The following is a 56,712-nucleotide window of genomic DNA, read 5'->3' as shown; positions in this document are numbered from 1 at the left end:
TCTGGTACGGCTGGTGAGCCGGGCCTATCTCGACACGCCGGCCGGCGCGCCGGTCCACGTGACGGCCTCCTGGATCGCGGAGCATGCCGCAGGCGTCATCTGCCTTTCCGGCGGCCCCGGCGGCCCGGTCGGACGGGCGCTGGCCGCCGACCACGCGCCGCTCGCCGAGCAGCGAATTTTGAAACTCAAGGAGATCTTCGGCGACCGGCTTTACGTCGAGCTGCAGCGCTATGACGGCTACGACCGCGCTGTCGAAGCGGCGACCGTCGAACTGGCTTACCGTCACGAACTGCCGCTGGTCGCCACCAACGAAGCGTTTTTCCCGACCCGCGACGACTACGAGGCCCATGACGCGCTGATCGCCATCGCCGAGGGCACGGTGATCGCCGTCGACGAGCGTCGCAAGCTCACCCCCGACCACCACCTGAAAAGCCAGGCCGAGATGGCAGCGCTCTTCGCCGACCTGCCGGAGGCGATCGACAATACGGTCGAGATCGCGCTGCGCTGCTCCTACTTTCCGAAGAACCGCGCCCCGATCCTGCCGCGTTTCACCGCCGGCTCCGCCGACGACGCCGAGGTTGCCGAGAAGGCCGAGGCCGACGAGCTCAAGCGCCAGGCGCGCGAAGGCCTCGCGCATCGCCTTGAAACGCTGGGGCTCAGCGCCGGCTACGGCGAGGACGACTACCGCCAGCGTCTGGAACACGAGCTCGCCATCATCGAGCGCATGAAATATCCGGGCTACTTCCTGATCGTCGCCGACTTCATCAAATGGGCCAAGGCGCACGACATTCCGGTCGGGCCCGGTCGCGGCTCGGGCGCGGGCTCGCTGGTCGCCTATGCGCTCACCATCACCGACGTCGACCCGCTGCGCTTCTCGCTGCTGTTCGAGCGCTTCCTCAACCCCGACCGCGTCTCGATGCCCGACTTCGACATCGACTTCTGCCAGGACCGGCGCGACGAGGTGATCCGCTACGTCCAGGAAAAATACGGCCGCGACCAGGTCGCGCAGATCATCACCTTCGGAACGCTGCAGGCGCGCGCCGTGCTGCGCGATGTCGGCCGCGTGCTTCAGATGCCGTACGGGCTGGTCGACAGGCTGACAAAGCTGGTGCCGGCCAATCCCGCCAACCCGGTCAAGCTCGCCGACGCGATCGCCGCCGAGCCGCGCTTTGCCGAGGAGACGGAGAAGGAGCCGATCGTCGAGCAGCTTCTGGAGATCGCCCAGAAGCTCGAGGGGCTCTACCGCCACGCCTCCACCCACGCCGCCGGCATCGTCATCGGCGACCGACCGCTGTCGGAACTGGTGCCGATGTACCGCGACCCGCGCTCCGACATGCCGGTCACCCAGTTCAACATGAAAAAGGTCGAGGACGCCGGGCTGGTCAAGTTCGACTTCCTCGGCCTGAAGACGCTGACGGTGCTGGAGACCGGCGTAAAACTCATCCGCCGCAAGGGCATCGACGTCGACCTCGCCAAGATCCCGCTCGCCGATCCGGACACCTACGCCATGCTGTCGCGCGGCGAGACGGTCGGCATCTTCCAGGTGGAATCGGCCGGCATGCGCAAGGCGCTGATCGGCATGAAGCCCGACTGCATCGAGGACATCATCGCGCTGGTCGCGCTTTATCGGCCGGGCCCGATGGAGAACATCCCCACCTACAACGCCCGCAAGCACGGCGAGGAGGAGATGGTCTCGATCCATCCCAAGATCGACCATCTGGTGAAGGAGACGCAAGGCGTCATCGTCTACCAGGAGCAGGTGATGCAGATCGCCCAGGAGCTTGCCGGCTACACGCTCGGCGAAGCCGACCTGCTGCGCCGCGCCATGGGCAAGAAGATCCGCGCCGAAATGGACAAGCAGCGCGAGCGCTTCGTCACCGGCGCGGTCGAGCGAGGCGTGGCCAAGGGCCAGGCCGATTTCATCTTCGACCTTCTGGCCAAGTTCGCCGACTACGGCTTCAACAAGTCGCACGCCGCCGCCTACGCCATCGTCTCCTACCAGACCGCCTGGATGAAGGCGCATCACCCGGTCGAGTTCATCGCCGCATCGATGACGCTCGACATGGCGAACACCGACAAGCTGGCCGACTTCCGCCAGGACGCGATCCGCCTCGGAATCGACGTGGTGGCTCCCTCCGTCATGACCTCGCATCGCGATTTCGAGGTCGGCGAAAACCGCATCTTCTATTCGCTGGCCGCCATCAAGGGCGTCGGCGACGCCGCCGTCGAGCACATCGTCGAACGGCGCAACGAAAAGCCGTTCGCGAGCCTTGAGGATTTCTGCGAGCGTGTCGACCCGCGCATCGTCGGCAAGCGGGTGCTGGAAAGCCTCGTCCAGGCCGGCGCGCTCGACTGCTTCGGCCGCGACCGCGCCGCGATGTTCGCCGGCGTCGAGCTGATGATGGGGCTCGCCCAGCGCGCGGCCGAGAACGCGATCTCCGGCCAGGCCGACATCTTCGGCGGCGCGCTTGCCGGCGCGCCCGAACCGCTGCGCCTGCCGGCGGTCGATCCGTGGCTGCCGGCCGAACGGCTGCACCGCGAGTTCCAGGCCGTTGGCTTCTACCTGTCGGCCCATCCGCTCGACGAATACCGCGCCGCGCTGGAAAAGATGCGGGTCCAGAACTGGGCCGAGTTTTCCGCGGCGGTCAAGCGCGGCGCCTCGGCCGGGCGGTTGGCCGGCACGGTCACCTCGAAGCAGGAGCGCAAGACCCGCACCGGCAACAAGATGGGCGTGGTGAACTTTTCCGACACCACCGGCCAGTTCGAGGCGGTGCTTTTTTCAGAAACGCTGGCGCAATACCGCGACCTGCTCGAGGCCGGCACCTCGGTCGTCATCACGGTTGCGGCCGAGGACCGGCCGGAGGGCATCAATCTGCGCATCCAGACGGTACAGTCGCTGGAAGACGAGGCAAGCCGGCTGCAAAAGGCGCTGCGCATCTATCTGCGCGATTCCGCGCCGGTCTCGGCGCTCGCCAACCAGCTCGGCCAGCGCGGCGAAGGCGAGGTCTCGCTGATCCTGATCAAGGCGGGCGGCGCCGGCGAGGTCGAGATCGCGCTTGCCGACCGCTACCGCATCTCGCCGCAGATCGCCTCTGCCCTGCGCGCCGTGCCCGGCGTGGTCGAGGTCGAACTGGTGTAACGCTGCCCATGGGTAAACCGCTGTTTCGTTGCGTTTGAGCGGCGTATAGCCTACGCCTTGACCTGCATTGGCCTCCAATGCCGAGGAGACCCGATGTCAGTCCTGGTACGCAACAATGTCGTGCAGTCCGGCTCGGGGAGTCGGCCGATGATGTTCGCGCACGGGTTTGGCTGCGACCAGAACATGTGGCGCTTCGTGGCGCCGCATTTCGAGCAAGACTTCCGGGTCATCCTGTTTGACCATGTCGGCGCAGGCCGGTCGGACCTTTCCGCCTATGACCGGGCAAAATATGCCGACCTCACTGGCTACGCGGCCGACATCGTCGAAATTTGCCGGGAACTGGACCTGCGCGACGTAATCTTCGTCGGCCACTCCGTGAGCGCGATGATCGGCATGCTCGCTGCGATCGAGGTGCCCGGATTGTTCGGCGGCATGGTTTTCGTCGGTCCCTCCCCACGCTACATCGACGATGCCGGCTATTCGGGCGGTTTCACCGAGGCCCAGATCGATGAACTGCTGGAGTTTCTCGACGACAATCACATGGGCTGGTCGGCGGCAATGGGGCCGGTCATCATGGGCAACGCCGACAGGCCTGAACTGGCCGAGGAACTGGTCAACAGCTTTTGCCGCACCGATCCGGAAATCGCCAAGCAGTTCGCTCGCGTGACCTTCATGTCGGACAATCGCGAAGACTTGCCGAAGTTGCGCGTGCCGACTCTTGTGCTGCAGTGCAAGGAGGATGTCATCGCAGGCCAGCAGGTCGGCGAATATGTTCATCGTGCCCTGCCGGACAGTCGTCTCGTCATCCTCGACGCGACCGGCCATTGTCCCAACCTCAGCGCCCCGAAAGAGGTCGTCGCGGCGATCAAGGCGTTTGTCTGACGAAAGGTCTGCGCGGGACCTGTCGATGGAAGACCTGCAGGATCTCTATGAGAACGCCCCGTGCGGCTACCTCTCTATTGGGCACGATGGCCGGATCGTCAGGGCCAATGCGACGCTGGCTGCCTGGCTGGGTTACTCGACGGAGGAAATCCTCGCCCGGAGTTTCATCGATCTGCTGAACGTTCCAGGACGCATCTTCTACGAGACCCACTTCGCACCGCTTCTGAGGATGCAGGGCTTTTTCGAAGAGGTTGCCCTTGATCTGGTGACCAAGCGCGATCAGCGGGTCGCGGTTCTCGCCAGTGCGGTCGAGAAGCGGGACGACGAGGGCAACCTGCTGTTTACGCGCGTCACCCTGCTCAAGGCGGAGGAACGGCGCCGCTACGAGCGTGAACTTGTCAACGCGAAAGCCGCGGCCGAGGCTGCTCGCAACGAATTGGCCGAACTCAACGCATCACTGACGGCGCGTGTCGAGAAGGAGGTGGACGAGCGGTTGCGGATCATGCGCGGGCTGACCGACGAACGCGAGACGGCCAGGCTGCGCGAGCAGTTCCTGGCAATTCTGGGCCATGACCTGCGAAATCCCCTGGCGTCCATCAAGAGCGGCCTGCAGATGCTGTCCCGGGATGCGCAAAGTGAACGCGCCCGGTCGATCATCTACTTGATGTCAGAGAGCAGCGACCGGATGGCCGCCCTGATCGACGATCTTCTTGATCTCGCGCGCATCCGTCTCGGCGGCGGCTTCAAGGTCGAACCTCGATCGGTTGAGGTCGCGCCGATACTGGAACAGGTGGTCGGCGAGTTGCGCACGGCCCATCCGGACAAGGCTTTCGAGACGCGGCTCGATCTTCCACAGCCGGTTTTCTGCGACGCCCCGCGTATCGGCCAGTTGGCCTCCAACCTGTTGGGAAACGCGGTTGTTCATGGCGCGGCCGACGAACCGATTTTCCTGGAAGCGGCGATTCACGACGGCTGGCTGTCGATCTCTGTTGCCAACAAGGGATCGCCCATCCCGGAAAAGGTGAGAAAACGTCTGTTCCGGCCGTTCTTTCGCGGCGAGGTCCGGCCAAGCCAGCAGGGACTTGGATTGGGCCTCTACATCAGCAGCGAGATCGCCAAGGCTCACGGAGGCACCTTGCGGCTCACGTCGGGGGAAACGGAAACGCGCTTCACGCTGCGGATGCCGGTGGCCCCTGAGGCAAGAAGGTTCGACCGCTCGAAGTCGCAATCGGCCCGCCCGGACGAGTAATCAGCCAATATGGCCGTTACGCGGCTATAGGCACCACGGGTGAACGCGCAGCGGCGTCATGGATCGGCCGAAACCATCCTGCCTGAATCAGTCTCGCGCCCCTTGCGTGGCGCCAGCGCCTTCACGTCGCGCCAGGCGCGACCACTTCGTCAACTGCTGGTACGCGGCCTTCGAAGCACTGCGGGACAGGTCGCGTCCAACCGGCCGATGCAACCTCCCGTTCCTGTTCACTATTCGCTATTCACCACTCGCTTTTTATCCACGCCCCTACCACCCACTCGTATCATCCCCCTCGATCGCCGCGCGGGAAACGGATGCGCACCGAGCCTCCGGGCGGCGTCCGGCGCCGGACCGGCAGCACTACGGTGGTGTTGCTGGGCGATGAGCCCCCAGGTCCGGGCCCCAGGGTGAGGTGCGGGGCCGACAGAGTTCCGGTCGCGAGGCCACCGGCTTTGCGAGTGCCGTGTGTTCTGAGGCGAACGTGCGGCAACGCGCACCTGCACATCCGGGCAAGCACGCCGGGCGGGCGGCCGCGAGGTTGCACGTTCCTACCAGATGAGCGACCGGACGGCCGCCCGTCTTCCCCTTTCAATGGCCAGACGCGTTTCGCGGGCGTGGCGATGATGGAGCTCGTGCAAAGGAGAGGCAATGCGAGCGCGGACGGCTCAATCTCCCCCCTTGTGGGGGAGATGTCCGGCAGGACAGAGGGGGGCGCGAAGGGGCACCGGCCTCTCCGCTAATCACCCGTGGGAACGGGAGAAGATCGGGGCACCACCGCGAAGTCATCTTGACTCGCCCGCAATATCGTAACATTTATTGTTACATGAAACGAGACAGCCGACTTTCTGGCGTGCTTCATGTCCTGCTGCACATGGCGGAGATGGAGCGGCCGGTGACCTCCGAGATGCTTGCGAAGGCGATGGGCACCAATCCGGTCGTGGTTCGCCGCATCATGGCGGGCCTGCGCGAGGCCGGTTATGTCCGTTCGGAGCGCGGGCATGGTGGCGGCTGGCGCCTGGCCCGCGATCTGGGCGAAATCACCTTGCGCGACGTCTATGCAGCATTGGGCGAGCCGGTTCTGCTCGCCATCGGCAACCGCAGCGAGACGCCCTCCTGCCTGGTCGAGCAAGCCGTCAACGCCGCGCTCGGCGAGGCGTTTCGCGACGCGGAGGCCCTGCTGCTGGAGCGCCTCGGCGGCGTCACCCTCGCCCGCCTTGCCGCCGATTTCCGCGACCGCATGGCGGCGCGCGGCGGCCGCCATGATCTGGAGACTGCCCATGCATCCTGAGCCCGCGAAGCTGCCCGGCTTTCCGCCGCCACGCCGCATCACGCCATTCCCCCGGAGGTCGGCATGAACGGCCTTCCTGGAGCATTTTTCCGATCCGCAGGCGGTGGCACGCTATGCCGAGGGGCCGCCGCGTTTCGTCCCCGGCTATCACCATCTGCACCGCATGGCCGCCATCCTGATGGCGGAGCGCGCACCCGCAAACGGCCGCGTCCTCGTGCTCGGCGCCGGCGGCGGGTTGGAACTGAAGGCTTTTGCCGAGGCGCAGCCGCAATGGACCTTCCTCGGTGTCGACCCGGCACCAGCCATGTTGCAACTGGCCGAGGCGACGCTGGGCGAGCATGCCGCCCGCGCGACGCTGCTCGAAGGCTACATCGATGATGCACCCGCGGGGCCGTTCGATGCCGCCGCCTGTCTGTTGACGCTGCATTTCATGTCGCGCGAGGAGCGGAGGCGCACGGCAGCCGAAATCCGCCGCCGGCTGAAACCCGGCGCGCCGCTGGTGGTGGCGCATTCGAGCTTCCCGCAGGCCAAGGGCGAGCGCGACCGGTGGCTGTCGCGCTATGCCGCCTTCGCCGCCGCCTCCGGCGTCGAGCCCGACAAGGCACAGGCCGCGCGCGAGGCGGTGGCCTCCACCATCGACCTGCTCGATCCGCGCGACGACGAGGCGGTGCTGCGCGAGGCCGGGTTTTCCGGTGTCAGCCTTTTCTTCGCCGCCTTCACCTGGCGCGGCTGGGTTGCTTATGCGTGAGACGCGGCGGCCGTCGCCGCACCGGCGCTATTGCGCGACCACCCGCGTGCGGAAAGCGTGTCCCGGCGCGCCGTCGACCTCCCGCCAGGGGCCATACTCGGCCGATGGTTGCGGGTCGCGGGCAAGGCCGAGATCGACGGTGATGCGGTCGTCATGCGCGGGCGCGCGCCACAGCTGGAAGACGCGGCCGTTGACGCGCCAGCGAATTTCGCCGCGCATGCGCAGGATCGTGTGCTCTTCGTCGGCGCGGGCGCGCGGCTCGTCCCACCGCGTGCTCAGCGTCCAGTTCATGTAGGACGAGCGCATGGTGAAGCGATAGATGCCGTCGACCTCGTCGGGCGGAATGGCCTCGGGAACGCGCCATTCGATCAGCACCGTCGGCTCCCTGCCGGGTTCGTATGGGTCACCGTCGGTCAGCTCCTCGTTGACGAACCAGGCGCCCACCGCAAGCACGGCGAGGCCGAAACCGCTGGCCATGACTGCGTTGTCGCCGAAGCGGAAGATCGTCCGCCAGGCGAACCATGTGCCGATCGCCGCGCCGACGATGGCGCCGACCGGCGCGAAGCCCGCCGCGCCCATCGCCAGCCCGCCGCCGGTGTTGTCTGTCCCGGCAACGGTTCCGATCGCGATCATGCCGAAAAACGCCGCCGCCGCGCCCAGCACCGCTGCGATAAGCACGATCATGACGAAAAACAGGATGCGCGCGGCAACAACCATGCCCAGACCTAGCATGGCCAGCCGCAAACAGGGACTAAGCCAGCCGAGAGCCGGTGAAAGAGAGCCGGCGCGGAGCGCATCGAGCGCCCGTCACGACAACTCCTGGTCGCGAAAGCCTTCGGCAACCGCCTGCGCGGCGCGGAAGTATTCGCCAGGCACAAGCGCGCGCCAGACCAGCCGGTCAGGCGAAATCTCGTAATTGACCGAGGCATCAAGCGATGACTCCAGCACGCTCGTTAGCACCGCATGCCCGAAGCCGTGCCCTTCTGGCTTGGCCTGGACGTCGATGCCCCTTTCCTCCCAGCGGATGTCAAGTTCGGCAGCGTCGCCCTTGGAGCGGATATTCCATGTCAGCGCGAGTCGCCCCGAGCGTGAACTCAGTGCGCCGTATTTGAGAGCATTGGTGGAGAGTTCGTGAAAGCTCATGCCAAGCGCCTGAACCGCCGCCGGAAGCAAGCTGACGGCAGGTCCTCCGACCGAAATCCGATCCGAACTCGTGTCTGCGAACGCGGCCATCTGGCGAAGCGCCAGTTCCTCCAGCGGGACCGCGTCCCACTGTGCCGAAATCAGGAGATCGTTCGATGCCAGAAGGGAGGCGATACGCGCGGAAAACCGCTCGTGAAAATCGTCTACCGTCGCGGCCCGCCTGGCGGTCTGGCGCACGATCGACTGTATGACAGTCAGCAGGTTCCGGGTCCGGTGACTCAGCTCCTGTGCAGCGATCCGATTCCTTTCCTCGAGCCTCTTCTGCTCGGTGATATCGCGATGAATGCTCGAGATGGCCGTTATCTCGCCATGGGCGTCCCGTACCGGTGCAGCGCTCTCGGCGATCGTTCTCAAGCCACCGGTCTTGGTACGCCTGGACACCTCGAAACGCTGCTGCCGACCGAGCAAAATCTCGTCGATATACCCTGCCGTTGTCTGGTCAATGCCGGGCGGAAAGAGCATGGCGACAGACTGGCCGATGATCTCCTCGCGCATGTAGCCGTAAAGCCGTTCGGCGGCGTGGTTCCAGGACAGGATGCGACCACCCAGATCAAAGCTCATGATAGGGTCGATCGACGATGCCACCAGTGCTGCAAGTTCGTTGGCAACGACACGCGCGTCCGCGATCTCGATCTGCTGCAGTTTCCGCAGCGTAATGTTTCGGTGCATGAGGATCGCGCACCGGGACCCTTCGATGACGAACGGCCGGATGATCAGTTCGAACCAGCGGCGCTCCGTGGGACTGTGGCACGGATACTCGCAACTGAAATGGTCGTGGCTCTGGAGGACGTTCGACAATCCCTGGCCGACACTCGCGGACACAGCTCCGCTTTCGCCCACCGCATCGGAACAGGTCGCGAAGTAGCTGTCGCCAATGTTGAAATTGGTGCTGTCGCCGCCGTTGTCGGTGCCGAACGCCTTCCACGCCCGGTTGACGGCGATGATAAACCCCTCCGGGTCGACGATCGCACTGGCGTCGGGCAGTGCGTCCAGCAGGCCTTGCTGGTCGTGGGAGAGCCTTTTCATCCGCCGGTCATTCCACGGCCGCGCCGAGCTGACAAGCGCCTACTCGAACTCCATGATCACCGCGTCGACCGACAGGCTGTCGCCGGGATGGGCGTTGATCTTGATGACCGTGAGGTCGCGCTCGGCGCGCAGCACGTTCTCCATCTTCATGGCCTCCACGACGGCGAGCGTCTCGCCGGCCTTGACCTCCTGGTCTTCTGTCACGTTGATCGAAACGACCAGCCCCGGCATCGGGCACAGGAGCATGTTGGAGGTATCCGGCGGCAGCTTTTTCGGCATCAGCCGGTCGAGTTCGGCGATGCGTGGCAACATGGCGCGGGCATAGACGGAGAGGCCCTTCCAGGCGATACGAGTGCCGTTGAGCGCGGTGCGCAGTTGCGCCACGACGCGGCGCCCACCCACCTTGCCGCTCCACACGAACTCGCCCGGCCGCCAGTCCGAGGAAACCGTCACCGGCTCTGCTCCATCGACAGAGATGTCCATCTCGAGCGGCAAGGAGATCATGCCTTCCACAACCTGCACCGGCAAGTAGTCGTCGTCGAGGCGAACCATCCAGTCGGTCTTGACGGCTCCCGAATGCGGCGCCAGGCGGTCGCAGAGTCGATCCAGCCGGTCCCGGCGCAAGAGCTCGATTGCCAGCGCCACCGCGGCCAGCACCGCCCTTTCCTCGTCATTGGGCGCGACCGGCGCGAAGCCATCCGGGTATTCCTCCGCGATGAAGCCGGTCGAAAGCCGGCCCTCGCGCCAGCGCGGATGTCGCATGAGCGCGGCGAGGAAGGGAATGTTGTGCTCGATGCCGTCGACCACAAAGGCATCGAGCGCGTCGGACATGGCGTCGATCGCCGAGAGACGATCGGGCGCCCAGGTGCACAGCTTGGCGATCATCGGATCGTAGAACATCGAGATTTCGGCGCCTTCGGTGACGCCGGTGTCGTTGCGCACCACGACGTCGCCGTCCCGGCCTTCTGCCGGCGGGCGATAGCGGGTCAGTCGACCGATCGAGGGCAGGAAGTTGCGGTAAGGGTCTTCGGCATAAAGCCGGCTTTCGATCGCCCAGCCGCTCAGCTTGACGTCGTCCTGCGCGATCCTGAGCTTTTCCCCGGCAGCGACCCGTATCATCTGCTCGACCAGATCGATACCGGTGACGAGTTCAGTCACCGGATGCTCGACCTGCAGGCGGGTGTTCATCTCGAGGAAATAGAAGTTGCGGTCCTTGTCAACGATGAACTCGACGGTGCCGGCACTCTGGTAGTCGACCGCCTTGGCCAGCGCGACCGCCTGGGCGCCCATGGCAGCGCGGGTCTCCGCGTCGAGAAAGGGCGACGGCGCTTCTTCGACGACCTTCTGGTTGCGGCGCTGGATGGAGCATTCACGCTCGCCGAGGTGGATGCAGTTGCCGTGGCCGTCGGCCAGCACCTGGATCTCGATGTGGCGCGGCTCGACGACGAATTTTTCGATGAAGACGCGGTCGTCGCCAAACGAACTCCTGGCCTCCGAACGTGCCCGGTCGAAACCGTCGCGCACCTCGTCCCTGGTCCAGGCGATGCGCATGCCCTTGCCGCCGCCGCCGGCCGAGGCCTTGATCATGACCGGGTAGCCGATCTCGTCCGCGATCTTCTCGGCCTGGTCGGCATCCTCGATGATGCCGAGAAAGCCGGGGACGGTGTTCACTCTGGCGTCGCTCGCGAACTTCTTCGATTCGATCTTGTCGCCCATGGCGCGGATCGCCTTCGGCTTCGGGCCGATGAAGACGATGCCCTCGGCTTCCAGCGCCTCGCAGAAGGAGGCGCGTTCGGAGAGGAATCCGTAGCCGGGATGGACGGCCTCGGCGCCGGCTTCGCGGCAGGCGGCGATGATCTTCTCGGCGACCAGATAGCTCTCGGCGGCGGGCGGCGGACCGATATGCACCGCCTCGTCCGCCATCTCGACATGCACGGCGTCCCGGTCGGCGTCGGAATAGACCGCGACCGTGGCGATACCCATCGACTTCGCGGTCTTGATGACACGACAGGCGATCTCGCCGCGATTGGCGATCAGGATCTTCTTGAACATGCGAAAGGCGTCCCTCCGGTCTGGTTTGTCTTTTTATGGAATCCGGATGGCCGCCTCAAGCGCGCGGCGGACAATCGCCATCCGGTTCGTGGCGAATTGACATCGATGCGCGAAAGATGAAACCTCACCGGTCTTGAAGTCGAGAAAAAGCAGTCAGGACCGGCCCACAGGCCAAGAGCCAAGGGGCCCGGCTCCTTTTCCGGGAGGAAGTAGCTCATGATGTTCAAGAACCATCTGTTAGCCGGCGCAGTCTTGGCGACCACCATGGTCCCCGTCGCCGCATCCGCGGCCACCGAAATCCAGTGGTGGCATGCCTTCACCGGCCGGCTGGGCGAATTGCTGGCCGAGCAAGTCGAAAAATTCAACGCCTCGCAATCCGATTACACGGTCGTCGCCTCCCAAAAGGGCAACTACTCGGAGACGCTCAATGCCGGCATCGCCGCCTTCCGCGCCGGCGAACAGCCGCATGTGCTGATGGTGTTCGAGGTCGGCACGGCCACGATGATGGCCGCGCAGGGCGCCATCAAGCCGGTCTACGAGGTGATGGCCGAAGGCGGCGCGCCGTTCGATCCCGACGGTTATCTCGGCGCGGTGAAGGGCTACTACACGACGCCGGACGGGCAGATGCTGTCCCTACCGTACAACTCGTCGACGCCGGTGCTCTATGTCAACGTCGACGCCCTCGAGGCCGCCGGCCTGGCGCCCGACGTGGACCTTTCGACCTGGGAGAAGGTCGGCGAGGCACTCGACAAGCTGAAGGCGTCCGGCCATGAATGCCCTCTCACCACGGCGTGGCAGAGCTGGGTGCATCTGGAGAACCTGTCCGCGTATCACAACGTGCCCTTCGCCACGAAGGAAAACGGCTTTACCGGGCTTGACACCGAACTCGCCTTCAACGGCCCGGTTCAGGTCAAGCACATCGAAACGATGGGCCAGTGGGCCAAGGACGGCAAGTTCTTCTACGCCGGACGGCGCAACGAAGGCGGTGCCAACTTCCGCGGCGGAGAATGTGCGCTCTTCACCGAATCGTCGGCCGGCTACGCCGGCGTGAAGGCCGAGGCCGATTTCGATTTCGAGATCCGGCCCCTGCCCTACTGGTCGGACGTCGAGGGCGCGCCGCAAAACACCATCATCGGCGGCTCGTCGCTGTGGGTGCTCTCCGGGCACGAGGCCGAGGACTACAAGGGCGTCGCGGCCTTCCTGAGCTTCCTGTCGAGCGCCGACATCCAGGCCAAGTGGCACCAGGACACCGGCTACCTGCCGATCACCACGGCGGCCTACGAAAAGACCAAGGCCGACGGCTTCTATGAAGCCAATCCGGGCACCGACGTCGCCATCATCCAGATGACCGGCAAAGAACCGACCGGCAATTCCAAGGGACTGCGGCTCGGCAGCTTCGACCAGATCCGCGCCATCATCGACGAGGAACTGGAAGCGGTCTGGTCGGGCGACAAGACGGCGCAGGCCGCGCTCGACAGCGCGGTGGAGCGGGGCAACCAGCTTCTGCGCCGCTTCGAACAGGCGAACCGCTGATTTCCGCGGCATATGGGGCGATGGCGGCCTAGCGGCCGCCATCGCTCGTCCGCGGCCAAGGCCTGTCATGGAAAAGCGCGTCACCTTCAAGGGATGGACCCTGCCGCTGCTGCTCGTTTTGCCGCAGGTGGTGGTGACGGCGGTGTTTTTCTTCTGGCCGGCGGGTCAGGCGATCTACCAGTCGGCCTTCATTCCCGACCCGTTCGGGCTGCGCTCGCAGTTTGTCGGATTCGGCAATTTCATCTTCCTCTTGACCGATCCCTATTATCTGGCCTCGTTCCGCACCACGGCGGTCTTCTCTCTTCTGGTGACCGCCGTTTCCATGGGCGTGGCTTTGTGGCTGGCCGTGATGGCCGACCGCATCATCAAGGGCTCGGGCACCTATCGCACGCTTCTGATCTGGCCCTACGCGGTGGCGCCGGCGGTCGCGGGTGTGTTGTGGCTGTTCATGTTCAGCCCCAATGTCGGGCTGGTCAGCTGGTATCTCGCCGCCCTCGGGTACCGCTGGAACCATGTGCTCAACGGCAACGAGGCGATGGCCCTGGTGGTGCTGGCCTCGGCCTGGGGGCGCATCAGCTACAATTTCCTGTTCTTCCTCGCCGGCCTGCAGGCGATCCCGAAAAGCGTGATCGAGGCGGCTGCGATCGACGGTGCCCGGTTCTGGAAAAGATTTTGGACCATCGTCTTCCCGCTGCTGTCGCCGACGACCTTCTTCCTGCTCGTCGTCAACGTCGTCTACGCCTTCTTCGAAACCTTCGGTGTCATCCACACCATCACCGCCGGCGGCCCGCGCCAGGACACCACGATCCTGGTCTACAAGGTCTATGCCGACGGCTTCGTCGGCCAGGATCTGGGCTCCTCGGCGGCGCAGTCGGTGATCCTGCTGCTGGTGGTCGGCGCGCTTACCATCGTCCAGTTCCGCTATATCGAGCGACGGGTGCACTACTGATGTCGGGCATGGTGGAAAAGACCGGCCGCGGCCTGTGGCTTACTCATCTGGGCCTCGTCGTCGGCATCGCCTTCATCTGCTTTCCGATCTACCTCGCCTTCGTCGCCTCCACGGTCCAGAACCACGAAATCGTGCGCCCGCCGATGCCGCTGGTGCCCGGCGGCTATTTCATCGAGAACTACGCCAAGGCGCTCCTTTCGGGTGTCAACGCCCCGGTCTGGCGCATGCTGGTCAATTCGACGGTGATGGCGCTCGGGATCACCATCGGCAAGATCGTGATTTCGCTGCTTTCGGCCTTTGCCATCGTTTATTTCCGCTTTCCCTTCAGAAAGACCTTCTTCTGGCTGATCTTCCTGACACTGATGCTGCCGGTCGAGGTGCGCATCGTGCCTACGTACGAGGTGGCGGCGAATTTCGGCATGCTCAACACCTATTCCGGCCTGATCCTGCCGCTGATCGCCTCGGCAACGGCGACCTTCCTGTTCCGCCAGTTCTTCATGACGGTGCCGGACGAACTGGCCGAGGCGGCGCGTGTCGACGGCGCCAAGCCGATGCGGTTCTTCTTCGATATCCTGCTGCCGATGTCGCGCACGAACATCGCGGCGCTGTTCGTCATCCTCTTCATCTACGGCTGGAACCAGTATTTGTGGCCGCTTCTGGTCACCACCGATCCGCAGATGAACACCATCGTCATGGGCATCAAGCAGATGTTCCCGTCAGGTGACGACTGGGCCGACTGGCCGGTGATCATGGCGACCGCGATCCTGGCCATGATCCCGCCTGTCGCGGTGGTGATCTTCATGCAGAACCTGTTCATCAAGGGTCTCGTGGAGACCGAGAAATAGGCCGCCGATGTCGACGATCAGCCTGAAACAGATCCGCAAATCCTACGGCAAGACGGAGGTCATCCACGGCATCGACGCCGAGATCGCGGATGGCGAGTTCATCGTCATCGTCGGGCCGTCAGGATGCGGGAAGTCGACGCTCTTGCGCATGGTGGCCGGGCTTGAGACGGTTACCAGCGGGGAGATCGCCATCGACGGCAAGCGGGTCAACGACCTGGAGCCGATGGACCGCAACATCGCGATGGTGTTCCAGAGCTACGCGCTCTATCCGCATATGAGCGTGTTCGACAACATGGCCTACGGGCTGAAGATCGCCGGCACGCCGAAGGCCGAAATCGCCGAACGCGTGGCCAGGGCGGCGGAAATGCTGCAACTGCAGGAGTTTCTGCAGCGCAGGCCGCGCGAACTTTCAGGCGGCCAGCGCCAGCGCGTCGCCATGGGCCGCGCGATCGTGCGCAAGCCGGCCGCCTTCCTTTTCGACGAGCCGCTGTCCAATCTCGACGCCAAGCTCAGGGTGCAGATGCGGCTCGAGATCAAGGGCCTGCAGCGCGACCTCGGGGTCACCTCGCTCTATGTCACCCACGACCAAGTCGAGGCAATGACGCTCGCCGACCGCATGATCGTCATGAACGCCGGCGTCGCCGAGCAGATCGGCGCGCCGCTCGATGTCTACCGCGACCCGCAGACCGTGTTTGTCGGCGGCTTCATCGGCTCGCCGCCGATGAACTTCGTCGCTCCAGCCGTCCTTGCCGCGAACGGCACGGCGCTGCCGGAGGCGCTGTCGCGCGCGGTCAAGGGAAACGGCGACGGCGCGCTGGTGGGCATGCGGCCCGAGCATATGACGCTGACAAGCGGCAGGGACGCCATGCTGAAAGGCACGATGCGTTATGTCGAGCCGCTGGGCGCGGAAACACTCGTCCATCTGGCGCTTGAGGACGGAACCCAGGTGACGGTGCGCCAGGAAGGCATCGCCGAGGTGCCCGAACCGGGCGCGGCGTGCCATGTCCGCTGCGATCCGGACTATCTCTGCCTGTTCGACTCAGCCGGCCAGCGGGTCGCGCTGAGCGCCTGACAGAAACGGCCGACGCAATGGTGATGATCTTCGTCGATGCCGACGCCTGCCCGGTCAAGGACGAGGTGGTGCGTGTCGCCGAACGCCACGGCCTGACGGTGACCTTCGTCGCCAATGGCGGGCTGCGGCCTTCGCGCGACCCGATGGTCCGCAACGTCGTCGTGTCGAAAGGTGCCGATTCCGCCGACGACTGGATCGTGGCAAGCGCCGCCAGCGGCGACATCGCGGTGACCGCCGACATCCCGCTCGCGGCGCGGCTGGTCGAAAACGGCGTTCACGTGCTCGGTCCGACGGGCAAGCCCTTCACCGAAGCCTCGATCGGCATGGCGGTCGCGATGCGTGACCTCAAGCAGCACCTGCGCGAAACCGGGGAAATCCGCGGCCTCAACCCCGGCTTCACGCCGCGCGACCGTTCCACCTTTCTCGGCGCGCTGGACAGGACCGTACGAATGGCAGTGAAGGCCGCGGCGGCGGAAACCCCGGCCGGCGAAGGGAAATAGTGGCGCGGCAGGCGGTGCAACGCGTTGCGGACGCTCGGCGTAACGGTTCGACGCGGCGGGCCAATGCGCCCGATGAGGGTTTGGTTTCCGGTCCCTTCATGTTAGGAAACGGGTCTCCCAGCCGCCTGTTTCAATGGCGAAGCCCGGCACATTCCAACCAGGCCGACGCATTGCGCGTGCGGGTCGCGAGGCTATGAGCGTGAAGACGGTATCGATTGCGAAGTCCCATGGCGGCGTACAAGGCGTTTACCAGCACGCCTCCGAAACGTGCGGCTGCGACATGACTTTCGCCGTTTTCGTACCGCCGCAGGCGAAAGACGGCCCTTGTCCCGTGGTCTGGTACCTGTCCGGCCTGACATGCACGCATCAGAACGTGATGGACAAGGGCGAATACCGGCGCGCGGCGGCCGAACTCGGCCTGATCGTGGTCTGCCCGGATACCAGCCCGCGCGGGGCCGACGTGCCCGACGACGCCGAGGACTGGCAGTTCGGCTCCGGCGCCGGCTTCTATGTCGACGCCACGGAAGCGCCCTACGACAAGAATTACCGCATGTATTCCTATCTCACGCGGGAACTGCCGGCCCTGCTGGGCGACAACTTTCCCGCCGACATGGGACGACAGGCGATCTTCGGCCACTCGATGGGCGGCCATGGCGCGCTCACCATCGCACTGAAGAACCCGAAACGTTTCAGGAGCTGCTCGGCTTTCGCGCCGATTGTCAGCCCGGCGCGTGCCGACTGGTCGAAAAAAGCCTTCGAGCGCTATCTGGGCGCCGACGAGGACAACTGGCGGGCCTATGACGCCTGCCAGTTGATCGAGGACGGCCACCGCTTTCCCGAATTTCTCGCCGACCAGGGCACAGCGGACGGCTTTCTGGAGGAGGGCCTGAAGCCCTGGCTTCTTGAGGAGGCCTGCCGCAAGGCCGGCATCTCGCTCACCCTGCGCATGCAGGAAGGCTACGACCATTCGTATTTCTTCATCTCCACCTTCATGGAGGATCATCTGCGCTGGCACGCTGAAAGGCTCGGCTAGCGGCAACGCGACCCGGAATGACGTTCATCGCCCTTCGGGGCGGTAGCCGGGTCGGATAGGCTAACGACCGAAAGAAAGCCGAGGAGGCATCATATTTCATGGCTGTCGTAACATCGATCCACCGCCGGGCGCCCGACACCGACACCTTCGGGGGGCGCCTGTCGCGGACCCGCGATTCCCTGGGGTTGAGCACCGCGCAGCTGGCGCGCCGCGTCGGCGTGCGCCAGAAGACCATCGAGCAGTGGGAGAGCGACCGCTCCGAGCCGAGCGTGGAGCGCCTGTCGCTGCTGGCCGGCGTGCTCAACGTCAACATGATCTGGCTCCTGCACGGTGTCGGTGACGCGCCGGAGGACGATATCGGCCCGGATCCGCTCGCCGCGATCACCGCGCAGCTCGAACGGCTGAAGCGCATGCACGAGGATACAGGTCGCATCATCGAGCGCATCCAGCGCGAAATGACGCGGCTGGAGGACGAGCGGTAGCCACTGCCTGTCCGGCCATCGGACCATCTGACGGGAGCCCGGCAACAGCTCCCGTTCTGCTTCCCACGCCCCCGTCTTCGTCCGGTCGCTCGCGATGCAAGCAGCGCACAGCGGCTTGCCGCCCCCGTGACAAGCCGTCTCGCCTGCTATAGGGTCCGACTCGTCTCGGGCCGAAAGCCCGGCCTGCCAGCGGGAGAGAGCCCTCAGGGGCCGCCGAAGGGGAAATCGCCCGAAATCTCTCAGGCAAAAGAACCGCCTGCAGGTCAAGACGCTCTGGAAAGTCGGGGGGTTGTCCCCGCGCCGAAGGTGTAAGCGCCGCCGACAGAGTTCCGGTTGCGCGAGTCTCTCAGGCTTCCGACAGAGGGGCGCGATTCGACCGCCGCCAGCGGTCGCGAACGCGTGCCTTTGGAGAAGCGATGACGGCGACAGAGACACTTTCCAGACTGCCCCTTCACGATCTGCACGAGAACGCAGGTGCACGCTTCGGCGGCTTCGCCGGCTGGTCGATGCCGATCACCTATCCGCTCGGCGTCATGAAGGAACACCTTCATGTGCGTGAAAAGGCTGGGCTTTTCGACATTTCGCACATGAAGCTTTTCGCCGTTTCGGGCGCCGACGCGCTGCGGCTGATCGGCCGTGCTTGCCCGTTCGACCCGGCGGAGATGGAGACCTCCCAGTCGCGGCTGACATTCTTCCTGAATGAGGAAGCCGGCATTCTCGACGATCTGATCGTCACGCGGTTGGACGAAAACCGCTTCATGATCGTCGCCAATGCCGGCAATGCGGCCGGCGACGAGGCGCACCTGAAAGCGCTGGCCAAAGGGCTCGACGTGACGATCGAACCGCTCGACCGCGTTTTCCTTGCCTTGCAGGGGCCGGAAGCCGAGGCAGCGCTCAACCGGGCCGGGATCGCCACCGACGGGCTTTTCTTCATGCATGGGCGCGAACCCAAGGACGGCTGGTTCCTGTCGCGTTCCGGCTACACCGGCGAGGACGGTTTCGAGATCGCGCTCCCCGAGCAGGACGCGCGGCCGCTCGCCGAGGCGCTTGTCGCCGATCCGGCGGTCGAGTGGATCGGGTTGGCGGCCCGCGACAGTCTCAGGCTGGAAGCCGGACTTTGCCTGCACGGCCAGGACATTTCCGCCGACACCACGCCGGTTGCGGCCGCGCTTTTGTGGGCGATCCCGAAACCAGTGCGCGAAACCGGCGCCTTCGTCGGCGCCGAGGCGCTGCGCGCCGCGATCGCCGCCGGCGCGGCGCAAAAGCGCGTCGGGCTGAAGCCGGAAGGCCGCCAGCCGGTGCGCGGCGGTGTCGCGCTCGTCGATGAGGCAGGCAACCCGGCCGGAACGGTCACCTCGGGCGGTTTCGGGCCGTCGACCGGGCATCCGGTGGCAATGGGCTATGTCGACAAGGGGCTCGCGTCGGCCGGCACCCGACTTTTCGCTGAAATCCGCGGCAACCGCGTGCCGGTTGCCATCCATCCGCTTCCGTTCACGCCGCATCGCTATTTCAGGGGATAAACGATGACCAAGATCTACTTCACCGAAGACCACGAATGGATTCGCGTCGAGGGCGAGACCGCCACGATCGGCATCACCGACTACGCCCAGGAGCAACTCGGCGACCTGGTCTTTGTCGACCTGCCCGATGTCGGCGCGGCCTTCGCCAAGGGCGACACCGCCGTCGTCGTTGAATCGGTCAAGGCCGCCTCGGATGTCTACGCGCCCGCCGACGGCGAGGTCACCGCCGTCAACGACAAGCTTTCCGCCGAACCGGGCCTCGTCAACACGGCCGCGACCGGCGACGGCTGGCTCTGGAAGATGAAGCTTTCGGACGCCGGCCAGCTCGACGGCCTGATGAACGAGGCCGGCTACAAGGAAATGATTGGATAAGGATTTTTCCATGGCTTCCACCGCCAAGACTTCCGCCTTCGCTGCGCGCCATATCGGTCCGCGCGCGGCGGACGAGCGCCGCATGCTGAAGGCACTCGACCTGACGTCGTGCGAGACCCTGATCGCTCAGGCGATCCCGAAATCGATCCGGCTCGACCGCGAACTGGCACTGCCGGAAGCGGCGGGCGAGGCCGAGGCATTGGCCGAGCTCAAGGCCAGGATGGATCAGAACATCGTCGCCAAGTCCTTTATCGGCCAAGGCTATCACGGCACGGCGGTGCCGGCGGTGATCCAGCGCAACCTGTTCGAGAATCCGGCCTGGTACACGGCCTACACGCCCTACCAGTCCGAGATCAGCCAGGGGCGGCTGGAAATGCTGTTCCACTTCCAGACCCTGGTCGCCGAACTGACCGGCCTGCCGGTGGCCTCGGCCTCGCTGCTCGACGAGGCAACTGCCGTCGCCGAGGCGGTCGGCATCGCGCTGCGCCACCACCGCGACAAGCGCCAGAAGGTGGCGCTCGCCGGCGCCCTGCACCCGCAGGTGCTCGACGTGGTGACGACCCGCATGGCGCCGCTCGACGTGACCGTCGCCGAAGGCGAGGCCGACGACGAGACTGCGGCGCTGATCGTGCCATGGCCGGACACCTTCGGCGTCTATGGCGACCACGCCGCGGCGATCGCGACGGCCCGGGCGGCCGGCGCGCTGGTGATCGTCGTCGCCGACCCGCTGGCGCTGGTGCTCACCGAAGCGCCGGCGAAGATCGGCGCCGACATCGCCGCCGGGTCCATGCAGCGCTTCGGCGTGCCGATGGGCTATGGCGGGCCGCATGCCGCCTATCTGGCGGTCGCCGACAGGCTGACGCGGCTGATGCCAGGGCGCCTGGTCGGCCAGTCCGTCGACCGCCACGGCCGCGCCGGCTACCGGCTGGCTTTGCAAACGCGCGAGCAGCATATCCGCCGCGACAAGGCGACTTCCAACATCTGCACCGCGCAGGCGCTGCTCGCCAACATGGCGGCTGCCTATGCGATCTGGCACGGGCCGGAAGGCCTGCGGGCGATCGCCGAGCGCGTTCACGGCCTCGCGACCCGGTTCGCCGACGGCTTGCGAGACGCGGGGCTGGAGATTGCGGGAGAGCACTTCTTCGACACGGTAACGGTCACGGTCCCCGACAAGGCGAAGGAGATCGCAAGCCGGGCGGAAGCGGACGGGCGGCTGGTCCGCGCGATCGGGAAGGACCGGATGGCAGTCAGCTTCGACGAGACCTCGTCCGAGGAGGACCTTTCCGCACTTGCGGCCCTCTTCGGGGCAACGCCTGGCAAGGGCGAGACCGCCCTGCCCGGCCGGCGCCCGGCGGAGGGCTTTCTCACCCAGCCGGTCTTCCACGACAACCGCTCCGAGACCGAGATGATGCGCTTCCTGCGCCGGCTCGCCGACAAGGACCTGGCGCTCGACCGGGCGATGATCCCGCTGGGCTCCTGCACGATGAAGCTCAACGCAGCAGCGGAAATGGCGCCGGTGAGCTGGGCGAGCGCCGGCTCGCTGCACCCGTTCGCGCCGGCAAGCCACGCCGCCGGCTATCGCGCCATGGCCGACGACCTCGAGGCCTGGCTGGCCGAGATCACCGGCTTCGACGCGGTCTCGCTGCAGCCAAATGCCGGCAGCCAGGGCGAATATGCCGGGCTGCTGGCGATCCGCCGCTATCATCTGGAAAACGGCGATCGCGACCGCGACATCTGCCTGATCCCATCCTCTGCCCACGGTACCAACCCGGCCAGCGCGGTGATGGCCGGCATGCGGGTCGTGATGGTCAAATGCACCGATGACGGCAATGTCGACATCGATGACCTGAAGCAAAAGGCGGCGGCGCATGCCGCGAACCTCGCAGCGCTGATGATCACTTACCCGTCCACGCATGGCGTGTTCGAGGAAGGTATTCGCGACATCTGTGCGGCCGTGCACGAACATGGCGGCCAGGTCTATCTCGACGGCGCCAACCTCAACGCCATGGTCGGGCTGGCGCGGCTGGGCGACATCGGCGGCGACGTCTGCCACATGAACCTGCACAAGACCTTCTGCATCCCGCATGGCGGCGGCGGACCCGGCATCGGCCCGATCGGTGTCAAGGCGCATCTGGCGCCATTCCTGCCCGGGCATGTGGAGCTTGGCAGCAGCCACGCCGTGGCCGGCGCGCCGCTGGGCAGCGCCTCGATCCTGCCCATCACCTGGATGTATATCCGCATGATGGGGGCGGAAGGGCTCAGGCACGCCAGCGAGACCGCGATCCTTTCGGCCAACTACATCGCGCAGCGGCTGAAAGCGCACTACCCTGTGCTCTACGCCGGCCGCAACGAGCGCGTCGCGCATGAATGCATCCTCGACACCCGCGTGCTTAAGGACAAGGCGGGGATCACGGTCGAGGACGTCGCCAAGCGGCTGATCGACTACGGTTTCCACGCGCCGACCATGTCGTGGCCGGTCGCCGGCACGCTGATGGTGGAGCCGACCGAATCGGAGCCTTTGTCTGAGGTCGACCGGTTCTGCGAGGCGATGATCGGCATCGCGAAGGAGGCCGCGAAGGTCGCCGACGGCAGCTGGCCGAAGGACGACAACCCGCTCGTCAATGCGCCGCACACGGCGGCCGAGTTGATGGCGGACCAATGGGCCCACCCCTATTCGCGGCGCCAGGCGGCCTTCCCGCTCGGGGACGGCGACGGCGGCATGAAGTACTGGTCACCGGTCTCGCGCATCGACAATGTCGGCGGCGACCGCAATCTGGTCTGCGCATGCCCGCCGGTGGAGGCGCTCGCAAGCTAGTCGGGTCATCGGGTGCTGGCCTCCAACCCGGCCAGCCCCCTGAAACACCATCAATCTGCTGCTGGTCCGCCTAGCCGCCCATCGCCGCCCTGACGGCCGCGATGGCGTCGGTCGCCTTTGAGGCGTCGGGCCCACCGGCCTGGGCCATGTCAGGCCGGCCGCCGCCGCCCTTGCCGCCAAGCGCCGCCGACGCGGCGCGCACCAGATCGACTGCGGAAAAACGCGCTGTCTGATCCTCGGTCACGCCGACCACGACGCTTGCCTTGCCGTCTTCGCCTGCCCCGACAAAAACAACGACGCCGGAGCCGAGCGAAACCTTGCCCTCGTCAGCGAGGGGTTTCAGGTCCTTCGGCGACACGCCGTTGACCACGCGGCCCATAAAGCCGGTGCCGGCGACCTTTTCGGTCTCGACCTGTTCCCCGCCGCCACCGCCGAGTGCCAGTTGCCGCCGCGCTTCCGACAGTTCGCGCTCAAGCCTGCGACGCTCCTCGACCAGCGCCTCGACCCGTGACGGCACGTCGGCCGGCGCCACCTTGAGCGAGGCCGCCACGGCCTTCAACCGCCGGTCCTGCTCGTCGAGATGGCGGCGCGCCGCCTCCCCGGTCAGCGCCTCCACGCGGCGCACGCCGGCCGCCACCGCGCCCTCCGCGACGACACGCACAAGGCCGATGTCGCCGGTGGCCGACACATGGGTGCCGCCGCACAATTCGACCGAATAGGGTTTGCCGGCCTTGTCGCCTTCTATCGCGGTGCCCATCGTCACGACGCGGACCTCGTCGCCGTATTTTTCGCCGAACAACGCCATCGCGCCCTCGGCGATCGCATCGTCGACCGCCATCAGCCGCGTCGTGACCGGCGCGTTCTGCACCACGATCGCATTGGCCATGCGCTCGACATTCTCGATCTCGTCCGCCGAGATCGGCTTGGGGTGCGAGAAATCGAAGCGCAGCCGGTCCGGCGCCACCAGCGAGCCTTTCTGGGCGACATGGGTGCCAAGCACCTCGCGCAGCGCCTCGTGGACCAGATGGGTAGCGGAGTGGTTGGCGCGCAACTTCCCCCGCCGCGCATGATCGACGTCGAGATGAACGACCGCCCCCGGCCGCACTTCGCCTTCAAGGACGCGTCCAAAATGCACGAACAGCCCGTCGGCCTTCTTCTGCGTGTCGGTCACTTCAATGGAGAAACCTTCGCCGGAGATGCGCCCGGTATCGCCGACCTGCCCGCCAGACTCGCCATAAAACGGCGTCTGGTTGACAATGACGGCGACCTCTTCACCGGCCTTGGCCGCGTCAGCCTCCGCGCCCGCCCTGACGAGGGCCTGGACAACGCCCTCGGCGCTTTCGCTGGAATAGCCGAGAAACTCGGTCGCCCCGACCTTCTCCTTGAGCTGGAACCAGACCGTTTCGGTTGCCGCCTCGCCCGAGCCAGCCCAGGAGGCGCGTGCCTCCGCCTTCTGGCGTTCCATCGCGGCGTTGAAGCCGTCGAGATCGACCCCGATGCCGCGCTGGCGCAGCGCGTCCTGGGTGAGGTCGAGCGGAAAGCCGTAGGTATCGTAAAGCTTGAAGGCGGTCTCGCCATCAAGGCTGTCGCCCTTTGAAAGCGCCCCGGTCGCGTCGGAAAGCAGCGTCAGCCCGCGCGCCAGCGTCTTGCGGAAGCGCGTTTCCTCGAGCTTGAGCGTTTCGGTGATCAGCGCCTCGCCGCGTACCAGTTCCGGGTAGGCCTGTCCCATCTCCCGCGTCAGAGCCGGCACCAACCGCCACATCAGCGGATCCTTCGCACCGAGCAACTGCGCATGCCGCATGGCACGGCGCATGATGCGCCTGAGCACGTAGCCCCGGCCCTCGTTGGAGGGCAGTACACCATCGGCAATCAGGAAGCTCGACGCCCGCAGATGGTCCGCGATCACGCGGTGGCTGGCGCGGTTCTTGCCCTCGGCCGGCACGCCCGTCAGATCCACCGCGGCCGCGATCAGAGCCTTGAATAGGTCGATATCGTAATTGTCGTGCTCGCCCTGCAGCACGGCAGCAATCCGCTCAAGCCCCATGCCGGTGTCGATCGACGGCCGCGGCAGATCGATGCGCTCGTCCTTCGTGATCTGCTCGAACTGCATGAAGACCAGGTTCCATATCTCGATGAACCGGTCGCCATCCTCATCCGGGCTGCCGGGCGGGCCGCCAGGAATGCCTTCGCCATGGTCGTAGAAGATCTCCGAACATGGGCCGCACGGCCCGGTGTCACCCATGGCCCAGAAATTGTCGCTGGTCGGAATGCGGATGATCCGGTCGTCAGGCAGCCCGGCAATCTTCTTCCAGTGACCGGCGGCCTCGTCATCGGTGTGGTAGACGGTGACCAGCAGTCGCTTCGGATCGAGACCGAACTCCCTGGTGATCAGGTTCCAGGCAAGCTCGATGGCAACATCCTTGAAATAGTCGCCAAAAGAAAAATTGCCCAGCATCTCGAAAAAGGTATGGTGCCGCGCGGTGTAGCCGACATTGTCGAGATCGTTGTGCTTGCCACCGGCGCGCACGCATTTCTGCGCCGTCGCCGCGCGGCTGTACGGCCGTTGCTCGATGCCGGTGAAAACGTTCTTGAACTGCACCATGCCGGCATTGGTGAACATCAGCGTCGGATCGTTGCGCGGCACCAGCGGACCAGAGGCGACGGCCTCGTGCCCGTTCTTGGCAAAAAAATCGAGAAATGCCGTCCGTATCGCGTTGACGCCGCTCATCGTGTGCCTTCTGAACCGTACCGGAAATGCCGGGAACGCGGCTTCTTATCGTTCGCCCGGTTTGCTGTCCAGAAACCCTTTCGACGCGGCGGCGACATGCGGGAGCGTGGCGACACGCCTGCGTGCGCACCCCGACAAAGGTCTATACCTGAACACGCAAGGGCCGCCGGACATGCCGGCGGCCCTTTGACCCGCATCCAATGCGAGATCACATCTCGGCAGCGCTGTCGCCTTCTTCTTCCTCGCGCCCGTGATCGAGGAATTTTTCCGCGATCAGCCCGGCATTCTGACGCAGCGCCAGCTCGATCTCACCCGCCAGTTCGGGATTGTCGCGCAAAAACTGCTTGGCATTCTCGCGCCCCTGGCCGAGACGCTGCGAATTGTATGAGAACCAGGCGCCCGACTTCTCGACGATGCCCGACTTGACGCCGAGGTCGATCAGTTCGCCGGTCTTCGAGACACCCTCGCCATACATGATGTCGAACTCGACCTGCTTGAAGGGCGGGGCCAGCTTGTTCTTGACCACCTTGACCCGGGTCTGGTTGCCGGTCACCTCGTCGCGCTCCTTGACCGAGCCGATGCGGCGGATGTCGAGGCGAACCGAGGCATAGAATTTCAGGGCATTGCCGCCGGTGGTCGTCTCGGGCGAACCGAACATGACGCCGATCTTCATGCGGATCTGATTGATGAACACCACCATGGTATTGGAGCGCGAGATCGAGGCGGTCAGCTTCCTGAGCGCCTGGCTCATCAGCCGCGCCTGCAGGCCGGGCAGCGAATCGCCCATTTCGCCCTCGATCTCGGCACGCGGCGTGAGCGCCGCCACCGAATCGACCACCAGGACATCGATGGCGCCGGACCGCACCAGCGTATCGCAAATCTCAAGCGCCTGCTCGCCGGTATCGGGCTGCGAGATCAGCAGGTTTTCAAGATCGACGCCCAACTTGCGGGCATAGACCGGGTCGAGCGCGTGCTCGGCGTCGACGAAAGCACAGATGCCGCCCTTTTTCTGCGCCTCGGCCACCGTATGCAGCGCCAGCGTCGTCTTGCCGGAGCTTTCGGGACCGTAGATCTCGATGATGCGGCCCTTGGGCAGCCCGCCGACACCCAGCGCGATGTCGAGGCCGAGCGATCCGGTCGACACGGTCTCGATCTCGACCACCTGCTCGTTGCGCCCGAGCCGCATGATCGAACCCTTGCCGAAGGCGCGCTCGATCTGCGAGAGCGCGGCATCCAGAGCCTTGGATTTGTCCACCGAATTGTCCTCAACCAGCCGCAATGAATTTTGAGCCATGATACATTACCCTTCGATCGTCAATGAAGCCCGGTCGCTTCTTCGTCCCGCTATTTTTGTACATGTTTTGTTCTGCTTTTGCAAGCCGCAAATAGGTACGCAAATGCAACGCGTTAGGCTCGTTGTTCTTTAAGTGTTCCGCCTGCGAGGCTTCCGGATGTATCCCCTTGAAAACGTCTGGCGACCTGCATGTGTCCCTGTGGCGATTCGGAGCGCGTTGCGCGCGCCGGCGCCTGCCAGTAGATAGTGCTTCAGCTTTCCAGGGCGCCGGATCCGAGCTTGCCACCTTCTCCTTCCATCCTTGCCATTGGCGGCGCGCATATCGACCGGCGTGGCCGTGTGCTCGGCGATTTCGTGCCCGGCGCCTCCAATCCCGGCGAGATGCGTGAGGAGGTCGGCGGCGGAGCCTTCAACGCGGCGCGGGCGATGGCCGGGCGGAGCCACGGGGTGGCGCTGCTGTCCGCGCGGGGCGGCGACGCGGGCGGCGACGCCGTCGCGGCGGCGATCGAGCGCGCCGGCCTTGCCGACCTTTCGGCGATCTTTCTCGATCGCGCCACGCCGAGCTACACGGCGATCCTCGACCGCGGCGGCGACGTCCTTGCCGCCCTCGCCGACATGGCGCTCTACGATCTCGCCTTCGACAAGCAACTGCGCCGGGCCAAGACTCGTGACGCGCTTGCCGGGGCGGAGGCCATCCTCTGCGACGCCAACCTGCCTGCCGCCGCACTCGAACGGCTTGCCGGGCTTGCCGGCGAAACGCCACTCTTCGCCATCGGCGTTTCGCCAGCCAAAGTCACCCGGCTGCGGCGGATCGCCGGGCGGATCGCCTGCCTGTTCATCAACCGTCGCGAGGCGGCAGCCCTTGCCGGCGCGGATGCAGCCGCAGACCCCTCGTCTCTCGCTGCGGCACTGCGCGCGGCCGGGCTCAGGTCGGCCGTCGTCACCTCGGGTTCAGCGCCGCTGGTGGCTTTCGAGGACGCCACGGTGTTCGAAGTCACGCCACCCGCCACCGACAGGGTGGCCGACGTCACCGGCGCCGGCGATGCGCTGGCCGGCACGGTCGTGTCGGCTCTGGTGCGCGGCCAGCCTTTTGCCGACGCGGTCAGGGAAGGCCTTGCCGCAGCGCGCCTTTGCATCGAATCCACACACGCCGCGCCCGACCACGATCCGGATGCCTTCGCCAGAGTTCTCGCGACCATACCGCCGCTACACGCCCTGCCCCTCGCCACCATTTGACGACGGAAACCAATGCTATCGGAAACTGCACGACCCTTCACCGACATCGCCGCCCCCGTGGCCGAGGCGCTGGCCGACGGCCGCCCGGTGGTGGCGCTGGAGAGCACCATCATCACCCACGGCATGCCGTTCCCGCAGAATGCCGAGATGGCCGCCGGCGTCGAGAATATCATCGCGACCGAGGGCGCTGTCCCGGCAACCATCGCTGTCATCGATGGGCGGCTGAAGATCGGGTTGAGCGCTGCAGAGCGCGCCGAACTCGCGCGTGCCGGCAACGCCATGAAGCTGTCGCGCGCCGATCTGGGCTTTGCCGTCAGTGAAGGCCGGACCGGCGGCACCACCGTCGCCGCAACGATGATCGCGGCAGCCCTTGCCGGCATCAGCGTGTTTGCCACCGGCGGTATCGGCGGCGTCCACAAGGGTGCGGAGACCTCCTTCGACATTTCGGCCGATCTCGACGAATTGGCGCGGACGCCGGTGATCGTGGTGTCGGCCGGGGCGAAGGCGATCCTCGACATCGAAAAGACGCTGGAAGTGCTGGAAAGCGGCGGCGTGCCGGTGGTGGCCTACGGCACCGACATCATGCCCGCCTTCTGGTCGCGCTCCTCGCGCTTTGCCGCGCCGTTGCGGCTGGACGATCCCGCAGCGATCGCGCGCTTTTTCAGGACGCGCGTCGCACTCGGTCTCGAGGGCGGCATGCTGGTCGCCAATCCGGTCCCCGCCGAAAGCGAGATCGCCGAAGCCGAAATGGCCGGCCATATCGCCAGGGCACAGGCCGATGCCACGGCTCAGGGCGTCTCCGGCAAGGCGGTCACGCCCTATCTGCTTGGCCGCATCCTCGAACTGACCGGCGGCCGCAGCCTGGCGACCAACATCGCGCTGGTGGAAAACAACGCCCGGCTCGCGGCCCGGATCGCGATCGCGCTGACCGGCTAGCTAAAGCTGGCCCCCGACACGAAAAGGCCGCCGGCAGCGCGGCGGCCTTCTTGGCTCTCCGGTCGCGACCGCGCCCGGTCAGGTCAGCGGGGTCAGGTGAATCTCGACGCGGCGGTTCTGCGCGCGGCCGGCCGGGGTCGCGTTCGAGGCGATCGGCTGGGTCTCGCCGAGGCCGACGATGGCGAAGCGGCGCGGATTGACGCCCTGTCCGGACAGATAGCTGGCCACCGACGAGGCGCGGCGCTGCGACAGGCCGAGATTGTAATTGTCGTCGCCGGTCGAATCGGTGTGGCCGTAGACGTCGACGATGGTGCGGTTGAACTCCTGCAGCACCAGCGCGACCGAGTTGAGCGTGCCGTAGAAGGCCGGCTTCACCGCGTCCTGGTCGGAATCGAAGGTGATGTTGGAGGGCATGTTAAGGATGATCTGGTCGCCCTGGCGGGTGACGCTGACGCCGGTGCCCTGGAGCCGGGCGCGAAGCTGCGCCTCCTGCTGGTCCATGTAGTTGCCGACCGCGCCGCCGACCAGCGCGCCGATGCCGGCGCCGATCAGCGCGTTGCGGCGGTCGTCGCCGCCGGCGAGCGTGCCGAGCCCCGCGCCCGCCAGCGCACCCAGCGCCGCGCCGCCGGCCGTGTTCGACAGCTTGCGTTCGCCCGTATAGGGGTCGGTCGTGCACGCGGCCAGCAAAAGCGTGGCGATCGCCGTCGCGACAATCGGTTTCCTGTCGAACATGAAATTCCCTCTCCTTGTGGGCCGGCGTCTTTCCGGCTGCGGATCGTGGCGGGCTAATGGCAAAATGAGGCAAAAAACCGGCATCCGCGGCGCGACCTGCGTCGGCTTCAGCGCCGCGCGGCGCGGCGCTTGCGGCCGTAGAGCTCGAGCTTGTGGTGCAGGATGTCGTAGCCGAGCTCGCGCGCGATCTCGTCCTGCAGCTTTTCGATCTTGTCGGACCTGAACTCGATCACGTCGCCGGTCTCGACGTCGATCAGGTGGTCGTGATGCTCCTCGCCGGCGTGCTCGAAGCGCGACGGGCCGCCGGAAAAGGCATGGCGCTGGATGGTGCCGTGTTCCTCGAGCAGCTTCATGGTGCGGTAGACCGTGGAAAGCGAGATCGTCTTGTCCTCGGCCTCGGCGCGCCGGAAGATCTCGTAGGCGTCGGGATGGTCGTCGGTCTCCGACACGATCCTGAGAATGATGCGGCGCGGCCGCGTGATGCGGATGCCCGCGCGCCTGAGCTCCGCCTCGTAATCGATCCGCTTGTTCGCCTGCGCCGTCATGCCGGGACTATGGTCCAGATGACAATCAGTTGCAAATGGCGCGCGGCGTGAGGACGCGGTCGCCGCAGGTGATCGATCGACAACGATTTGTCGATCGAAGCGACGAACGCCCGAAGCCCGAGCGGAGGGCCGGGGACCGCCGGACGCGGTGGAGGGGGCTCAGCAACATCACCCATTGTGAGCGCGTCCTCGGCTGGAATTCTGTCCGGGCGAGAGAGAGGCCGACGCAGATGGACCGCCTTGAACACGCCCCCTCCACCACTTCGTGGTCTTGGCCCTCCGCTCGGGCTCCGGGCGTTCGTCGCTTCGATCGACAAATCGTTGTCGATCGATCGCCTTCGGCGACCGCATCCTCACCCCCCGTAAACAGGGGAGGATTCGCGCCGCGCTTGCATCGCCTCTCCTGTGCCCAAGCTTTTCTCCTTTCGCTCACGGCCGTGCGCTCGCCTTCGGCTCGCTGGCCTCCGCGGGGGCGCGCCATGAAGCTGCATTTCCCCTTTGCGTGCTCCGCTTCGCTGCGCATCGCGGCTGGCCAGTCGGCCTTGCGGCATGCGCCGTCGCGACCACGCCCGCGAAACGCGTCTGGCTTTTGACAAGGGGAAGACGGGCGGCCGTCCGGACGCTCATCTAGTTGTAGTTTGCGACCTCGCGGCCGCCCGCCCGGCGTGCTTGCCCGGATGTGCAGGTGCGCGTTGCCGCCCTTTCGAGGCGGCACTCGCAAAGCCGGTGGCCTCGCGACCGGAACCCTGTCGGCCCCGCACCTCACCCTGGGGCCCGGACCTGGGGGCTCATCGCCCAGCAACACCACCGTAGTGCTGCCGGTCCGGCGCCGGACGCCGCCCGGAGGCTCGGTGCGCATCCGTTTCCCGCGCGGCGATCGACGGGGATGATACGGGGAGGTGGGGAGGGCGTGGATGGAAAGGAAGTTAGCGAATAGGGAATAGTGGTAGAAACGGGCGGTTGCGCGGACGGACGGGATTGACTTGTCCCGCAGCGATGGGATCGCGGTGCGTCCTTCGAGGCTCCCCTTCGGCAAGCTCAGGGTCGCACCTCAGGATGAGGAGCGAAGTGCTGTATCGCCGTCGCGGCAACCTCGGCGCTGGCCGACCTCATCCTGAGGCCTCGAAGGGCGCAGCGGCGTGAGGCCGTTGCCGCCCAGGCCGCCTAGCCTCCTAGCCTCTTTCGCGAGCCTACTTCTTCTTCCGCGCACCACTGCCGGTGATGGTGGAAGAGACCGCCGAGACCGGGTCGCTGGCCGGAAAGCTGTCCTCCAGCCCCTCCTCCAGCTCTTCCTCGAGATTTTCTTCAAGGTCGTTGCCGTGGGCGGCGCGGTCCTTCCTGAAAGCTTCGGCGGCCGGCGAGGTGCGGGGTTTTTCGGTTTTCGGTGTCTTTGGTCTGGCCATCGGGGGGTCCTCCGCGCCGGCAAGGCTTTCCCTAAACATAAGGGAGCCGGGCCGGGTTCCCAACAGACCAGCGTGAAAATCGGCCCGGCGGCGAAATGCCGCCGGCCGGGAACACCTGCGCCCGGTGCGCGTTTGAAGCGCATCGCTCGCCGCTCAGGCGCGACGCGAAGACCGGCGGCCACGGTTACGCCCCTCTCGAGGCCGTCGGTCGATCTCCTTGCGTCAGACGGTCAGGTGGCCGCGCACCTCGGGACGGTCGAGATCGGCGGCCGGGCCCGCATGGACGATGCGGCCGCGGTCCATGATGTTGACCTCGTCGGCGAGCTCGCGGCAGAAATCGAGATATTGCTCGACCAGAAGGATGCCGATGCCGGTGCTGTCGCGCAGGAAACGGATGGCGCGGCCGATATCCTTGATTATCGAGGGCTGGATGCCTTCGGTCGGCTCGTCGAGGACGAGAAGCTTCGGCCGCATGACCAGCGCGCGGCCAATGGCGAGCTGCTGCTGCTGGCCGCCGGAAAGATCGCCGCCGCGCCGCGACAGCATGTCGTTGAGGACCGGGAACAGCTCGAAGACGTGTTCCGGGATCGAGCGTTCAGCACGCCTGAGCGGCGCGAAGCCGGTCTCCAGGTTTTCGCGCACCGAAAGCAGCGGGAAGATCTCACGCCCCTGCGGCACGAATGCGATGCCCGACCGGGCGCGATCATACGCCGCGCTCCGGCCGAGCGCCTTCCCCTCGAAGGCTATTTCGCCGCTGGTCAGCCGGTGATGGCCGACGATGGCCCGCAAAAGGCTGGTCTTGCCGACGCCGTTGCGGCCGAGCACGCAGGTGATGCGGCCCGGCTTCGCCTCCAGCGAGACGCCGCGCAGCGCCTGGGCGGCGCCGTAATGCAAGGTGGCGTCGGTGACGGTCAGCATGGTCTTACCTGCCCAGATAGACTTCGATGACGCGGTCGTCGGCCGAAACGTGGTCGAGCGTACCTTCCGAGAGCACCGAGCCCTCGTGCAGGCAGGTGACCTTGACGCCGAGCTCGCGCACGAAATGCATGTCGTGCTCGACGACGATCACCGAATGGGTCGTGGCGATGTCGCGCAAAAGCCGCGCGGTTTCTTCGGTCTCGGCGTCGGTCATGCCGGCGACCGGCTCGTCGACCAAAAGCAGCTTCGGGTCCTGGGCGAGCAGCATGCCGATCTCCAGCCACTGCTTCTGGCCGTGCGAAAGGTTGGCGGCGAGGTCGTGGCGGCGCTCGGCGAGCCGGATGGTTTCGAGGATGTCGTCGATGCGCGCCGCCTCGGCGCGCGAGCCGGCATGGACCAGCGCCGGGAAGATCGAGCGCGGGCCGGCGAGCGCCAGCACCAGATTGTCCTCGACGGTGTGACTTTCGAACACGGTCGGTTTCTGGAACTTGCGCCCGATTCCCATCATGGCGATGTCGGCCTCGTCATGGCGGGTCAGGTCGATGTCGCCGTTGAAGAAGACCTCGCCCTCGTCGGGCCGGGTCTTGCCGGTGATGATGTCCATCATGGTGGTCTTGCCGGCGCCGTTGGGGCCGATGATGGCGCGCATCTCGCCTTTCTTCAGCACCAGCGACAGATTGTTGATGGCCCGGAAGCCGTCGAAGGCGACCGAGACGCCGTCGAGATAAAGCAGGGTGTCGCGTCGTTCCGGCATCGCCCCTACTCCGCCGGCTGCGGCTCGGGCGCGCCGCCGAGATCGCCGCGCGGCCGGGCCGGTCCGGCGCGCGCGATGCGGGTGTCGCCTTCTCCGGCCGGTGTCGGCGCCTCGCCGCCAGTGTCGCCGCGGGCCGCGATGGCCTTGTCGCGGCGACCGGCGCGCCAGGCATCCCAGGTGCCGACGATGCCCTTGGGCAGGAACAGCGTCACGGCGACGAAGAGGCCGCCAAGCGCGAACAGCCAGAATTCGGGCAGGAGGCCGGTGAACCAGCTCTTGCCGCCATTGACCAGCAGCGCGCCGACGACCGGGCCGACCAGCGTGCCGCGGCCGCCGACGGCTGTCCAGACCACGACCTCGATCGAATTGGCCGGCGCGAACTCGCCCGGGTTGATGATGCCGACCTGGGGCACGTAGAGGGCGCCGGCGATGCCGGCCATGATGGCCGAGACCGTGAAGGCGAAGAGCTTGATGTTTTCCGGGCGCCAGCCGATGAAGCGGGTGCGCGGCTCGGCATCGCGCACAGCGACCATCAGCTTGCCGTATTTGGAGCGCGTCACCAGCATGCAGACGGCGAGCGCCAGCGCCAGCGCCAGCGCGCTTGCGGCGAACAGGCCGGCGCGGGTCGCCGGCGCCTGGATGTCGAAGCCGATGATGTCCTTGAAGTCGGTCAGCCCGTTATTGCCGCCGAAACCCATGTCGTTGCGGAAGAAGGCGAGCAGCAGGGCATAGGTCATCGCCTGGGTGATGATCGACAGGTAGACGCCGGTCACCCGGCTCCTGAAGGCGAACCAGCCGAAGACGAAGGCGAGCGCGCCGGGCACGGCGACGATCATCAGCGCGGCGAACCAGAACTGGTCGAAGCCGTACCAGTACCAGGGCAGTTCCTGCCAGTTCAGGAACACCATGAAATCGGGCAGGACCGGGTCGCCATAAACGCCGCGGCTGCCGATCTGGCGCATCAGATACATGCCCATGGCGTAGCCGCCGAGCGCGAAGAAGGCGCCGTGGCCGAGCGAGAGGATGCCGCAAAAACCCCAGACGAGATCGAGCGCCAGCGCCAGCAGCGCATAGGTGAGGTATTTGCCGAACAGCGCGACCAGATAGTTGGGCACGTGGAAGGCGCTCGACGGCGGCACGGCAAGATGCAGCACCGGCACGAGGGCCGCGATCGCGACCAGGAGCGCGATGGTGGCGATGACGCGGCGGTCGGCGCCGCCGGCGAAGAGGCGCTGGGTGATCATGCCTCGACCGCCCTACCCTTGAGCGCGAACAGCCCGCGCGGCCGCTTCTGGATGAACAGGATGATCAGCACCAGCACCAGGATCTTGCCGAGCACGGCGCCGGCATAGGGTTCGAGGAACTTGTTGACGATGCCGAGCGAGAAGGCACCGACCAGCGTGCCCCAGAGATTGCCGACGCCGCCGAAGACCACGACCATGAAGCTGTCGATGATGTAGCCCTGGCCGAGATTGGGCGAGACGTTGTCGACCTGGGAGAGCGCGACGCCGGCAATGCCGGCAATGCCGGAGCCGAGCGCGAAGGTGAAGGCGTCGACAAAGGGCGTGCGGATGCCCATCGAGGAGGCCATGCGGCGGTTTGCGGTGACCGCGCGCATCTGCAGGCCCCAGGCGGTGCGGTTGAAGACGTAGAGCAGCGCGGCGAAGACGGCGAGCGCGAAGACCACAATCCAGAGCCGGTTCCAGGTGATCGCCAGCTGCCCGAGCTCGAAACCGCCCGACATCCAGGACGGGTTGCCGACCTCACGGTTGGTCGGCCCGAAGATGGTGCGCACGGTCTGCTGCAGGATCAGCGACACACCCCAGGTGGCGAGCAGGGTCTCGAGCGGCCGGCCATACAGGAAGCGGATGACGCCGCGCTCGAGCGCCAGACCCGCCGCGCCGGCGACCAGGAAGGCGGCCGGCAGCGCGATGGCGAGCGACCAGTCGAACAGCCACGGCGCGGAGTTGCGGATCACCTCCTGGACGACGAAGGTGGTGTAGGCGCCGAGCATGACCATCTCGCCATGCGCCATGTTGATGACGCCCATGACGCCGAAGGTGATGGCAAGGCCGATCGCCGCCAGAAGCAGAACCGAGCCGAGCGAGATGCCGTACCAGACATTCTGGCCGGCGGCCCAAATCGCCAATGTCTCGTTGATGGCGGAGATCGCCTTGTCGGCGGCTTCCTTGAGCGGGCCCTCGGCGCCGGCGGCAAAGGATTTCAGGAGCGCCAGCGTGTCACGGTCGCCGCGCTTGGCGAGCAGCTCGATCGCGGCGAGCTTTTCGGCCTCAGGCAGGTCGGAAACCAGCACCGAGGAGGCGCGCGCGGCCTCGAGAGCGGCCTTGACGGAGGCGACGTCTTCCCTGGCGATCGCGGCGTCGAGCGCCTCGATATTGGCGGCGTCGGGGGCGCGGAACATGGTGTTGGCGGCGGCAAGACGGGTCGCCGGGTCGGGCGAGGCCAGCGTCAGGCCGGAGATGACGTCGCGGATCAGCCGGCGCAGCGAGTTCTTGATCTTGATCTTGTCGAACAGCGCGGCCGCTTCCTCGCCGGCCGACTCGGCGGTCAGCGGGTCGAACAGCTTCACCTTGCCGCCGCTTTCCCTGACGATGAAGACGGCGCTGTCGGATTTGCGGGTGCGCAGATTGCCGTCGGAAAGGGCATTCAGCGCGGCTTCGACGCGGGCGTCGCCGGTGGCGCCCAGTTCGCGGATGATCTTTTCGGTCTGGGAGAAATTCTTCGAGGTCGCGAATTTCGCGATGATGTCGCGCACCGCAGCGTCGTCGGCTGCCGCCGGCACAAGGGCGGCAAGCATGGCGGCGACGAAAAGGACAAATGCGCGCGCGGCTTTCATGAAGGATCGTGCCCGGTTGGCCTGGAGTTCACTTCCGGGCGGGCGGGAGAGAGGGTGCCCGCCCGGAAGTTTGCGACGTCGCGCGTCAGTTGACGCCCTTGCCGCCGCACTTTCCGGTCGCGACGTTGAAGTTGCCGCACGACATCGGAGCGCGCCAGTCGGCGATCAGGTCCTTGGAGTCGGGCAGGTAGTCGGACCACTCGTCGCCCACGACGAGGCCCGGCGTCTGCCACACGGTCTCGAACTGGCCGTCGTCCTGGATCTCGCCGATCAGCACCGGCTTGGTGATGTGATGGTTCGGCATCATGGTCGAGTAGCCGCCCGAGAGATTGGGCACCGAAACGCCGATGATGGCGTCGATGACGGCGTCCGGATCGGTGGAGCCGGCCTTCTCGACCGCCTCGACCCACATGTTGAAGCCGATGTAGTGGGCTTCCATGGGATCGTTGGTGACGCGCTTCTCATCGCCGATGAAGGTCTTCCAGGCCGAGATGAACTCGGCATTCACCTCGGTGTCGACCGACTGGAAGTAGTTCCAGGCAGCGAGGTGACCGACGAGCGGGCCGGTGTCGAGACCGGCGAGTTCCTCCTCGCCGACCGAGAAGGCAACGACCGGGATGTCTTCGGCCTTCACGCCCTGGTTGGCCAATTCCTTGTAGAACGGCACGTTGGCGTCGCCATTGATGGTCGAGACCACCGCGGTCTTCTTGCCGGCCGCGCCGAACGCCTTGATGTCGGAGACGATCGTCTGCCAGTCGGAATGACCGAACGGCGTGTAGTTGATCATGATGTCCTCGGCCGCGACGCCCTTGGCGAGCAGATAGGCCTCGAGGATCTTGTTGGTGGTGCGCGGATAGACATAGTCGGTGCCGGCGAGCACCCAGCGTTCCACGCCTTCCTCGTTCATGAGGTAGTCGACGGCCGGGACCGCCTGCTGGTTGGGCGCGGCGCCGGTGTAGAAGACGTTGCGCTGGCTTTCCTCGCCCTCGTACTGGACAGGGTAGAAGAGCAGGCTGTTGAGTTCTTCGAAGACCGGCAGCACGGACTTGCGCGACACCGAGGTCCAGCAGCCGAACACCGCCGAGACGTCGCTGACCGAGATCAGTTCGCGCGCCTTTTCGGCGAAGAGCGGCCAGTCGGACGCCGGGTCGACGACCACCGCCTCGAGCTTCTTGCCAAGCAGACCGCCCTTCTTGTTCTGCTCCTCGATCAGCATGAGCATGACGTCCTTCAACGTCGTCTCGGAGATCGCCATCGTGCCCGACAGCGAATGCAGGATGCCGACCTTGATGGTCTCTTCCTGCGCCTGGGACGATCCCGCTGCCAGCATTCCGGCTGCAAGCACGCCGGCCGACAGCATCGTCGTCACCTTTTTTGTCATTCCCCTCATCGATACACCTCCGGATGGGTTGGTTTTTGCACCGCAACAAAGAAAGCAACCGCCGTGCCAAACCGTTGGCGGCAACGCTCCGGTTAACGAATTGGAAAGATTTTCAGCATGTTAGCCGGGCAGATCGGCAGGCTCGGGCTTAGGCGGCAAATCAACGCCGGTCCGGCACTGCCAAGGAATTGCGCAGGCCTGCGCATTCATGCCTGTTTTTTCAGCACCATGTCTTTGCTGCTTATATAAGAGGCATCGATAGGGGCGTGACGATGCCGGAACAGGCCCTATAGTCGCGAAAACACAAACCGGAGCGAAGGCGGCATGCGGAAGCCGGGCTTGACAATCCGGCCGGCGACGGAGGCAGACGGGCCGGACATATCGCGCCTGTTGGCCCACTCCTATGGCGAGCTTTACCGCGGCTGGTATCCCGACGCGGTGCTGAAGCACGCGCTGCCCGTCATGACCCGTGCCAATCCTGACCTCATCGCATCGGGCACCTTTCATGCGGCTTTTGTCGACGGTGCACTGGCGGGATGCGGCGGCTGGAGCCGCAAACGCTACGACGGCAGCAGCGAAGAAGGCCTGGCACATCTGCGCCATTTCGGCGTCGACCCCGACCATCTGCGTCGCGGGATCGGACGCGCGCTGTTCGAACGCTGCCGGGCCGAGGCCGCAGCCGCCGGCTTCACGGCACTGGAATCACTCTCAAGCCTGCCGGCCGAAGCCTTCTACCTGAGCCTCGGCTTTCGAACCGCCGGCCCAACGCATATCGAGCTTCCAGACGCCACACGCTTCGCCGGCAAGCTGATGCGCGCGGCGATCGGCTGAGGGGCTATTCGCCCTCGTCGAGCATGTCCTTGACCACGGTCGCGAGCTGCTTGAGCGAAAACGGCTTCGGCAGGAAGCCGAACTTGGCATCCTCCGGAAGGTTCTTCGAAAACGCCTCCTCGGCATAGCCGGAGACAAAGACAAACTTCACGTCCGGCTCGATCTTGCGCAGTTCACCGAGCAGCGTCGGGCCGTCCATCTCCGGCATGACGACGTCGGAGACGACGATATCGATCTGACCTTCGAGTTCCTTGAATACCTCGAGCGCCTCGACGCCCGACGTCGCCTCGTGAACGGTATAGCCGCGCGACTTCAGAGCACGCGCACCGCCCATGCGCACTGCGTCCTCGTCTTCCACCAGCAGGACCGTGGCCGAGCCGGAAAGGTCCTTCTGAGCCTCGGCGGGGCGCGTGGCGGCGGGCGCAGCGGCGTCGCCCTCCTTCGGCGCGGCCTCAGACGCCGGCTTTTCGGCCTCGATGTGGCGCGGCAGGAAGATGCGGAAGGTGGTGCCCTCGCCTTCGGTCGAATCGCAGAAGATGAACCCGCCGGTCTGCTTGATGATGCCGTAGACCATGGACAGACCGAGGCCGGTACCCTTGCCGACCTCCTTGGTGGTGAAGAACGGCTCGAAAATCTTCTTGAGCACGTCGGGGGGAATGCCGGTGCCGGTGTCCTCGACCTCGACCAGAACGTAGTCGGCCGGCGCCAGTTCCCGGTAGCTGAAGCTTGCGGCCTCGTCCTCGGGCAGGTTGCGGGTGCGCACGATCAGGTCGCCGCCACCCGCCATGGCGTCGCGCGCATTGACGGTGAGGTTGACGATCACCTGCTCGAACTGGCCGAGATCGGCCTTGACCGGCCACAGGTCGCGTCCATGCTCGATCCTGAGCTTGATCTCGTTACCGACCAGCCGCGCCAGCAGCATGCGCAGGTCGGCAAGAACGTCGGTGAGGCTGAGCACCTCCGGCCGCAGCGTCTGGCGGCGCGAGAAGGCAAGCAACTGCCGCACCAGCGAGGCGGCGCGGTTGGCATTCTGCTTGATGTTCATGATGTCCTGGAAGGACGGGTCGGACGGGCGATGGTTGGTCAAGAGCAGGTCGGACGCCATGATGATGGCGGTCAGCACGTTGTTGAAATCGTGAGCGATGCCGCCGGCTAGCTGGCCGACCGCCTGCATCTTCTGGCCCTGCGCCATCTGCGCCTCGAGCGCCTTCTGCTCGGTGGTTTCAACCGCGTAGACGATGGCCGCCTCCTCCGCGTCGCCGCCATCGTCGACGACAGCGTTGACGTAGAAGCGGATGTGCCGCTCGGCATCGTCCGGCAAGACCGTATCGATCGGTGCGATGTCGGCCTGCTTCAGCTTCGCCTTCTCCAGGGCGGCGGTGAAGGTAGCGCGGTCGCGCTCGTGGATCACGGTTTCCAGATGCAGCCGCCGCTCGACGGAATCGCGGTCGACGACGGAACCGAACAACGACAGGAAAGGCGCGTTGGTGCGCAGGATGCGCCCCTTGCCGTCGACGCCGGCGATCGCCATCGGGGTCGAGTTGAAGAAGCGCGTGAAGCGCACCTCCGAGGCACGCAAATCGGCGGTGGCGTCCTCGCCCTGGGCACGGTTGAGCACGATGGTGCGGGTCGCGCCGGCCGCCCCGTCGCGGCTCGCGGTCGCACGGTGCATGAAGCGCACCGGCAAGGCCTCGCCGGTGACCGTGGACAGGTCGAGGTCGATGACCGCGTTGCGCACCGAGCCGGGATCGGCCTTGACCGAGCGGATCAGCGCCATGCCGTCGCCGGCGACGATTTCGGCCAGCGTCAGCGCACCCGGGGTAAAGCTTGCAAGGTCGATGCCGAGCCATTCGGCCAGGGTCGCATTGACATAGGTCACGCGGCCCGAAGGGTCGGCGGAGAAGAAGCCGGCCGGGGCATGGTCGAGATGGTCGATCGCCTGCTGCAGGTCCAGGAAAAAACGCTCCTGCTCGGCGCGTTCGGCGGAAATGTCCTCCAGCACCCAGGACAATAGCGGCTGGCGCTGGAACGGCGCGATGAAGCTGCGGGCGCGGACCCGGTACCAGCGCGCGCCATTTTCGGCGCCGGGACGGATCGGCTGCGCCAGCCGGAACTCGGCGTCGCCGCCGCGCCCGTCACGCAGGCCGCTGGCTATGCGCTCGACCGCGGCCGCGGCGTCGGGATTGTCGCCAAGCAGGAGCTCGACCGATTGCACATCAGCCGCCGAACTGGCGCCCGTCAGGTCGGCATAGGCGCGGTTGGCGTAGAAGACGCGGCCCTTGAGATCACTGACGATCAGCCCCTGTGGCATGGAATCGGCATAGGCCTTGGCCAGTTCGTCACCGCTGGAACGCGGTGCGATCTGCACGAAGCCGATGGCGGTGGCGAACAGGTAGCCGATGCCGGTCATCGCCAGGACGCCGAGCATGCCAAGCAGGAACGGGTCGCCGAGGCGGTCGCGCATCAGGACGAAGAGGAAGGCGGCGCTGATCAGGACGGCGATGAAAACGATCAGGCGGCTGATGGTGCCCGGACGCGCGTTCTGGTCAACGATCGGGGCGGGATAGCCGGTCCCGCGGCCTTGAGCTGCCATTGACGATCCGTCCTGCGCGATTCCTGTCGGTGATCCCCGGCAGGTATGAATCACATTATGGGCGGGGGCGAAAGCCCGTCACGCCGCATGGCGCAAGATTTGCGCGGCAGACGCCCATTGCCCACGACAAATCGTCCCCGGATCCGCGCCCGCACCCCCCAGAACTACCGGTTTCCTCGACGCGGGCGTTGCTCTACTGTGCGCGCGGACTCGAAGACAAGGTGCGAGGAAGATGGCGTGACGAGCTGGATGGAAAGTTTGGTCGGACCGGAAAACGCCGCCCTGGCGACCTGGATCGTGATCGCCGTCGCCGTCATCATCGTCGCGCTGATCATCTTCAGGCTGGTTCGCGGCATGACGACCGGCGCCTTCATTTCCGGCGGACGCAACCGCAAGGCCAGGCTCGCCGTGATGGACGCGACAGCCATCGATCCGCGCCGCCGTCTGGTGCTGATCCGGCGCGACGACGTCGAACACCTGATCCTGATCGGTGGCGCCAACGACCTGGTGATCGAGCAGGACATCCGCATGATCCCGCGTTCCACCCGCGGCATGGCGGGCGAGGCAGAGGCCGCGGCCAGTGCCGAGCCGGCCGAGGCTCCCGCGGCACCGGAACCGCCGGCGCCGAAGCCAGGCATCATGACCTCGCGACCCTTCGCCGGGCGCGACGCCACGCTGCCGCCGCGCCAGGCCGCACCGGTCCGCCCCGCGCCAGCCCCCGCGCCCGCTCCGGCTCCCAAGCAGGCGCCATCGTGGCGCGCCAGCCCGCCGGCGGAACCACGGCCAGCGACGCCGGCAGCACCACCCAAACCGCCTGCCGCACCCCAGCACCCCGCCCAGACCAGGCAGCCGGCGCCGCAGCCGGCTCCGGTCAAGGCAGCGGCTCCCGCGGCCAGCACCAGCGACGATCTCGATGACGAGCTGCTGCGCGAGCTCAACCAGTCGCTGGCAGGCGACAAGCAGGCACCGGCTGCCTCCGACGACCATTCGCTCGACGACGAGATGGCCAAGCTTCTGGGCGAGCTGTCGCGGGAGCGCAAATAGCGCGGCCGGGCGCCCGAACCTCTGGCGGAAACGAAACGGGGCGCCTCCTGGGCGCCCCGTTCTTTGTTGTCCGCGACCGTTCTCAGTCGTCGCGGTAAACCTTCTCGCGGCGCTCGTGGCGCTCCTGCGCCTCGATCGACAGCGTGGCGATCGGACGCGCATCGAGGCGCTTGAGCGAGATCGGCTCGCCGGTCTCCTCGCAATAGCCGTAGGTGCCGTCGTCGATGCGCTGGAGCGCGGCGTCGATCTTGGCGATCAGCTTGCGCTGCCGGTCACGGGCCCGCAACTCGATCGCCCGGTCGGTCTCCGAGGAGGCGCGGTCGGCGAGGTCGGGATGGTTGGCGTTTTCCTGCTGGAGTGATTCGAGCGTCTCGCGCGCTTCGCGCAAAATATCGTTCTTCCAGGCAATCAGCTTGCTACGAAAATATGTCTTCTGCCGTTCGTTCATGAACGGCTCGTCCTCATTGGGAACGTAGTCGTCTTCCTTGGTTGCACTCATCCGAGTCACCCCGCTGCAATGAACCGGCGCCTATATATTCGGGGGTTCCCGGAGGCACAAGCACAAAGGTCTGTGAAATCACGTCTTTGTCACACCGTGGTTTATGGCGGGCCGGGCCACCAGCGGGCCGCGGGCATGCATCGGGCGGTAGCGGTTGCACCGGCCGGAAGGGCCGACTAAGACACCGCTTCACGGCATCCGGCCTGCGGCAGACGGGGGTGAGATATGGGGCGGCTTTATCTACTCCGGCATGCCAAGGCGGCCTGGGCCGAGCCCGGCGGGCGCGATTTCGACCGTGCGCTTGCCGCCGCCGGCTGGGACGAGGCGGAAACCATCGGGGGCGCGATGCGCGAGAGCGGCTACTTGCCACGGACCGTGGTGTGCTCGCCGGCGCGGCGGGCCGTGGAGACCTGGCAAGGTGTCGCCCAGGCGCTCGGCCAGAAGGCGTCCGATGCGCTGATGTCGCAGTCGCTCTACGGTTCCGACGCCACCGCCTACCTGACGATCATGCGCAACAATGGTGATGCCGAAGCGCTTCTGATCGTCGGCCACAACCCGATGATCGAGGATCTCGCCTTCGCTCATGCCCGCCAAGGCGACGAGGAGGCGCGCGGACGGCTTGCCAGGGGCTTTCCGACCGCCGGGCTGGCGGTGTTCGACTTTGCGCGGCCGCTTTACGAGGCGTCTCCCCGCGATGCCAGCCTGGTGGCGTTCGTCACGCCCTGACGGCACGCGCCGCAGCGAACGTCGCGGCGCGGCATTTCATATCGCGGCGGGCTTGCCTATATCGTTGGCTTCGAACGTTTCCGGGTAACATTCGGCTTGGCATCCCTCACCACCTATGCGGACGAAGCGCTGATCGCGCTCGACACACTGGCCGGGCGCGCCGCCGGGCTGGTCACGCCGTCGTTGCGGCTGGGCGTCACCGGCCTGTCGCGGGCCGGCAAGACGGTGTTCATTTCGTCGCTGGTGCACAATCTGGTGAATGGCGGCCGGCTGCCCATGTTCGAGGCGCAGAAATCCGGCCGCATCGCCCGCGCCTTCCTGGAGGAGCAGCCGGACGACGCGGTGCCGCGCTTCCAGTACGAGGACCACATCGACGCGCTGGTCAAGGAAAGGCGCTGGCCGGAATCGACCCGCGCGGTGTCGGAGCTGCGGCTGACGATCGCCTATGAATCGGCCTCGGCCTGGGGACGCATGTTCTCGCGCGGGCGGCTCTCGGTCGACATCGTCGACTATCCGGGCGAATGGCTGCTCGACCTGCCGCTGCTCGGCAAGAATTACGCGGCGTTCTCGAACGAATCCTTCGAACTGGCGGCGCTGCCGGTGCGGGCCGACCTCGCCCGCGACTGGCTGGAGACCGCGCGCTCGGTCGATCCCGACGCCGATGCCGACGAGATGACCGCGCGTCGGCTGGCCGAGAGCTTCGCCGCCTATCTGCGCGCCTGCAAGGAGGACAGCCGGGCGCTTTCGACGCTGCCGCCCGGGCGCCTCTTGATGCCGGGCGACCTGGAGGGCTCGCCGGCGCTGACCTTCGCGCCGCTGCCGCCGGCCGAAGGCGGCAGGATGAGACCAGGGTCGCTGCGCGCCATGATGGAGCGCCGCTACGAGGCCTACAAGGCCCATGTCGTGAAGCCGTTTTTCCGCGAGCACATCACCCGGCTCGACCGGCAGATCGTGCTGGTCGACGCCCTGCAGGCGCTGAATGCAGGGCCGGCCGCACTTGCCGACCTGCAACGTGCGCTGGCCGACATCCTCTCCTGCTTCCGTCCCGGCAGCAGCAATTTCCTGACCGGAATGGTGACGCGGCGCATCGAGCGCATCCTGGTCGCGGCGACCAAGGCCGACCACCTGCATCACGAAAGCCACGACCGCCTGCAGGCGGTGGTGCGTCGGCTGACCGAACGTGCGGCCGCGCGCGCCAACCTTTCCGGCGCCGAGGTCGAGGCCGTCGCCATGGCCGCGCTCAGGGCGACCCGCGAGGGCACGGTCAGCCAGGGCAAGGAGGAACTGCCGGTGATCATCGGCACGCCGCTGGCTGGCGAAACGATCGGCAAGGAGAGGTTCGACGGCGAGACCGAGACGGCGGTGTTTCCGGGCGACCTGCCGCGCGATCCCGAGACGCTGTTCGACGCCAACGCGAAGGCCGGGCCGGCCGAGATGGTGCGCTTCGTGCGCTTCCGCCCGCCGAAGCTCGAACGGTCCGCCGACGGCATGACGCTGGTGTTGCCGCATATCAGGCTCGACCGGGCGCTGCAGTTCCTGCTCGGAGACAGGCTGGCATGAACGACAAGCGCAAGCCGGCTGCCTTCCGCCTGCCGCCGGATAAGGAGACTGCCACCGGCGCGGACGCCATCAAGGTCGGGGCAGCACGCGACACGCCGCGCATCCCGCGCGCGGTCAAGGGCGCGGAAATGGCGGTGGTGAAGCCGGCCGAGCACGACATCTTCGATGACGAAGCTCTGGACGAGGCCCCCGTTCCACTCGCGCCGCGCCGGCGCTCGCGGCTGGCGACGCTGTTCTTCAGCGCCTGCGGGATCCTGATTTCGCTGGCGCTCGGATTGTGGATCGACGGGCTGGTGCGCCAGCTCTTTGCGCGCGCCGACTGGCTTGGCTGGGCGGCGCTGGCAATCGTGGCGGTGGCGCTCGTCGCGCTCGCCGTCATCCTGCTGCGCGAGGCGCTCGCCCTGGCACGGCTGTCGTCGGTCGCGCGGCTGCGCGAACGCGCAGTGAAGGCGCTCGCCGACGCCGATCCGAAGGGTGCGCGCCGCCTTGCCGACGACCTGACCGGTTTTCTCGCGGCCAAGCCGGAGACCGCGGCCGGACGTCGGGCGCTGGAAGAATTGCGCCATGACGTGATCGATGCCGGCGATCTCCTCCATCTGGCCGAAACCGAACTGCTGGCGCCTCTCGACCGCGAGGCGCGCGCGATGATCCTCGACGCCGGCAAGCGTGTCTCGCTGGTGACCGCGGTGAGCCCGCGCGCTCTGGTCGATCTCGCCTATGTCGTCTACGAGGCGGCGCGGCTGATCCGGCGGCTGGCCGAACTTTACGGCGGTCGGCCGGGCACCCTCGGCTTCTTCCGCCTTGCCCGCGCCGTCCTTGCCCATCTCGCGGTCACCGGCTCGATTGCCGCCGGCGACAGCCTGGTGCAGCAATTGCTCGGCCACGGCCTCGCCGCGCGGCTCTCGGCCAAGCTCGGCGAGGGCGTGATCAACGGCATGATGACGGTGCGCATTGGCATCGCCGCCATGGACGTGGTCAGGCCGTTGCCCTTCCGCGCGCTGAAGCGTCCCGGCCTGGGGGATTTCCTCACGGCACTGACGCGCGTGGTGGGTCAAAAGGACGGCAAATAGCGGAAGTCGCTGCCGGGCCGGCACGCCCGGCACTTGCAAGGCGGCCAAGACTTGCGCATTCTGCGGCGGCCGATGCGAACAATGAGGCGAAGCGAGATTCGCATCGTGAGGCTCGGACCACTAGACGAAGCATTAACCAATCTTGGTCATGGTTCGTCGCGTCCAGTACAGTCGTTCCGGTGAGCGGGAAAGCCCGATGAAAAGCGTAATGCGCAATCTGCTGCCGCCGGTACTGGCGGTTCTGGCCTTCGGCCTTTCACCCGCCGCGGCATCCGACCGCGACGTCGCCTTCTTCAAGTCGGTGCGTGGTGAATGGGTCGGCCCCGGAGAGATTGTCGCCGGCAAGTACAAGGGCACCAAGTTCACCTGCACGCTGACCGGCGACACGCATGACAGCAAGATCGGCATGAAGCTCGACGGCAATTGCCGCGTCGGCGTCTTCTCGCAGCGCATGTCGGCCACGATCGAACGGCGCGGCAAGGGCTATCGCGGCACCTTCCTCGACGGCGCGGCCGGCAAGGGCCTCGACATCGTCGGCGGCACGGTCAGCAGCACGCGCGTCGTGATGTCGCTCAATCGCGACAAGCTCAAGGGCGCGATGCTTGCCCGCATGCGCGGCAAGGACGCCATGAACGTCACCGTGTCGGTGCGCGTCGACAAGGAACTGGTCCCCGTGATCGGCATGAACCTGAAGCGGGTCGATGCCGCGCCGGTCGGCGCGCTCAGCCGCAAATAGCGGTTCGCCGGGCAGCGGTCGCGCCGCCCGATCTCACGCCTGCCACCACTCACCACCTTCGGTGACAACGGAAATGCCGTCGCTGTCGACGGTGGCGATCCAGGCGTCCAGCGATCGCCCTTCCAGCAACAGGTCCGGCGCGATCTCGCGCAATGGCAAGAGCACGAAGGCGCGGCTGAGCATGCGCGGGTGCGGGATTTCCAGCCCCTCCTCGCGCACGGTTTCATCACCGTAGCTCAGGACGTCGACGTCGATCAGGCGCGGCCCGCCCGGAATCGTGCGCACCCGCTTGAGCTGACGCTCGGCCCCGAGGCAAAGTTCCAGCAGGTCGCGCGCGCTCCGGCGCGTCTGGACCTCGGCGGCGCAATTCAAAAAATCCGGCTGCACGACATCGCCCCAGGGCGGCGTGCGGTAGAGAGACGAGACCGCGCCGACGCGCGTCGCGGGGTCGGCGTCGATAATGCGCAGGGCGGCGGCCATCGATTGCCGCGGATCGCCGAGATTGCCGCCGAGGCTCAGGAAGGCGCGGACCTCACTGCGGCCAGACAACCGTCACCTCCACATGGTCGAGCACGCCGGGCACCGGCGCGTTCGGCTTGCGCACCGTGATTTCGGCGCGCTGGATCTGCGGAAAACGATCGCAAAGCCTTGTCGCGACGTCGCGCGCCAGCGCCTCGATGAGGAAGCGACGCTTGCCGGTGATCACTTCCTCGATCTCCTTGAAGGCGACGCCGTAGTCGACCGTGTCGGTGATGTCGTCCCGCTCGAGCGCACCGTCGGGATCGACCGTCAGCACCGCGTCGACATAGAAGCGCTGGCCCAGCATCTCCTCCTCGTCGAGGACGCCATGGCGCGCGAAGAAAGCGCAGTTCATCATGCGGATCACATACATGGCGGCGGCCTTCACCTCCTGGAACGCTGCGCGAGGATAGCATCGGCCATCCGCAGCGCGTCGGCATTGATTGCGACATCGTGGACCCGGAACAAGACGGCGCCCGCCAGGCGCAGCGCGACGCTGGTGGCGGCGGTGCCGACGGCCCGGTGGTCGGGATCGCGCCCGGTCACCGTTCCGATGAAGCGTTTGCGCGAGGTGCCGGCGAGAAGCGGCGCGCCGAGCGCATGAAGCTCCTCGAAGCGGGCAACGAGTTCGAGGTTGATCTCCGCCGTTTCCTTGCCGAAGCCGAAGCCGGGATCAAGAACGATATGTTCGGCGCCAATGCCGGCCTCGCGCGCGATCTTCAGCGAGCGGGAGAGAAACAGGAACTGGTCGGCGATCAGGTCCGGCTCGGTTTCGCGGTCGCGGCTGTTGTGCATCAGCACCGCGCCGGCTCCGGTTTCCGCGACCACGGAAGCGATCTCGGGATCCTTCTGCAAGGCCCAGATATCATTGACGATATGGGCGCCGGCCGCGACCGCCAAACGGGCTGTTTCGGCGCGCCAGGTGTCGACCGAGATCAACACGTCGGACCGGGCGGCAATCGCCTCGATGACCGGCATGATGCGCTGCTGCTCTTCCGCGGCTTCGACCGGCGCGAAACGGGGCCGTGTCGACTCGCCGCCGATGTCGACAATGGCCGCCCCCTCCTCCACCATCCTCAGTGCCTGCTCGACGGCGGCGTCAGGCGCCAGGAAGCGGCCGCCGTCGGAAAAGCTGTCGGGCGTGACGTTGAGCACGCCCATGATCACCGCCGCCGGCCCGAGTTCGAGACTGCGGCCATGGGCAAGGCGCCACAGGAAGCTGCCGGTCTGGCGGGCGGTGTCGCTCATCTCATCGCAACTCGTTGATCGGGCGGCCGGCTTGCGCGACCGGCCACCGTGGCGCATGGTGCAGGCTTGGCCATAACCGGGAACGGTCGTCATGAGAAGGTCGATACTGGTCTTTGTTGGTGTGCTGGCCGGCCTGTCGGCATCATCGGCGCAGACGGTCTCGCGCAGCTACAGCTATTTTTCCATCGGCGGAAGCACGCTTGAAGAGATCGACAAGGAACTGGCCAAGCGCGGACCGCAGGTCAAGAGCACCGGCCGCCGCCATCCGGGCGCCACGCAGATGAAATTCTCGACGCGGCTCACCTATGCCAGCAACGATCGCTGGTGCAGGGTCGACAAGGTCAACGTGACCGTCAACGCCCGCATCATCCTGCCGCGCTGGAACCAGCGCCGCCGCGCCGACGGCGATACACGCATCGTCTGGGACACGCTGTCGGCCGACATCAAGCGGCACGAGGAATTCCACGTCCAGATCGCCAAGCGCCATGCGCGCGAACTCGAACAGCGCATCGGCAAGCTCGATCGACGCGGCACCTGCGAGGACCTCAAGGAGCGCATCGACCGCGTCACCGCCTATGTCATGGACAAGCACGACGAGGCGCAGGCGCGCTTCGACCGCGTCGAAGGCATCAGCTTCGAGGACCGCATGATGCGGCTTCTGACCTACCGGCTCGAGCGGATCGAAAAGGGCCAGCTCAAATATTGAACGCGGTCGTAGCGGGGGCCTTGAAGGCGCGCGTGCCGACCGGTGTCGCCCGTCCCAAGCTTGCCAGGGTCCAGACTCATTCAGAGCCAATACGCAACGAGGGTGGCGTCGTTGCGGGATGCAGTCGCCGTTGATCGGCATTTCATCTTGCCGATCACGACCTCGACGACGCTCCGCGCAGCAGTTGAAGACTGGACATAGTTAGGCCCTTTTCGGCCAGGAACTTCACCTTCCATTCTTCGAACCGATCGAGCATTTCCCGCTCGGTTTCGATGGGCATTCGCATCCTGGCGTCCCGTGTTCGAAGGTCGATGACATGTCCATCAGATAGCAGCATGTCGAAGCAGACGAGCATGTCGATCTCGGCATCATAGTGCCGCCGGGCGAATGTGGCGAAGTCGTCGCTGTGCCTGATGGGCGTGATGTAGTGTGCCAGCACCTTCCCGGCGTCCGTCTCGGCATCGATGACGTGCAACGTGGTGCCAACCGGCTGGCCTTCGTAAATAGCCCATTTGAGAGCATCGAGTCCCCGTGCAGCAGGAATCAGGCCGGCATGGGCGTTCAGGATTTTCCCCGTGTTGGCAAATTCCGCGTCGATCAGGTTCGAACCGCATAAGATGAACCAGTCCGGGAACTTGTCTTCGCTAACGGTCCTCCACGCTTCCCGCCACGCCTCATAGGGCAGGCATCGCCCGCCGCTGCGCCTGGCGAGCTCCTGCGGCGTCGGGCCGTCCCCGAACTGGAATGGCCTGTGCGGCGCCGCCACAGTCCTTTCCGGGCGCATGGTGAACGGCATCGTCAGAAAATCGATCCGCTTGAATCCGCGATGCGTGAGGCCGGCAAAAACCTGCCGGGTCTTCATGTGCGGCGTGTCGTAGGTGAGGATGCACAGCTTCATAAGCTTCCGCCGCTCTCGGTCACCCCAACCAGAATGCATCGACGCAACGGCGGGTGGTCGCTTGCGAAGGACGTTGACTTCAAAGTAACGCGACGTCACGGCAAGTAACCGAAAGGAGCTCCTTATTGCGAACAAACCCGCCCTGGCGTAAGCATTCCAAGCTCGAACTCACGCATAGTGACGCTCGGTGGCCCTAATCGTCCGCACAATGGAGCATTGTTAGACTATGAAAAACCATCAATATTCCCTGCAGCATTTCTTGTTGCTGCCCTTGGTTTCTTAGGAGAACTTTTCTCAGGTTCAAGCACGGCAATTGCAACCCAAGTTGAACTCGACACAGGATAGACAATAGAATTTTATGATAGCGTCATGAATTTCTGCAAGAGTGAGGATGATCTAACCTTTTGTTCCTGCGGTTGTGTAGTTAGCATCATGCTGGAAGAGGAAGGTCTCAGAAGAATGAGCTTGACCGAGATGACGAGACTCGCAGACGCCTATCCCAACGAGTATCGCAAAGCCAAATCCCACTGCATCAATGTGAACTAACCAATCGGAGTTCTCGGCGGCGCTCGCGTACTCAGTATTCTTCCCACTCGTCCCCGGCCACCGCTTTCGCGGCCGCTCCGCCGAACGCCTGCATGACCTTGCCGGTCATCTGGCGGGCCGGCGAGGCGACCGGACGCGAGGCGTCGTTGGCGGCGGCGACCCTGGCAGCGGGCGCGCCGCCGTAGCGGAAACGCCCGAGCAGCGCGAAGAGCGCGTCGGCCTCCCTGGCCAGACTGTGGCTGGCGGCCGTCGACTGTTCGACCATGGCGGCGTTCTGCTGGGTCGACCTGTCGATCGCGCCCACCGCCTCGTTCACCTCCTTGAGGCCGGTCGCCTGCTCCTGCGAGCTTTCCACGATCGCCTGGACGTTGTCGTTGATCTGCTGGACCTGGGCGACGATCTGCTCGAGCGCCTTGCCGGTTTCGCCGACCAGGGAGACGCCGTTCCCGACCTGGGCGCCGGAGGTGGAAATCAGCGCCTTGATCTCCTGGGCCGCCTTGGCCGAACGCTGGGCGAGTTCGCGTACTTCCTGCGCGACCACCGCGAAGCCCCTGCCCGCCTCGCCGGCGCGCGCCGCCTCGACGCCGGCATTGAGCGCCAGCAGATTGGTCTGGAAGGCGATCTCGTCGATCATGCCGATGATGTTGGAGATCTCGCTGGAAGACGCCTCGATCTGGCCCATGGCCTCGATCGCGCTTCTCACCACCTCGCCCGAACGCTCGGCATTGGCGCGCGTCTGCGCGACCAGGGCGCCGGCCTCCTGGGCGCGGCGGCTCGAATCGGAAACACCCTTGGTGATCTCGTTGAGCGCGGCCGCGGTCTCCTCCACCGAAGCCGCCTGCTGTTCGGTCCGGCGCGACAGATCGTCGGCTGCCGAGCGTATCTCATCCGATCCCGAGTTGATCGCCCGGGCGTTTTCGCCCACGGCGCGCATGGCCTCGCGCAACGTGGCAATCGATGCGTTGAAGTCGCGCCGGGTCCCTTCCATCGTCGGCACGAACGGCGTGTCCAGGCTTTGCTCCAAATTGCCATCGGCCAGCGCCTGCAGTCCGGCACCGAGGGCGGCGATGGCGCCCATGCGTTCGGACACGTCGGACGCAAACTTGACCACCTTGAAGACCTTGCCGCTGATGTCGACGATCGGATTGTAGGCCGCCTGGATCCAGACTTCGCGGCCGCCCTTGCCGATCCGCATGAACTCGCCCGACTTGTGCTCGCCGCGGGCCAGATCCTTCCAGAATTGTTCGTATTCGGGGCTCGCCGCGTAGTCGGCCTGGCAGAACATGCGGTGGTGTTTCCCCACGATTTCCCTCAAATCGTAGCCGATTGCGGCGCAGAAATTCTCGTTGGCGGTGATGATTTCGCCGTCCGGATGAAACTCGATCATCGCCTGAGAGCGCGAAATCGCGTCGAGCTTGCCGGCGTCCTCGATCGCCCTCGCTTTCATGTCGGTGATATCAGTGGCGAACTTGACCACCTTGAACGGCTTGCCGCCTCGGAAAACGGGGTTGTAGGAGGCCTCGATCCACATCTCGCTGCCATCCTTGCGGATGCGCTTGTATTGCTTGCGGTCGAACTCGCCCCTGGCGAGCCGCGCCCAGAAAACCTTGTATTCCTCGCTTTGCGCCTCGGCCGGCTCGACAAAGATGCGGTGGTGCTGGCCGCGGATTTCGGAGAGCTCGTAACCGAGCGCGTCGCAGAAATTGCGGTTCGCGGTGATGATCCTGCCGGTGAGGTCGAACTGGATGATGGCCTGCGACTTGTCCATCGCCGCCAGGATGGCCCTGGCGTCGGAGCCGAGGCCGGAGAACAGCGCACTCATGGTGTCCCTTCCATGATGTCGACGTACGAGCGCAGACGCCGGCATGCGAGCGTCAGCCGCGATCCATCGCTTGAATTCCGTACATCCCCCCGCGCCACGCAATCATTGCGCCACCCCAGGCGAACCGCAGTGCAAGCACCGCGGCAGGCCCCCGCCTGGCTATTTCGATCCGGTCCGGCAACAGCGAGCCAATGTTTTAGTGTCGCCTAAAACGTGCATAGCAGACCGGAACTCAAGTTAATGGTGTATTGAATCGGTGAACGGACCGTTAAAGGCGGCACGAGATTTGGCTCTTCCGCGGTTGACGCAAGGGCAGCCAACTGCCGAGTAGACCTCCCCGCGATGCCGAAGCGGGCACGATCTGCAGCAGTATTCCGTTAATTGTTATGGACTATAGCAACACTCGATTCCCGCCGCGAAATGAAATCAAAGCCTGTCTTTTATGGGGTTAACGATGAAGAACGCCGACGCCGTGGGAATGACCTACCGCGCACTTTCGTCCGCGGAACGCAACCAGATGTACGAAATCAAGGAGAAAGGGCGGGAGTTTCTCGATGTCGTCGACACACTCGGCGCTTCCGAGGAACTGGAACTTGCCAAGATCCGGCTGGAGGAGGCGGTCATGTGGGCCGTCAAGCACATCTCGAGCTGAGCGAGCACCGTCCATCCGCACAGCGAAACGGCCGGCAAGCCGGCGGTGTCGTTTTAGAACTTCGGCGCCCCGGAGCCTAAGCCACGCCCAGCTTCTTCTGCAGGCTTGTCGACGACGTCGTGTACTGGAACACGATGCGCTCGCCCGGATTGCAGATGCGCTTGGCCGCCTGCGCCATCAGGGCCACCTCGTGAAAACCGGACAGGATCAGCTTCAGCTTGCCGGGATACCAGTTGATGTCGCCGACGGCGAAGATGCCCGGCTCCGAGGTCTCGAACTTCTCGGTGTCGACCGGGATCAGGTTTTCGTGGAGGTTGAGGCCCCACTCGGCGATCGGCCCGAGCTTCATTGTCAGGCCGAAGAACGGCAGCATGCGTGTGCAGGCGATCTCCTTGTCGCCCTCCGGCCCCTTGATGACAGCACCGGAAAGGGCGCCGCCCTCGCCTTTCAGTTCCTTGACCTGGCCGATCTCGAACTCGAGCTTCCCTTCCTCCTGTAGCGCAAACATCTTGTTGACGCTGTCGGGGGCGGCGCGGAACTCCGGCCGACGGTGAACCAGCGTCACTTTGCGCGCGATCGGCTGCAGGTTCAAGGTCCAGTCGAGCGCGGAATCGCCGCCGCCGACGATCAGCAAATCGTGGCCGCGGAACTCCTCCATACGGCGCACCGAATAAAAGACGCTTTCCCGTTCGAAGGCCTCGATGCCGGGGATCGGCGGGCGTTTGGGCTGGAACGATCCGCCGCCGGCGGCGATGACCACCACCTTGGCCTCGAAAAGCTCGTTCTCGTCGGTCGTGACGCGGAAACCGCCGTCGGGCAGGCGTTCGAGGCCGGTGACCATGCGGCTGTAGGTGAATTGCGGCGCAAACGGCGCGATCTGCTCCATCAGCTTGTCGACCAGCCCCTGAGCCGAAATCTCTGGCCAGGCCGGAATGTCGTAGATCGGCTTTTCGGGATAAAGCTCGGCGCACTGGCCGCCGGGCCGGTCGAGGATGTCGATCAGGTGGCATTTGAGGTCGAGCAGGCCAAGCTCGAAGACCGCGAACAGCCCGACCGGGCCGGCTCCGATGATCAACACGTCAGTCTTGGTGGTCATGGCGATGTCCCGAACTAGGCGAGTGGCGATAGCCCGTGAAGTGTGCGCCGGCCGTCACGCCTGCCGCTCGGGCACGCGCACGACGAGACCGTCGAGTTCCGGGCGCACCTTGATCTGGCAGGAAAGCCTGGAGTTCGGCTGCACGTCGTAGGCGAAATCGAGCATGTCCTCTTCCATCGCCTCCGGCTCGCCGACGGTTTCGGTCCACGCCTCATCGACATAGACATGGCAGGTCGCGCATGCGCAAGCGCCGCCGCATTCGGCCTCGATGCCGGGCACGGCGTTCTTGATGGCGTTTTCCATCACGGTGGAGCCGTCCTCGGCCTCCACCGTGAACTCGGTGCCATCATGCGCGAAATAGGTGATCTTGGTCATACGGCCTGCCCCGACAGGAAACGACCTGCCGAATTAACCGCTCCGTCGACCGTGTCAACTGCTGGCGGCCGCCGCGTTGCGCCAAAAGCGCCTAGCGGTTGATGGTCGCGACGAAATCCCGCACGTCGTCGATCGCCCGCGCCAGCTTGCGCATGCCGGCCTCGCTCGTCGGCTCGTCCTCGACCTTGCCGCAGATTTCGGCGACCGCGAAGGCGCCGATGCCGCGCGCCGATCCCTTGAGCCCGTGCGCCAGGAAGCGGCGCTGCTCGGCGTTGGCGCGCCTGATCTGGTCCTTCACGCTCTGCGCCTGCTGGACGAACATGGAAAGCACTTCCTGCTCGAGCGCACGGTCGCCCATGGTCTGTCGCGCCAGATGGACAAGATCGACGGGGCGGGCCCGCGACGGGGCACAGGATTCACCACCCGGACGGGAAAACGCCACGATGTCTACGCTCGGATACGCCATACTCTCTACCCGCTAATTCCCAACGCCGAGGAGGCTAGCCGCAGCGTGTGGACATCGGGTTAATCGAACATGCGCGCGACCGCCCCAAATTCGAACGATCGGCTCACGCCACGTTAACCTTATGTTTAAACTTTTACGCATGCCGACGAATGCGTGTTTTCTTTACCCCGGTGTGCCACTACGATACGAGCACCAGAATTGCGTGGGCGTAACGGGGCGTAACGCGCGGATACCGAACGGTTTCGCGCGAAGTAATGACAGGGTACTGGCGGCATGGCTGGCAAGCAATCCACGACAAAGAACCTTGAAAGCGATGTCGAAAAGGAACTCGCCCATTCGCTTGAGCTGAACCTCGAGGATCAGGAAATCGACCTGACCGCCTCGATGGCGGAGCTGGAAGCGCAGATATCGGCAGCCGCGGAAGAGCTTGCCCGCGAAGGCCGCGGCGACGACGATCCCGAGCCGGCGACCGCCGCCAAGAAAAAGGCCGCCCCCGATCAGAAGCAGGAATCTGCTCCGCAGGAGCCGCGGCAAGAGCTGCGCGCCGCGACGCCGGACAACGCCGCCGGCACCGCGCGCCAGGGCTTTTCCGCCGCCAATGACGACCGCCAGCGCGATTATGCCGCCATGGTCGCCTCGCTCAGCCGCCGCCCTTCCTCGACAGCCTACTGGCTCGCGGCCACCTTCTCGGTGATCTGGATCTGCGCCGGCGTGGCCCTCGGCCACTACCTGTTCGCGCCCGAAATCTGGCAGGTGCGCAGCTTCGACCAGTTGCTGGCAACGCCCGGCGCGGTGGCGATCGCCGTCGGCATCTTCGTGCCGGTTCTGCTTTTCTGGGCCTTCGCGGCGATGATCCGCCGCGCGCAGGAAATGCGGCTTGCCGCCCAGTCGATGACCGAGGTTGCCTACCGGCTGGTCGACCCGGAGGCGCTTGCCCAGGACCGCATGATGACCGTCAGCCAGGCCGTGCGCCGCGAAGTGCAGGCGATGGGCGAAGGCATCGAGCGGACGCTTGCGCGCGCCGTCGAGCTGGAGACGCTGGTTCATACCGAGGTCAACGAGCTCGAAAACGCATACTCGGAAAATGAACGTAGAATCAGGCTCTTGGTTGATGGTCTTGGCACCGAACGCGAAGCTGTGATCAGCCATGCCGAACGCGTGCGCGCCTCGATCGCCGGGGCCCACGAGCTGATCCGCGACGAGTTGAACACGGCCAGCGACCTGATCCAGGACACCGTCAACAACGCGTCCGGCACACTCAACTCGACCATTGCAGGCGCCGGCGAAACGCTGCTGGCCCAGTTCGCCGAGCGCAGCCAGTCGCTGCAGGGGGCGATCGACGAGCGCGTGGAAACGATGGCCAGCCGCATCACGATGTCGGGCGAGGCCTTCGCCAGCCTGCTCGACGAGCGCATCGTGTCGCTGACCGAGAAGACCGACACCGCGGCGCGCTCGCTTTCGGAACTGCTCGACAACCGGACCTCCGGCATGGTCTCGCTGCTCGGGGCGTCGACGGAATCGCTGACCAAGGAACTCGACGGCCGCCTGCAGGAGATCGAGCGCACGCTCGCCGAACGCGGCCAATCACTCATCAGCGAGTTCGAGACTCGCGCCCAAGCCGTTGATTCCGGTGCTGAAAAACTCAACGCCGCGCTTGAGGCGCGCGCCCGCCAGATCAACGAGACGCTGGCCGAACGCTCGCGCGAACTCGCCGACGCCTTCCGCAGCGGCCGCGACGAAATCTCCAACGCCGTCGATGAGGGCCGCACGCGCATCGGCAGCGAGATGGCCGACCTCGTCGCCTCCACCTCGTCCATGCTCGACCAGCGCGCG

General features: G+C 65.8%; 49 protein-coding genes and 1 riboswitch (2 of these 50 only partly in view). Of the genes, 26 read left to right on the top strand and 23 right to left on the bottom strand.

Features of this window, described 5'->3' with window-relative positions:
• The 5 genes from dnaE to FQ775_RS06280 all read left to right on the top strand — a co-directional run.
• Positions 1 to 3,139, top strand: the 3' portion of a protein-coding gene (dnaE, locus tag FQ775_RS06300; protein ID WP_146301219.1) for a DNA polymerase III subunit alpha. It extends 389 nt beyond the left edge of the window; only the last 3,139 of its 3,528 coding nucleotides appear in the window; its start codon lies beyond the left edge, outside the window; it ends in the stop codon at positions 3,137 to 3,139.
• Between the two features lie 93 nt (positions 3,140 to 3,232).
• On the top strand, positions 3,233 to 4,021 hold the full coding sequence (locus tag FQ775_RS06295) for an alpha/beta fold hydrolase (RefSeq protein WP_146301220.1): 789 nt from the start codon (positions 3,233 to 3,235) through the stop codon (positions 4,019 to 4,021).
• Between the two features lie 25 nt (positions 4,022 to 4,046).
• Positions 4,047 to 5,270 carry a PAS domain-containing sensor histidine kinase gene (locus FQ775_RS06290; protein ID WP_146301221.1) on the top strand — a complete coding sequence of 408 codons (1,224 nt, stop codon included), beginning with the start codon at positions 4,047 to 4,049 and terminating at the stop codon, positions 5,268 to 5,270.
• 823 nt (positions 5,271 to 6,093) lie between these two features.
• Positions 6,094 to 6,558, top strand: a complete 465-nt coding sequence (locus tag FQ775_RS06285) for an Rrf2 family transcriptional regulator (protein WP_146301709.1) — start codon at positions 6,094 to 6,096, stop codon at positions 6,556 to 6,558.
• Between the two features lie 76 nt (positions 6,559 to 6,634).
• Positions 6,635 to 7,306: a class I SAM-dependent methyltransferase gene (locus tag FQ775_RS06280; protein WP_246730349.1), complete on the top strand. Its 672-nt coding sequence runs from the start codon at positions 6,635 to 6,637 to the stop codon at positions 7,304 to 7,306.
• A gap of 27 nt (positions 7,307 to 7,333) precedes the next feature.
• On the opposite strand, the gene FQ775_RS06275 is transcribed toward FQ775_RS06280, so the two are convergent.
• The 3 genes from FQ775_RS06275 to FQ775_RS06265 all read right to left on the bottom strand — a co-directional run bounded on the left by FQ775_RS06275 (position 7,334) and on the right by FQ775_RS06265 (position 11,587).
• The gene (locus FQ775_RS06275; RefSeq protein ID WP_146301708.1) at positions 7,334 to 8,023 is read right to left on the bottom strand and encodes a hypothetical protein; all 690 of its coding nucleotides are present in this window, start codon (positions 8,021 to 8,023) and stop codon (positions 7,334 to 7,336) included.
• Between the two features lie 90 nt (positions 8,024 to 8,113).
• Complete coding sequence (locus FQ775_RS06270; protein ID WP_146301707.1) at positions 8,114 to 9,535, bottom strand: PAS domain S-box protein; 1,422 nt, start codon at positions 9,533 to 9,535, stop codon at positions 8,114 to 8,116.
• 39 nt (positions 9,536 to 9,574) lie between these two features.
• Positions 9,575 to 11,587, bottom strand: coding sequence for an acetyl-CoA carboxylase biotin carboxylase subunit (locus FQ775_RS06265; RefSeq protein ID WP_146301706.1), 2,013 nt, complete (start codon positions 11,585 to 11,587; stop codon positions 9,575 to 9,577).
• A gap of 219 nt (positions 11,588 to 11,806) precedes the next feature.
• Here FQ775_RS06265 and ugpB point away from each other — a divergent pair, with 219 nt between their 5' ends.
• From ugpB to gcvP, 10 genes are all read left to right on the top strand, one after another.
• Positions 11,807 to 13,120, top strand: a complete 1,314-nt coding sequence (gene ugpB, locus FQ775_RS06260) for a sn-glycerol-3-phosphate ABC transporter substrate-binding protein UgpB (RefSeq protein WP_146302129.1) — start codon at positions 11,807 to 11,809, stop codon at positions 13,118 to 13,120.
• A 67-nt stretch (positions 13,121 to 13,187) separates the two neighbouring features.
• Entirely contained in the window at positions 13,188 to 14,069 is an 882-nt protein-coding gene (ugpA, locus tag FQ775_RS06255) for a sn-glycerol-3-phosphate ABC transporter permease UgpA (protein WP_146301705.1), read from the top strand.
• Between the two features lie 8 nt (positions 14,070 to 14,077).
• Positions 14,078 to 14,914, top strand: coding sequence for a sn-glycerol-3-phosphate ABC transporter permease UgpE (gene ugpE, locus FQ775_RS06250; RefSeq protein ID WP_146302128.1), 837 nt, complete (start codon positions 14,078 to 14,080; stop codon positions 14,912 to 14,914).
• Between the two features lie 7 nt (positions 14,915 to 14,921).
• Positions 14,922 to 15,986: a sn-glycerol-3-phosphate ABC transporter ATP-binding protein UgpC gene (gene ugpC / locus FQ775_RS06245; RefSeq protein WP_146301704.1), complete on the top strand. Its 1,065-nt coding sequence runs from the start codon at positions 14,922 to 14,924 to the stop codon at positions 15,984 to 15,986.
• A 17-nt stretch (positions 15,987 to 16,003) separates the two neighbouring features.
• Complete coding sequence (locus tag FQ775_RS06240) at positions 16,004 to 16,486, top strand: YaiI/YqxD family protein (RefSeq protein WP_146301703.1); 483 nt, start codon at positions 16,004 to 16,006, stop codon at positions 16,484 to 16,486.
• A gap of 193 nt (positions 16,487 to 16,679) precedes the next feature.
• The gene (gene fghA / locus FQ775_RS06235) at positions 16,680 to 17,519 is read left to right on the top strand and encodes an S-formylglutathione hydrolase (protein ID WP_146301702.1); all 840 of its coding nucleotides are present in this window, start codon (positions 16,680 to 16,682) and stop codon (positions 17,517 to 17,519) included.
• 98 nt (positions 17,520 to 17,617) lie between these two features.
• Entirely contained in the window at positions 17,618 to 18,001 is a 384-nt protein-coding gene (locus FQ775_RS06230; protein WP_146301701.1) for a helix-turn-helix domain-containing protein, read from the top strand.
• Positions 18,002 to 18,181: 180 nt separating this feature from the next.
• A riboswitch (glycine riboswitch) is annotated at positions 18,182 to 18,266 on the top strand.
• 151 nt (positions 18,267 to 18,417) lie between these two features.
• Positions 18,418 to 19,521 carry a glycine cleavage system aminomethyltransferase GcvT gene (gcvT, locus tag FQ775_RS06225; protein WP_146301700.1) on the top strand — a complete coding sequence of 368 codons (1,104 nt, stop codon included), beginning with the start codon at positions 18,418 to 18,420 and terminating at the stop codon, positions 19,519 to 19,521.
• A 3-nt stretch (positions 19,522 to 19,524) separates the two neighbouring features.
• Positions 19,525 to 19,893 carry a glycine cleavage system protein GcvH gene (gcvH, locus tag FQ775_RS06220; protein WP_146301699.1) on the top strand — a complete coding sequence of 123 codons (369 nt, stop codon included), beginning with the start codon at positions 19,525 to 19,527 and terminating at the stop codon, positions 19,891 to 19,893.
• Positions 19,894 to 19,903: 10 nt separating this feature from the next.
• Positions 19,904 to 22,708, top strand: a complete 2,805-nt coding sequence (gene gcvP / locus FQ775_RS06215) for an aminomethyl-transferring glycine dehydrogenase (RefSeq protein ID WP_146301698.1) — start codon at positions 19,904 to 19,906, stop codon at positions 22,706 to 22,708.
• 70 nt (positions 22,709 to 22,778) lie between these two features.
• On the opposite strand, the gene alaS is transcribed toward gcvP, so the two are convergent.
• Positions 22,779 to 25,436: an alanine--tRNA ligase gene (gene alaS, locus FQ775_RS06210; protein ID WP_146301697.1), complete on the bottom strand. Its 2,658-nt coding sequence runs from the start codon at positions 25,434 to 25,436 to the stop codon at positions 22,779 to 22,781.
• A gap of 208 nt (positions 25,437 to 25,644) precedes the next feature.
• Entirely contained in the window at positions 25,645 to 26,730 is a 1,086-nt protein-coding gene (recA, locus tag FQ775_RS06205) for a recombinase RecA (protein ID WP_146301696.1), read from the bottom strand.
• 279 nt (positions 26,731 to 27,009) lie between these two features.
• Here recA and FQ775_RS06200 point away from each other — a divergent pair, with 279 nt between their 5' ends.
• Positions 27,010 to 27,966: a carbohydrate kinase family protein gene (locus FQ775_RS06200; RefSeq protein WP_146301695.1), complete on the top strand. Its 957-nt coding sequence runs from the start codon at positions 27,010 to 27,012 to the stop codon at positions 27,964 to 27,966.
• A 12-nt stretch (positions 27,967 to 27,978) separates the two neighbouring features.
• Positions 27,979 to 28,902: a pseudouridine-5'-phosphate glycosidase gene (locus FQ775_RS06195; RefSeq protein WP_146301694.1), complete on the top strand. Its 924-nt coding sequence runs from the start codon at positions 27,979 to 27,981 to the stop codon at positions 28,900 to 28,902.
• A 78-nt stretch (positions 28,903 to 28,980) separates the two neighbouring features.
• On the opposite strand, the gene FQ775_RS06190 is transcribed toward FQ775_RS06195, so the two are convergent.
• From FQ775_RS06190 to urtA, 8 genes are all read right to left on the bottom strand, one after another.
• Entirely contained in the window at positions 28,981 to 29,634 is a 654-nt protein-coding gene (locus FQ775_RS06190) for a YiaD family glycine zipper/OmpA-like lipoprotein (RefSeq protein ID WP_167812786.1), read from the bottom strand.
• A gap of 107 nt (positions 29,635 to 29,741) precedes the next feature.
• Complete coding sequence (locus tag FQ775_RS06185) at positions 29,742 to 30,179, bottom strand: Fur family transcriptional regulator (RefSeq protein WP_167812785.1); 438 nt, start codon at positions 30,177 to 30,179, stop codon at positions 29,742 to 29,744.
• A 1,190-nt stretch (positions 30,180 to 31,369) separates the two neighbouring features.
• Positions 31,370 to 31,582 (bottom strand): hypothetical protein, encoded by a 213-nt coding sequence (locus FQ775_RS06180; RefSeq protein WP_146299980.1) that lies wholly within the window; start codon positions 31,580 to 31,582, stop codon positions 31,370 to 31,372.
• 222 nt (positions 31,583 to 31,804) lie between these two features.
• Positions 31,805 to 32,500, bottom strand: coding sequence for an urea ABC transporter ATP-binding subunit UrtE (urtE, locus tag FQ775_RS06175; protein ID WP_146299979.1), 696 nt, complete (start codon positions 32,498 to 32,500; stop codon positions 31,805 to 31,807).
• A 4-nt stretch (positions 32,501 to 32,504) separates the two neighbouring features.
• On the bottom strand, positions 32,505 to 33,254 hold the full coding sequence (gene urtD, locus FQ775_RS06170; protein WP_167812784.1) for an urea ABC transporter ATP-binding protein UrtD: 750 nt from the start codon (positions 33,252 to 33,254) through the stop codon (positions 32,505 to 32,507).
• Between the two features lie 5 nt (positions 33,255 to 33,259).
• Complete coding sequence (gene urtC, locus FQ775_RS06165; RefSeq protein ID WP_167812783.1) at positions 33,260 to 34,498, bottom strand: urea ABC transporter permease subunit UrtC; 1,239 nt, start codon at positions 34,496 to 34,498, stop codon at positions 33,260 to 33,262.
• A complete protein-coding gene (gene urtB / locus FQ775_RS06160) occupies positions 34,495 to 36,111 on the bottom strand; it encodes an urea ABC transporter permease subunit UrtB (RefSeq protein WP_146297489.1) in 1,617 nt (538 codons plus the stop codon). The genes urtC and urtB overlap by 4 nt, the downstream gene beginning before the upstream one ends.
• A gap of 85 nt (positions 36,112 to 36,196) precedes the next feature.
• A complete protein-coding gene (gene urtA / locus FQ775_RS06155; protein WP_432420063.1) occupies positions 36,197 to 37,492 on the bottom strand; it encodes an urea ABC transporter substrate-binding protein in 1,296 nt (431 codons plus the stop codon).
• A 339-nt stretch (positions 37,493 to 37,831) separates the two neighbouring features.
• Here urtA and FQ775_RS06150 point away from each other — a divergent pair, with 339 nt between their 5' ends.
• On the top strand, positions 37,832 to 38,323 hold the full coding sequence (locus FQ775_RS06150) for a GNAT family N-acetyltransferase (protein WP_167812782.1): 492 nt from the start codon (positions 37,832 to 37,834) through the stop codon (positions 38,321 to 38,323).
• A 4-nt stretch (positions 38,324 to 38,327) separates the two neighbouring features.
• Here FQ775_RS06150 and cckA read toward each other — a convergent pair whose 3' ends face one another.
• Complete coding sequence (gene cckA, locus FQ775_RS06145; RefSeq protein WP_146297485.1) at positions 38,328 to 40,916, bottom strand: cell cycle histidine kinase CckA; 2,589 nt, start codon at positions 40,914 to 40,916, stop codon at positions 38,328 to 38,330.
• A gap of 237 nt (positions 40,917 to 41,153) precedes the next feature.
• On the opposite strand from cckA, the gene FQ775_RS06140 reads away from it, so the two are divergent.
• Positions 41,154 to 41,960, top strand: a complete 807-nt coding sequence (locus FQ775_RS06140; protein ID WP_246730282.1) for a flagellar biosynthetic protein FliO — start codon at positions 41,154 to 41,156, stop codon at positions 41,958 to 41,960.
• Positions 41,961 to 42,042: 82 nt separating this feature from the next.
• Here the strand turns inward: FQ775_RS06140 and dksA are convergent, their stop codons facing one another.
• Entirely contained in the window at positions 42,043 to 42,459 is a 417-nt protein-coding gene (dksA, locus tag FQ775_RS06135) for an RNA polymerase-binding protein DksA (protein WP_146300554.1), read from the bottom strand.
• Between the two features lie 225 nt (positions 42,460 to 42,684).
• On the opposite strand from dksA, the gene FQ775_RS06130 reads away from it, so the two are divergent.
• From FQ775_RS06130 to FQ775_RS06115, 4 genes are all read left to right on the top strand, one after another.
• Entirely contained in the window at positions 42,685 to 43,185 is a 501-nt protein-coding gene (locus FQ775_RS06130) for a SixA phosphatase family protein (protein WP_146300555.1), read from the top strand.
• 96 nt (positions 43,186 to 43,281) lie between these two features.
• Positions 43,282 to 44,745: a YcjX family GTP-binding protein gene (locus tag FQ775_RS06125; RefSeq protein WP_146300556.1), complete on the top strand. Its 1,464-nt coding sequence runs from the start codon at positions 43,282 to 43,284 to the stop codon at positions 44,743 to 44,745.
• Positions 44,742 to 45,815, top strand: coding sequence for a YcjF family protein (locus tag FQ775_RS06120; RefSeq protein ID WP_146300557.1), 1,074 nt, complete (start codon positions 44,742 to 44,744; stop codon positions 45,813 to 45,815). Before FQ775_RS06125 ends, FQ775_RS06120 begins: the two co-directional genes overlap by 4 nt.
• A 208-nt stretch (positions 45,816 to 46,023) precedes the next feature.
• The gene (locus tag FQ775_RS06115) at positions 46,024 to 46,551 is read left to right on the top strand and encodes a hypothetical protein (RefSeq protein WP_146302017.1); all 528 of its coding nucleotides are present in this window, start codon (positions 46,024 to 46,026) and stop codon (positions 46,549 to 46,551) included.
• Positions 46,552 to 46,584: 33 nt separating this feature from the next.
• Here FQ775_RS06115 and folK read toward each other — a convergent pair whose 3' ends face one another.
• From folK to folP, 3 genes are read right to left on the bottom strand one after another with little or no spacing between them, the layout of a single operon-like run.
• Positions 46,585 to 47,100 carry a 2-amino-4-hydroxy-6-hydroxymethyldihydropteridine diphosphokinase gene (gene folK, locus FQ775_RS06110; protein WP_146300558.1) on the bottom strand — a complete coding sequence of 172 codons (516 nt, stop codon included), beginning with the start codon at positions 47,098 to 47,100 and terminating at the stop codon, positions 46,585 to 46,587.
• Positions 47,084 to 47,443: a dihydroneopterin aldolase gene (gene folB, locus FQ775_RS06105; protein WP_146300559.1), complete on the bottom strand. Its 360-nt coding sequence runs from the start codon at positions 47,441 to 47,443 to the stop codon at positions 47,084 to 47,086. Before folB ends, folK begins: the two co-directional genes overlap by 17 nt.
• A gap of 11 nt (positions 47,444 to 47,454) precedes the next feature.
• A complete protein-coding gene (gene folP, locus FQ775_RS06100) occupies positions 47,455 to 48,318 on the bottom strand; it encodes a dihydropteroate synthase (protein WP_146300560.1) in 864 nt (287 codons plus the stop codon).
• 91 nt (positions 48,319 to 48,409) lie between these two features.
• Here folP and FQ775_RS06095 point away from each other — a divergent pair, with 91 nt between their 5' ends.
• Positions 48,410 to 49,024 (top strand): DUF922 domain-containing Zn-dependent protease, encoded by a 615-nt coding sequence (locus FQ775_RS06095; protein ID WP_146300561.1) that lies wholly within the window; start codon positions 48,410 to 48,412, stop codon positions 49,022 to 49,024.
• Positions 49,025 to 49,178: 154 nt separating this feature from the next.
• On the opposite strand, the gene FQ775_RS06090 is transcribed toward FQ775_RS06095, so the two are convergent.
• A complete protein-coding gene (locus FQ775_RS06090) occupies positions 49,179 to 49,922 on the bottom strand; it encodes a formyltransferase family protein (protein ID WP_167812781.1) in 744 nt (247 codons plus the stop codon).
• 577 nt (positions 49,923 to 50,499) lie between these two features.
• A complete protein-coding gene (locus FQ775_RS06085; protein WP_146300563.1) occupies positions 50,500 to 52,290 on the bottom strand; it encodes a methyl-accepting chemotaxis protein in 1,791 nt (596 codons plus the stop codon).
• Positions 52,291 to 52,744: 454 nt separating this feature from the next.
• On the opposite strand from FQ775_RS06085, the gene FQ775_RS06080 reads away from it, so the two are divergent.
• The gene (locus FQ775_RS06080) at positions 52,745 to 52,942 is read left to right on the top strand and encodes an Acb2/Tad1 domain-containing protein (protein WP_246730281.1); all 198 of its coding nucleotides are present in this window, start codon (positions 52,745 to 52,747) and stop codon (positions 52,940 to 52,942) included.
• 76 nt (positions 52,943 to 53,018) lie between these two features.
• On the opposite strand, the gene FQ775_RS06075 is transcribed toward FQ775_RS06080, so the two are convergent.
• The 3 genes from FQ775_RS06075 to FQ775_RS06065 form a co-directional block, all read right to left on the bottom strand.
• Positions 53,019 to 54,038, bottom strand: a complete 1,020-nt coding sequence (locus tag FQ775_RS06075) for an NAD(P)/FAD-dependent oxidoreductase (RefSeq protein ID WP_146300565.1) — start codon at positions 54,036 to 54,038, stop codon at positions 53,019 to 53,021.
• 54 nt (positions 54,039 to 54,092) lie between these two features.
• A complete protein-coding gene (locus FQ775_RS06070; protein WP_146300566.1) occupies positions 54,093 to 54,413 on the bottom strand; it encodes a 2Fe-2S iron-sulfur cluster-binding protein in 321 nt (106 codons plus the stop codon).
• Between the two features lie 91 nt (positions 54,414 to 54,504).
• Positions 54,505 to 54,879: an Hpt domain-containing protein gene (locus FQ775_RS06065; protein ID WP_146300567.1), complete on the bottom strand. Its 375-nt coding sequence runs from the start codon at positions 54,877 to 54,879 to the stop codon at positions 54,505 to 54,507.
• Between the two features lie 273 nt (positions 54,880 to 55,152).
• Here FQ775_RS06065 and FQ775_RS06060 point away from each other — a divergent pair, with 273 nt between their 5' ends.
• Positions 55,153 to 56,712 carry the start of an apolipoprotein A-IV repeat region-like domain-containing protein gene (locus FQ775_RS06060; protein ID WP_146300568.1) on the top strand. It continues 4,560 nt past the right edge of the window, so the window shows 1,560 of its 6,120 coding nt (coding positions 1-1,560); it begins with the start codon at positions 55,153 to 55,155; its stop codon lies off the right edge, out of view.

The organism is Nitratireductor mangrovi, assembly GCF_007922615.2.
GTDB classification, from domain to species: domain Bacteria; phylum Pseudomonadota; class Alphaproteobacteria; order Rhizobiales; family Rhizobiaceae; genus Mangrovimarina; species Mangrovimarina mangrovi.
Note: the sequence above shows the minus strand (reverse complement) of the source record. Positions and strands in the feature narration are given on the sequence as shown.

What these genes read in the sequence shown, in the direction of transcription:
- FQ775_RS06240 (WP_146301703.1), top strand. Translation starts at nt 16,004, where the DNA reads ATGGTGATGATCTTCGTCGATGCCGACGCCTGCCCGGTCAAGGACGAG.
- folP (WP_146300560.1), bottom strand. Translation starts at nt 48,318, where the DNA reads ATGAGCGACACCGCCCGCCAGACCGGCAGCTTCCTGTGGCGCCTTGCC.
- urtC (WP_167812783.1), bottom strand. Translation starts at nt 34,498, where the DNA reads ATGATCACCCAGCGCCTCTTCGCCGGCGGCGCCGACCGCCGCGTCATC.
- dksA (WP_146300554.1), bottom strand. Translation starts at nt 42,459, where the DNA reads ATGAGTGCAACCAAGGAAGACGACTACGTTCCCAATGAGGACGAGCCG.
- gcvP (WP_146301698.1), top strand. Translation starts at nt 19,904, where the DNA reads ATGGCTTCCACCGCCAAGACTTCCGCCTTCGCTGCGCGCCATATCGGT.
- FQ775_RS06295 (WP_146301220.1), top strand. Translation starts at nt 3,233, where the DNA reads ATGTCAGTCCTGGTACGCAACAATGTCGTGCAGTCCGGCTCGGGGAGT.
- alaS (WP_146301697.1), bottom strand. Translation starts at nt 25,436, where the DNA reads ATGAGCGGCGTCAACGCGATACGGACGGCATTTCTCGATTTTTTTGCC.
- recA (WP_146301696.1), bottom strand. Translation starts at nt 26,730, where the DNA reads ATGGCTCAAAATTCATTGCGGCTGGTTGAGGACAATTCGGTGGACAAA.
- ugpC (WP_146301704.1), top strand. Translation starts at nt 14,922, where the DNA reads ATGTCGACGATCAGCCTGAAACAGATCCGCAAATCCTACGGCAAGACG.
- FQ775_RS06120 (WP_146300557.1), top strand. Translation starts at nt 44,742, where the DNA reads ATGAACGACAAGCGCAAGCCGGCTGCCTTCCGCCTGCCGCCGGATAAG.
- FQ775_RS06095 (WP_146300561.1), top strand. Translation starts at nt 48,410, where the DNA reads ATGAGAAGGTCGATACTGGTCTTTGTTGGTGTGCTGGCCGGCCTGTCG.
- FQ775_RS06085 (WP_146300563.1), bottom strand. Translation starts at nt 52,290, where the DNA reads ATGAGTGCGCTGTTCTCCGGCCTCGGCTCCGACGCCAGGGCCATCCTG.
- urtA (WP_432420063.1), bottom strand. Translation starts at nt 37,492, where the DNA reads ATGACAAAAAAGGTGACGACGATGCTGTCGGCCGGCGTGCTTGCAGCC.
- FQ775_RS06090 (WP_167812781.1), bottom strand. Translation starts at nt 49,922, where the DNA reads ATGAAGCTGTGCATCCTCACCTACGACACGCCGCACATGAAGACCCGG.
- FQ775_RS06190 (WP_167812786.1), bottom strand. Translation starts at nt 29,634, where the DNA reads ATGTTCGACAGGAAACCGATTGTCGCGACGGCGATCGCCACGCTTTTG.
- urtB (WP_146297489.1), bottom strand. Translation starts at nt 36,111, where the DNA reads ATGAAAGCCGCGCGCGCATTTGTCCTTTTCGTCGCCGCCATGCTTGCC.
- FQ775_RS06070 (WP_146300566.1), bottom strand. Translation starts at nt 54,413, where the DNA reads ATGACCAAGATCACCTATTTCGCGCATGATGGCACCGAGTTCACGGTG.
- gcvT (WP_146301700.1), top strand. Translation starts at nt 18,418, where the DNA reads ATGACGGCGACAGAGACACTTTCCAGACTGCCCCTTCACGATCTGCAC.
- cckA (WP_146297485.1), bottom strand. Translation starts at nt 40,916, where the DNA reads ATGGCAGCTCAAGGCCGCGGGACCGGCTATCCCGCCCCGATCGTTGAC.
- FQ775_RS06195 (WP_146301694.1), top strand. Translation starts at nt 27,979, where the DNA reads ATGCTATCGGAAACTGCACGACCCTTCACCGACATCGCCGCCCCCGTG.
- FQ775_RS06130 (WP_146300555.1), top strand. Translation starts at nt 42,685, where the DNA reads ATGGGGCGGCTTTATCTACTCCGGCATGCCAAGGCGGCCTGGGCCGAG.
- gcvH (WP_146301699.1), top strand. Translation starts at nt 19,525, where the DNA reads ATGACCAAGATCTACTTCACCGAAGACCACGAATGGATTCGCGTCGAG.
- FQ775_RS06290 (WP_146301221.1), top strand. Translation starts at nt 4,047, where the DNA reads ATGGAAGACCTGCAGGATCTCTATGAGAACGCCCCGTGCGGCTACCTC.
- FQ775_RS06080 (WP_246730281.1), top strand. Translation starts at nt 52,745, where the DNA reads ATGAAGAACGCCGACGCCGTGGGAATGACCTACCGCGCACTTTCGTCC.
- FQ775_RS06180 (WP_146299980.1), bottom strand. Translation starts at nt 31,582, where the DNA reads ATGGCCAGACCAAAGACACCGAAAACCGAAAAACCCCGCACCTCGCCG.
- FQ775_RS06270 (WP_146301707.1), bottom strand. Translation starts at nt 9,535, where the DNA reads ATGAAAAGGCTCTCCCACGACCAGCAAGGCCTGCTGGACGCACTGCCC.
- ugpB (WP_146302129.1), top strand. Translation starts at nt 11,807, where the DNA reads ATGTTCAAGAACCATCTGTTAGCCGGCGCAGTCTTGGCGACCACCATG.
- FQ775_RS06230 (WP_146301701.1), top strand. Translation starts at nt 17,618, where the DNA reads ATGGCTGTCGTAACATCGATCCACCGCCGGGCGCCCGACACCGACACC.
- ugpA (WP_146301705.1), top strand. Translation starts at nt 13,188, where the DNA reads ATGGAAAAGCGCGTCACCTTCAAGGGATGGACCCTGCCGCTGCTGCTC.
- urtE (WP_146299979.1), bottom strand. Translation starts at nt 32,500, where the DNA reads ATGCTGACCGTCACCGACGCCACCTTGCATTACGGCGCCGCCCAGGCG.
- FQ775_RS06115 (WP_146302017.1), top strand. Translation starts at nt 46,024, where the DNA reads ATGCGCAATCTGCTGCCGCCGGTACTGGCGGTTCTGGCCTTCGGCCTT.
- ugpE (WP_146302128.1), top strand. Translation starts at nt 14,078, where the DNA reads ATGGTGGAAAAGACCGGCCGCGGCCTGTGGCTTACTCATCTGGGCCTC.
- urtD (WP_167812784.1), bottom strand. Translation starts at nt 33,254, where the DNA reads ATGCCGGAACGACGCGACACCCTGCTTTATCTCGACGGCGTCTCGGTC.
- FQ775_RS06185 (WP_167812785.1), bottom strand. Translation starts at nt 30,179, where the DNA reads ATGACGGCGCAGGCGAACAAGCGGATCGATTACGAGGCGGAGCTCAGG.
- FQ775_RS06275 (WP_146301708.1), bottom strand. Translation starts at nt 8,023, where the DNA reads ATGGTTGTTGCCGCGCGCATCCTGTTTTTCGTCATGATCGTGCTTATC.
- folB (WP_146300559.1), bottom strand. Translation starts at nt 47,443, where the DNA reads ATGTATGTGATCCGCATGATGAACTGCGCTTTCTTCGCGCGCCATGGC.
- FQ775_RS06285 (WP_146301709.1), top strand. Translation starts at nt 6,094, where the DNA reads ATGAAACGAGACAGCCGACTTTCTGGCGTGCTTCATGTCCTGCTGCAC.
- FQ775_RS06065 (WP_146300567.1), bottom strand. Translation starts at nt 54,879, where the DNA reads ATGGCGTATCCGAGCGTAGACATCGTGGCGTTTTCCCGTCCGGGTGGT.
- FQ775_RS06265 (WP_146301706.1), bottom strand. Translation starts at nt 11,587, where the DNA reads ATGTTCAAGAAGATCCTGATCGCCAATCGCGGCGAGATCGCCTGTCGT.
- fghA (WP_146301702.1), top strand. Translation starts at nt 16,680, where the DNA reads ATGAGCGTGAAGACGGTATCGATTGCGAAGTCCCATGGCGGCGTACAA.
- FQ775_RS06075 (WP_146300565.1), bottom strand. Translation starts at nt 54,038, where the DNA reads ATGACCACCAAGACTGACGTGTTGATCATCGGAGCCGGCCCGGTCGGG.